The organism is Halomonas sp. HAL1 (genome assembly GCF_030544485.1).
GTDB lineage: Bacteria > Pseudomonadota > Gammaproteobacteria > Pseudomonadales > Halomonadaceae > Vreelandella > Vreelandella arctica.
Map to the genome: position 1 here is coordinate 2636479 of NZ_CP130610.1, position 57459 is coordinate 2693937.

The window sequence follows — 57459 nt, forward strand, 5'->3', positions numbered from 1 at the left end:
AGAGTCCTGTACCGGTAATCACCACATGTGTCATGCCAATCTCCTTTAAGCGGCTTGCCGACGTGGCTGGCCATTGTTGGCTAGCGCATAACCTGCGACGAACCCATAACGTTACTGTGTGCGTAAAATAGCGCTTTTTCCAGCACCTTTTTTCAACCACTTGCTAAACGCTGACAATCTCTTGCCAACGCTTTTCAAGGCGTTTCACCGATACGGGCATACGGGTACCCAACTGCTGTGCAAAGAGCGACACCCTGAGTTCTTGCAACCACCAGCCAAAGGTCACTAACGTCGGGTCTTCGACACTCCCTCGCCGCTCACTTTTTCGACGAGCATCAAAACGGGCCTCTAATGCCTGAACATCCTGCATCATCATTTGATCTCGGCCACGTTCACGAGCGGCTTTTTCGAGCCGAAGTAGCGCCGCCTCGGTGTAGCGTGGATATTCATCCAGCCACTCGCCCGCATCGCGTATAAACCCTTGATAAACCAAACGCTGCATCTGTGCGCTAACATCGCTGTACACCAGCGCCAAGGCAAAATTGAGCTTACCTTTTAGCACCTTACTGACTGCCAAATGCCCTTGCAGTGCGGCTTCTACTTTCACCAGCAATGCTTTGGCTTCTTCAACGAGCAGACTCTGAGTAGCGGTCAGTCGCTCACTGAACTCCCCTTCTGAGCGCGGCAGCGGGTGCTGAGCGACGACCTGGGTAAACACCGCTAGCAGCAGGTCGTCAATCAGAGCTTGCTTGCTGCCTACTTTGGCAAATAGCAGCGCACACTTCTCCACGCCTGGCAGTTGCTTGATCGCTTTAACCTGTTCGGGCAGCTTGGCAATCGCCAGTCGAGCGATGCCCTCCTGGTGCGCGGCGTCAGCTTTTGCAGGGTGATCGAACAGCGCTACCTTGAACTCGCTGGCTTCGGCGCCCCTGGTTTCAACGACCAGCGCAGGATACGCCTCAACACGAATACCTGCTTGAGTGGTCACGCGAGAGGCAGGCAACGGCGATTTAGGCAAACCAGCAACAGCAGGTTCAGAACTCACCTGTTCGGCTAACGCCTGGGCGCCAGCACTGGCGGCTGCCTCAAAGCGCTGTTCCAGCGCCCGTAGATCACGCCCCTGACCAAGGGTTTCTCCCGCATGATCCACCACGCGAATATTCATGATCAAATGCGGTTCGAGCAAATCTAAGCGCCAGTCGTCCAGATGCACCCGCGTTGATGTCCGGCGGCGAATAAATTCTCCTAACGCCTCGGTTAACGGGCGTTGATCGGGCACCAAGGTTTCCAGCGCGGCATCCACCCAGTCTGGGATCGGCACCACTTGGCGACGAATGCTTTTTGGCAGCGACTTCAGCAGCGCAATACACTTTTCGCGTAACAGCCCCGGCACCACCCACTCCAGCGCATGCACCGGCACTTGCGGCAGCATAGCGGCGGGAACGGTCAGGGTGACACCGTCATCTTCAGCTTCCGGATCAAAGTGATAGCTCACCGGATAGGCGACGCCAGCAAGGGTTAAATGATCAGGATACTGCGCTTGGGTAATGTCGTCCGCATCGCGTGCTTTAAGCGAATCGATATCAAAATGCAGTAATTGCGGGTCTTGCTGCTCGGCCTGCTTGCGCCAGTGCTCAAAGCCCTTGCCGTTGACAATGTCGGCCGGAATCCGCTGATCGTAAAAATCAAACAGCGTATCTTCATCGACCAGAATATCCCGCCGCCGAGCACGGTCTTCCAGAGCTTCGACTTCATCAATCAGCGCGCGGTTATGGGCAAAGAAGGCCCCTTTGGTGTGAAACTCCCCTTCCACCAGCGCCCGGCGTATAAACAGCTCTCGGGACTCCTGGGGCGCGACTGGCCCGTAGTGCACCCGGCGCCGCGCCACAATCGGCAGTCCAAACAGTGTGACCTGCTCAAAGGCCACTACCTGGGCGCGTTTCATCTCCCAATGCGGTTCGCTGTAGCTGCGCTTAACCAAGTGCTGCGCCTGGGGCTCAATCCACTGCGGTTCGATTTTGGCCACGGTGCGGGCAAATAGCTTGGAGGTCTCCACCATCTCAAACGCCATGATCCATTTGGGCGACTTCTTGGCCAATCCAGAGCCGGGGTGGATCATAAATTTGCGATTGCGGGCGCCGAGATACTCGCGGTTCTCCACCAGCGTACCCAAATTGGAGAGTAGCCCTGAAAGCAGCGCCTGGTGAACTTTACCGGAGGTTTTACGGCGTGCCTGCTTAGCCTGCTCTTCGCTCTCTTCTTCATCACGTACAGGCGGCGCGGGTACGTCGATATCCATATCTCGCAGCAGCTGACGTAGCTGGCGGAAGGTATCGTGCCACTCGCGCATGCGCAGGTAGTTGATGTAGTGATCGCGGCACCAGCGGCGCAGTTGATTGCCCGACAGGGCCTCACGGGCGTTCTCAATGCCGTGCCAGAGGTTCAGCAAGGCGACAAAATCTGAATCAGGATCGTGCCAGCGTTGGTGGGCTTGATCCGCAGCTTGTCGTTTGTCAGCAGGCCGGTCACGCGGGTCTTGAATAGCCAGCGCCGACACCACGATCAATACATCGCGCAGGCTGCCGAATTCGGCGCCCGCCAACACCATGCGCGCTAGGCGTGGGTCAATCGGCAGCCGCGCAAGCTTTCGGCCAAGCGGCGAGAGATGCTGCCGCTCATCGACGGCACCCAGCTCGAACAGCAGCCGAAAGCCATCTTTAACAAAGCGGCTATCGGGGGGATCTACAAAGGGAAACGCCTCAATATCACCCAGTTTAAGCCCCAGCATCGAGAGAATCACCGACGCTAAGTTGGTGCGCTGAATTTCGGGGTCGGTAAAACCAGGCCGAGATAGAAAATCTTCTTCACTGTAGAGGCGAATACACACGCCTTCGGCGATCCGGCCACAGCGCCCCTTGCGCTGATTGGCGCTGGCTTGGCTGACCGCTTCTACCGGTAGACGCTGTATTTTGGAGCGGTAGCTATAGCGGCTGATACGCACCAGCCCTGGGTCGATCACGTAGCGAATGCCCGGCACCGTTAGCGAAGTTTCCGCGACGTTGGTGGCCAGCACAATACGCCGCCCTCGATGAGGCGCAAACACACGATTCTGCTCTTCATTGGAGAGTCGGGCGTAAAGCGGCAGAATCTCGGTACCCTTTAAATCAGCCCGGCGCAGAATATCGGCGGTTTCACGAATTTCACGCTCGCCGGGTAAGAACACAAGCACATCCCGGGGGCCATGCAGCCAGCCTTTCTCACGCTCAATAGCTTCGATCTCACCCACCGCGTGCAGGATTCCCTCTTGCAGCGTGCGGTCTTCCTCATCCTCGTCGTCACGTATTAGCGGACGATAGTGCACTTCAACAGGATAAGTACGTCCGGTGACTTCCACGACCGGGGCGGGGGTTGTCGCAGTGCCAAAGTGTTTAGCAAAGCGATCGACGTCGATTGTCGCTGAGGTAATGATGATCTTCAGGTCGGGGCGCTTAGGTAGCAAACGCTTTAAATAGCCGAGCAGAAAATCGATATTGAGGCTACGTTCGTGGGCTTCATCGATAATGATGGTGTCGTAGCGCAGCAGCAGCGGATCGTGCTGGGTCTCGGCCAACAAGATCCCATCAGTCATCAATTTAACCAACGTACTCGGGCTGCTCTGGTCAGTGAAGCGCACCTGATAGCCTACTTGGTCGCCGAGAGAGACCTGCAGCTCTTCAGCCAAACGCCCTGCAACGCTGCGGGCAGCCAGACGACGCGGCTGGGTGTGACCAATCAAACCGCGGCGACCACGTCCAAGCTCCAGACACATTTTAGGTAGCTGGGTGGTTTTGCCTGACCCGGTCTCCCCTGCCACCACCACCACTTGATGGTCGCGTATCGCGTTAACGATGTCTTCTTTGCGTTCAACTACCGGTAGTTCGGGGGGATAGTTCAGCGCGACTTGCTGGGTTTCACGCAGGCTAAGCTGTTGCTGAGAACGGTCGAGTTCACGCTGCACTTCATCCAAACCACGGCTGATGGGCTTGTTGTCGCGCTGACGGCGATATAAGCCCGCCAAGCGACGCTCCAGCCGCTCTGCATCGCGCAGCATCACACTCCCTGCCGCCTGTTGCAGCGACGCGAGACGTTGGCTATCGGTAGGGGCTGGGGATGTGTCGGTGGTCACGATTGAGTCGGCTTCCATTCACTTGGGCATTTAACAAGAGACATTTAGCTAGAGATATAAAAAATCAACCCGCTCAATTGAGCGGGTCGTATAGTGTAACGCTTTCATCTCCACGACGCCTAACCACAAAGCAAACAGAAAGTGGGCGAGTCCAGGTCTCCACAAGGGCGCTGTGAACCCGTCCGTGGGCGCTACTTTCGCCACCTGACCGCCATGGATGGCGGAAATGCCGGAATTGTCAGGAATATTTTCCGGCCATGGCGAAAGACCCTTGTTACAACCTGCCCTCGCCCGCTAATCGAGTGTTTATTAATGACTATCTGATGACGTTTTTGAAGGCTCTTCGTCGCGCAGCTGGCGGCGAAGTACTTTGCCCACGTTGGTTTTGGGCAGCTCATCTCGAAACTCGATGATTTTAGGCACTTTATAGCCGGTTAGCTCTTTTTTGCACCAGTCACGCAGCGTTTTCTCATCAAGCTGGCTATTTTTGCTCACCACAAACAGCTTAATCGCTTCGCCAGCATTTTCGTCCGGCACACCCACCGCTGCCGATTCAAGAACGTCCGGGTGGGCAGCTACCACATCCTCGACTTCGTTAGGATAAACATTGAAGCCGGAGACCAGGATCATGTCTTTTTTACGATCCACGATGCGGATATAGCCATCATCCTGCAGCACGGCGATATCACCGGTGTGGAACCAGCCATCTCCATCAATAGAAACGCGGGTTTCATCTTCACGCTGCCAGTAACCCTTCATCACCTGAGGCCCTTGAACGCACAGCTCCCCAGGTTCGCCCATTGGCACATCATTACCATCCGCATCAACGACTTTCACAGCAGTACCAGCAACCGGTTTACCTATGGTGCCCAACTGAATCGCATCGGTGGGATTGAAGCTTACGATAGGCGAGGTTTCCGTTAGGCCGTAACCTTCGGAAATTGGACAACCTGTGGTTTGTTCCCAGCGCTGCGCCGCCGCTTTCGTCAGCGCCATGCCGCCTGAGATTGTCAGTTTCAGCTTGGAGAAATCGAGCTGCTTGAAATCGTCCCGGTTACATAGCGCATTAAACAGCGTATTGAGGCCGATGAAAGCGGTGAACGGCAATCCCTTAAGCTCTTTGACAAAGCTATCCAAATCGCGAGGATTGGTAATCAACAGAGAGTGGTTGCCCGTTTCCATTAAAAATAAGCAGTTAACGGTAAATGTGTAGATGTGATAAACCGGTAGCGGCGCAATGACTAGCTCTTCGCCATCGGTTAAATGGGCGCCAATGGCTTCGCGGGCCTGGAGCATATTGGCGATTAGATTACGATGGGTCAGCATCGCCCCTTTCGGCATTCCCGTCGTACCCCCGGTGTATTGAAGCGCAGCTAGATCATCATGCGTTCTCTTGACCTCGGTATGGCTTAACGAGGCACCTTTTTTCAGCGCATCGCGAAAGCCAATTGCACTGGGTAGCGAATAGGCCGGCACCATTTTTTTAACGTGCTTCACCACTGCATTGATTAGCCAGCGCTTGGGCACATCGTGCAAGTCAGCTAATTGCGTGACTAGCACGTGTTTGATGTCTGTTTTATCGAGCACTTTCTCCAGCTTATCCGCCATGTTGGCCAAGATTAAAATGGCTTTAGCATTGGAGTCTTTGAACTGGTTAGCCATTTCCCGCTCGGTATATAGCGGGTTGGTATTGACCACCACCAGCCCCGCCCGAAGCGCGCCAAATACCGCCACCGGAAACTGCAGTACGTTAGGTAGCTGGATCGCGATTCGATCCCCGGGCACGAGGTCGGTTTCGTGCTGCAGCCAAGCGGCAAAGTCTGCTGACAGGCGGTCAAGGTCGGCGAAGGTTAGCGTTTTCCCCATACAGGAAAACGCAGGCTTGTCCTTAAAACGCTCTACTGCGGTATGAAAAACATCCGTGACTGAATCGTATTGATCCAACCCTTCAAGCGCTGGGCCACGTAAAACGGCGGCGTTGGCGTGTTCGCTCATGGGCAATCTCCGCTATTGGTGTCGGCGTAAGTCACCGACCTTGTTGTTGTCGCTAAGCTCTGTCTGAAAAATAAGTTAAGAAGCCCAACGATATACGACCTACAACAGGCTGTAAAACGATCGATTGAAACTTACGTTTCAACTTTAGCCCATGGTCGGGTTCGCTTTATTGGCTGCTTCTCTCATTACAATTTAGTAGTTCGTTCGTTTATGGACAGTAACGCGCCTGGATTTCTCCGTCGCGCCATACCAATAGCTCACCCGGCACCATGCGCTGCCAGGCTTCGTTGTGGGTGAGAGGTTCAGTGGCAATCACTGAAACGATGTCGTCAGGCGTGGTATGTTCGGCAAAATTCACCGTCATTTCAGCGTCAGAAAGTTCCGCATCACCAAAAGGCGCGCAGCGAGTAATATGGGCTAGTTTGGTGGCGCAAAACGTATATAAATAGCATCCATCAGAGAGCAGCATGTTAAAGACGCCCAATGCCCTGAGTTGCTCACATAGCTGATGCAACCGTTCCCAAAGAACTTCGGGTTCCGCAGGCGGCGTTGGAAAAGTACGGCGCAGCTCCCCCATTAACCAGCAGTAGGCGTGCTCGCTATCAGTGCTGCCAACCGGCGTGTAGTTTCCTAACGCAAGACTCTCCCAGCTGCTTAATTGGCCATTATGCGCATAGCACCAGGGGCGCCCCCACATTTCACGGGTGAAAGGATGGGTATTGGCAAGCTTTACGCCGCCCACATTCGCTTGACGAATGTGGCTGATCACCACGTTAGACTTAATGGGATAGTCGCAAATTAGCCTCGCGATGGGCGAGTCAACTGAGGGATGGGGATCACGAAAATCGCGGTAACCGCCCTCTTCATAAAAGGCGATGCCCCATCCATCGCGGTGGGGGCCGGTGCCCCCACCACGATGCAAAAAGCCCGAAAAGCTAAAACAGATATCCGTAGGCACATTGGCGCTCATGCCAAGCAGTTCACACATACGCTTCACACATGCTTAAACACCGAACAGCTGGTTAAGAGGCTCATTAACCAATCACCGGTTCACGACGACGAGAAGGCGGCTGGTCATCATTAGGTTCCTCTTCTTGTGTCACATACTCAGCATTGCTAGAACGACGCCACCACCACAGGGCGACACCAATAAGCGCGCCTAGCGCCATACCCAACACCAGCCACATCAGCCCGCCACGCAGCGCTGATCCGTTATTTTCTAGAAAGCCAACCGCTGCCACCATCGCCGAAGGTGCCCAACCGGTATAGAATTCACCCTCTTCAATCAACGGCAACCGGAAACTGGCGGGTGTCCATATCGCTCCAGCGACAGCCCACGTCATCACTAAGCGCGGCAAGCGAGGCAGGAAAGTAAACGCAAAGTAGACCGCGACAATCACTAACAGCGACAGACCGTAATAACTCAACCACAGCAGTGATGTTGAATTTGCAAACAGCATAATACCCCTCATGTGGGTGAACTCACCCGACGTTGATTTCCCGTTATGGTACCTATCAATTTATGAAAGCACAGCTAGGCATACAATCAGGCTTACCCGCTGCGCGATATTATCGCGCTAATGACCCGCAATGGCACTGGTTAGAAGAGCGCGAAAACACTGAAGTGAGCGACTTTTTAGAAGCCGCCAACCAGCAACAAGCCGATTGGTTTACCCCGCTAGCCCCGCTAGAAGAAGCGTTATACCAGGGCCATCTAGCGCGGCGCGAATTAGCCATCACTAGTCTTAAGACCCCACTTGATCACTTTACGTTCTGGAGCAAGACCGGCGCCAAAGACGACTACCCAAGCTGGTGGCGTCACCCCAATAACCAACCTGAGCAATATGAATGCTTCTTCGATGTTAGCGCCCGCGCCGCCGAGCATGACTTTTACGACATGGGCGACATGGCGCTTTCACCCGACGAGCAGTGGCTAGCGTGGACAGAAGATACCCAAGGAGACGAACGTTTTACGCTCTGGTTGAAAGCCTTACCCAACGGGGCACCCGTTCAACTACTTAGCGATATTGGCGCTGGCCTATGCTGGGCAGAAGACCAAACGGCCACCACAGCCACCCTACTCTTTACCCGCTTTGATGACACCCAGCGCCCCGACAGCGTATGGCGCATACCGCTACGCCTGGATAACCCCAGGGCCTCGTTGGCGCCTGAGCTGGTGCTGCGCGAGGAGGATCCAGAGTTTTGGATTGGCATTGGCAAAACACGTTCACGGTCATGGTTGCTGCTCGAAAGCGGCTCAAAGGACACCAGTGAGATTCACTTGCTGCCAGCACATACGCCGGCAGCAACGCCGCTCTGTATCCAGCCCCGCCAGGCCGGCGTCGAGTACAGCATCGACCATCGCCCAGGCAGCTTTTATCGCCTGCATAATCAGGCAGGCGCTCATTTTCAGCTTGATTATCTACCGGAAAGCCAGCTTGGCCAGCGTCAATTGAGCTGGCTAACCTTAATCGCTCACCGGGAAGAGGCCACGCTTGAAGGCGTTGATGCGTTCTCCTGGGGTCTGATGCTGGGTGAGCGCGACCATGACCAAGCGCAGGTGCGTTTAAGGCGATTAGTGTTTGACGCGCAGCATGCCTGCACATTGGATGAGTATCTTGCCCTGCCCGAACAGCCATGTTCACAACTGTTGGAAGATGCACCGCACTTTGATAGCCAGATACTGCGCTTGCGCGAAGAGTCGTTTACCCAGCCGCCCAGCTGGTTCGCGCTTGATCTCACCAGCGGCGAGCGAACGCTACTCAAACGTGCCCCCGTTTACGGCAATCTTCAGCCTGAGCAATTAATCAGTAAGCGCCTATGGGCCACCAGCCATGACGGTGAGCAAGTACCGGTATCGGTGGTCATGCGCGCCGACCTAGCGAATCAGCCTTTACCCACGCTGCTGTATGGCTACGGCGCTTATGGCGAGGCGCTAGATCCTTGGTTCTCTATCGCCCGGTTAGAGTTACTAGAGCGCGGCGCAGCTTTTGCTGTTGCTCACGTGCGAGGTGGCGGTGAGCGCGGTGAACCTTGGTATTTAAACGGCAAGATGGCCCATAAGGAAAACAGCTTCCATGATTTCCTGGCAGCGCGCGAGGCACTGGTTGAGCAAGGCGTCAGTGATCCGCGGCATGTCGTTGCCTATGGCGCCAGCGCAGGTGGGCTACTGGTTGGCACCTGCATTAACCGTGCACCTGATGCATTCTGCGCCGCCCTGCTGGATGTGCCCTTCTTGGACGTGCTGCGCACCATGCAGAATCCGGAACTTCCCCTGACGACCGCAGAGTACAGCGAGTGGGGGAACCCCGAAGACCCAGAAGTGGCCAAGCGAATAGCCGCGTACTCCCCTATCGACAATATCACGGCGCAGGCTTACCCAGCCCTGTGGATTGAAGGCAGCTGGTTTGATACCCGAGTCAGCTACTGGGAGCCAGCCAAGTTTTATGCCCAGGTATCACGGCAGCAGCAGGGTTCAGCGCCGGTGCTAATGCGTACGGATATGAGCAGCGGACACGGTGGCGCATCGGGGCGTTTCAAAGCCTGGCGCGATACGGCGCGGCAAGATGCGTTTATTCTTTGGGCGTTGGGGTTGGCAAAGCACTCTCAAACTTAGCTGACATAAATTGCTAATTATAACTTATTTCTACTTCTTGGCAGTGCTACGGCGCTGCTTTTTAATAACTAGACTTAATTTGATGAAAAGTTTTATGAAAATATTTTCCACAAACTATTCACTCGCTCACGGCTCTGCGTCATACTACACCTTAGTCGCATACACTAACGTCTAGTCCCTGTCTGTAAGCCCGATTTATAAGCTCGTTTTATAAGCTCATTTATAAGCCCAATGCTTATGACAGCTCTTTAGGAGTCAATAGAAGCCATGAAATACCAAGATCACTTCCCGACAATTTGGGACGCTCCTCGTAAAACTAGCGCCAAACCCGCTAGCCAGGCGCCAGCTAAAAAAGCACTTTCACCGGTTAAAGAAGCGTTTTTATCTATTTGGGATACCCCAAAGCGCCAGCCCAGCGCTTAAAACGTAAGGGATTACATCGGCAGCACGGCAATGATGTGTGACTCCAGCTGCTGCTCAGGTACCTCATCTTGAGAAACAGCAAAACCACGCACACTGATGCCTTTACGGTGAACCCGTTCGGCGTCATTGCTTAACAGCGGATGCCAGCCCGCCAGCTTGCGCCCCTCTGCCACCCGCCGATAACCACAGCTTTGTGGTAACCAAGTGAACTCCTTGACCAAGGCGGGAGTAAGCTGGGTGCAGTCGGGAACCGTTTTAAAACGGTTCGCATAATCGCTGCACTGGCAGCTATGGGTATCCAGCAGGCGGCAAGCTACGTTCAGTACTGCCAGTTCCTGGGTATCCTCGTCGTGCAACTTTAGCAGGCAGCACTGCCCACAGCCGTCGCATAGCGCTTCCCACTCCTGGGGCGTCAACTCTTCTAGGGTATAGCGCTCCCAAAAACGCTCACGCATCGCGGTTTCCATCGTTTTCTCCTTCACTACCACACAGAAACACGTCCTATAGTGGTGTATCAGTGTGGCTTAATTCTGCCAACAGCGCTGGCCATAAAGCCTGAAAATCGTCCTCTAGCGCTTGGTAATCGTCGCGCAGCCAGGGCACCAGAGCGGCAAGCTGATTCGGGCCAGACAATCGCTGGCCGATTCCTGCAACAGCGCGGCAGGTAAACGCAAAATCAGCGTAGCCTCTTAACCAGTCGTGCTCGACAAGTGATGGCACCATGCCCGCCAGCCGGTTCGGCGCAGAGCGTGCTAAGAGCAGTCGATAGCAGCGTTTTACAATCACTTCCTGGTCAGCCTGCCCCGCCGTATCACGGGCCAGAAAATGATCCCACACCATGTCGAGCGCAATGCCCGCATAGCGGCGCTGAGCAGGCGGGGCGCGTCGCCGCGCATTCACAACGCTCGGATGACTATCCACCCAGGCATCCACCCGGCGATGATGGCGAATGCCTAGCGCCGTGGCCGCCGGCCATTCACTTAAGTCGCGCCCCTTAACCCCATCGGCAATTAAATTGCCGTAGAGAAAATCATCGCTACCCGCCCTGACGAGCCAAGCATGGGCAAGAAAGTTCATGTAAAGCTGACGCTACTCATTGTCAGAACGCGCATTAGAATGCGAGGCCACATGGGCGCGATGTACGTCGAGCAAGTAGGCCTCTTTAGGCGGTGGCATCTGTAAATAGAAGCCTTTATCGTTAATACCTTCGACCACATCGGCCGCATTAACACGTGACAATTTTTTATCAGCTGTTAGCAGCATGGTAAAAACCGGCACCGGCTTACCAAACGTTTCCAGCAGTGGCTCTGGAATATTTGCCAATCCTTGACGTTTATCTACGTACAAATACATTTCATCTTTACGGGAGCTTTTGAACACCTCGCAAATCATTTTGTCGCTCATTATGGTCGCTCCTCAAGGGCCTGGGCCAGCGCAGCATTCAAATATTCTCCCCGCCAACCGCTCGGCCAGGTGCAAGGCTCGCCCGCCAAGTCCTGCATCACCAGTGTTTCAATATCACGGCGGCGCAGCAGCATTTCCGGTGCCACACCTAAGTCATTGGCTTTCGCCGTCACCGCTTTTTTAAGTGCCTTAAAGCGCGTTTTAAATGATGGATGCATAGGGTCTGGCCAACGTGTCGGCAGTGATGCTTCATCGCAATGCTGCGCCTGCTTCACCATTGCCAAAAGAGCATCACCCTCTTTTTTAATTAGCACCGGCTTAACGCCTTCCACTTCAGCGAGCTCGAAGCGGTTGCTGGGCATCTTTTCGGCGATGGCGAACAGTAACTTATCGCTAATGAGCCAATTGCGTGGCAAATCGCGACGGCGTGTTTCGCCTTCACGCCACGTAGTCATCAGCCGATACGCTTCCATTTGACGGGGCAGTAAGCGCCATAATTGGCGTTGACGGGTATACCACTGTTGATCGTTATCAACGCTACGGCCGGCCTGCTCAATCAAGCTAGCGCACTCAGCATCCACCCACTCGCGACGGCCTAGCGTAGTGAGCTTTTCAGCCTGTAGCGTCCAGACTTTTAATAAATAGATAACGTCCAGCGCGGCGTAATGGCACTGCGCAGGCGACAGCGGACGCACTAGCCAGTTTGAGCGTGTTTCCTCTTTAGGCAGCGTTTCACCGACCCAAAATTCGACCAGTTTTTGATACCCCATTCCTGGATTTTCACCCAAAAAGCCTTGTACTACCTGGGTATCAATTAAAGGTACGGGTAACACCCCTGCCCAGTGCTGAAAAACCTCCAGGTCCTCGCTACAGGAGTGGAGTAACTTAATCGCCCTGTTTTGCAGTAGAGCACGGAATTTATCAGTACACGGGACAGCCACCGGATCAATCAGATAAGCCTCTTCACCCGCGGTGAACTGAATCAACGCAGGCACTGGAAAGAACGTATTCTCTCGGAAAAACTCGGTATCCAGAGCAATCACAGAAGCATCGGCTACTTGATCGCACGCAGCATCAAGCGCCTCTGGAGTATCAAGCCATTGAAAAGAGGGAGTAAGAGAGGACAAAAGCATTCTTCCAAGTTGGCGCAAGCGCTGAAGCGCTTGCGTTTAGATAGGCTTATTCGCTGGCAAAAGGCAGGCGACCATTAAACGCGCGACTCAAGGTACCGCCATCAACATACTCCAGCTCACCGCCCATCGGGACGCCATAGGCAAGCCGCGAGAGTTTGACGCCATATTCTGCTAACTGTGAGGCAATATAGTGAGCTGTCGCCTCCCCCTCGATAGTAGGGTTCGTCGCCAACACCACTTCTTCGACGAGCCCTTCGGCGACACGTGCTTCTAACAAATCCAAACCAATCGATTCTGGGCCAATGCCATCTAACGGCGAAAGGTGACCGTGCAGTACAAAATAGCGGCCTTTAAAGCCTCCGGCCTCTTCAATCGCTAACTGATCGGCAGGTGACTCCACCACACACAGCAACGCATCATCGCGGCGTAGGCTTTCGCACAGCATGCAGATGTCGGCTTCAGTGAGCGTGCGGCAACGTTGACAATAGCCGACTTCTTCAATGGCTTGTTGAATAACTGCAGCGAGTCGCTGCCCCCCTGGGCGTTCACGCTCAAGCAGGTGCATCGCCATGCGCTGGGCCGTTTTAGGCCCAACGCCTGGCAGTACGCGAAAAGCATCCATCAACTGCTCAACGAGAGGAGAAAAACGCATTGCTTAGAACGGCATCTTAAAGCCGGGCGGAAGGCTCAAGCCAGCGGTCGCTTCTTCCATTTTTTCTTTAGAGCTAACTTCCAATTTACGCACCGCATCGTTGACTGCCGCGGCTAACAAATCTTCCAAAAGCTCTTTGTCTTCTTCCATAACGCTGGGGTCAATGGTCACGTTTGACACGTCGTGCCGACCATTCATCGTGACCTTGACCATACCGGCACCCGCCTCGCCCTGCACTTCGGCTTTGGCGACTTCTTCCTGGGCTTGCTGCATTTTTTCCTGCATCTCTTGGGCTTGTTTCATCAAGTTGCCCATTCCACCTTTAAGCATGGTCTAGTCTCCAACGTGGTTAAAAGATAGGTCGATATTGCGATGGTATGTGAGACAGCTTAGCGCATTTCACCGGCTGGCTTAACGCTGGATTCTATCAGCTTTGCCCCAAACGCCTGCTGTAATTTCTGTACATGGGGATCGTGATTGAGTAGATCAACCGCCTGGGCATGCCGCTCTTGATTAAGACGCTCTTCGCGCTGCCGGGGTGTTTCCAGGCTATTAGACAACTCAGCCACGTAAAACGCTATTCGCCGCGGCATGCCCTGCTCTTTTAGCGCCCGTTCAATACGTGTTTGGTGCACCTCCGCCCGCATGGCCTCCTGGCTAGGATCCAGGCGAAGGGTCAACAGCGTGCCATCATCACTCTCGACCAAACAGTTGCCTGCTAGATTTCGCGTCAAACCGCCCAACCCGAGTGCATCAAAGCATTGCAACCATTTTGCGTTGTCCAGCATACCAGCCGGGGCCACCGAAGCAGGTTCCTCCTGCGCAGGAGCAGGATCAGCTGTCAACTCGGGCGCTGGCGATGAAACCGGTTCCGGCGCTGTTGTTGATTCCGCTACAGGCGCTGGCTCAACCATAGCCGCGGACTCGGGGCCTTGATCAGGCGCGCCAACCTCTGACGATGGTGTTTCATTCTCGACAATCCAAGGAGGGAGCTCTTGTAACGGCGCCCCCTCTTCAGCAGCAGGTGGGGGCTCGGGCTGGGGTTCTGACTGTGCTTCTGGCGTGGACTGCGCTTCTGGAATGGACTGAACGTCAGGCGTTGTTTTCGTTTCTGGCGTGGGCGCTGGCGCTGATGCAACCGTGGCAGGCGCGAGAACGTGAGCATTCGTTTCTGACGCTGCCTCGCCTGTAGGCTCGCGACGCAGGGGCAGCGGCGTACGTGGCGGTTTCGGCACGCCTTGAGGACGAAACGCCAGCATGCGCAGCAGCGTCATCTCCAAGGCGCTGCGCAGATCCGGCGCGTGCACCATATCCCCGCGGCCCTGAATACCGATTTGGTAATAGAGCTGAATATCCTCGGCGGTAAAGCGGCTCGCTAGCTGCAGAATAACATCGCGGTCACCGTGGCTATTATCGACAGCGTCCGGCACCATTTGCGCCACCGCTAAGCGGTGCAGAATGCTTGAAAGCTCATCTAGCACCGCGGCAAAGTCGGGCCCTTGTTCTGCCAACTCAGCCACTTCGGCCAGTAAGCGCTGCACATCCACATCGGCCAGGGCTTCAGCAAGCCCAAGAATATGACGATGATCCAAGGTGCCCAGCATAGCAGCCACATCCGCATGGCGAACCGCCCCCTGACCAAACGCGATGGCTTGGTCGGTCAGGCTCATGGCATCGCGCATTGAACCTTCGGCTGCTTTGCCCAGCAGCCACAACGCGCTCTCATCAAATGCAACGCCCTCTTCCCCTAGTACGTAAGTGAGGTGCTCCACTACGCGCTCAGGTGGCATATGCTTGAGGGTAAATTGCAGGCAGCGCGAGAGCACCGTCGGCGGCAACTTTTGCGGATCGGTGGTCGCCAGTAGGAATTTAACGTGAGGAGGCGGCTCTTCAAGCGTTTTCAGCAGCGCATTAAAGCTGCTGGTGGAGAGCATGTGCACCTCATCAATCAGGTACACCTTGTAGCGCCCTTGGGTCGGCGCGTACTGAACGTTATCGAGTAGCTCGCGGGTATCTTCCACCTTGGTTCGAGAGGCTGCATCGACCTCAATCAGATCAACAAAGCGTCCTTCATCAATAGCTTGGCAGCTATCGCACTGCCCACAGGGGGTAGAGGTAATGCCTTCATCACCACGCCCGTTGGCCGTGCAATTCAAACATTTGGCGAGTATGCGCGCCAAGGTGGTTTTACCCACCCCACGGGTACCTGTAAAAAGATACGCATGATGTAAACGCCCCTGGTCAAGGGCATTTACCAAGGCGCGTTGAACATGGGCCTGACCAACGAGTTCGTGGAATGTGCGGGGTCGCCACTTGCGGGCCAGAACCTGATAGCTCATGAAGCTGTACTTCCTTCAGCGGGCTAACTTACCTCGCGCTGAAGACAGCGCAAGGTAAGTGCCACGGTGCATAACAATGTGTCATTCTAGCGGTTGCACCATAGCCCGCCAACCGCTTAGGGCGGAGTGCTCAACAACACTTAAGCGTTGTCACCACCCTCTGCAGCACCAGCGCGCTCGGCAGCTGCTTTCACCAGTTTTTCCAGCTCACCGTTTTGATGCATTTCCACCACGATGTCACAGCCACCGACTAGCTCGCCTTCTACCCATAACTGAGGAAATGTCGGCCAGTTAGCAATCTTAGGCAGTTCCGCGCGGATGTCCGGGTTATCCAGAACATTAACGAATGCAAAGCGCTCACCGCAGCTCATCAAGGCTTGCACGGTCTGGGCGGAAAACCCGCACTGAGGCAACTGTGGCGACCCTTTCATGAAAATAAGGATCGGGTTTTCGCTGATTTGACGCTGAATGTTTTCGGCGGTAGTGCTCATACTATTTCCTCGCTTATTGATGGCCGATGCTCACTCTCTACGTTCTTGAAACATAGCACTAGAGCGTAGCAGTTTAAAAAGTACCTGAGTAAAGCGCTCGGCTTTAACGTGTGGGGCTATTCTACGCATGCCGTTCGCGTTGCGCATCCCCTGCTGCATAGCTAGGATAGTGTTTTTGCGTGGAGAGAAGCTCTTATGGCGACACGCCATTTCCTGACGTTGTTGGATTTGACCCCGGATGAGCTGGATTATTTGATCCAGCGCGCCATTACCATCAAGACCAACCTTAAAGCCCAAGGCCCTGTTTATACACCCTTACCCAACCGCACCCTGGCGATGATCTTTGAAAAATCGTCAACACGTACGCGTGTTTCATTCGAAACGGGCATGGCACAGTTTGGTGGTCACGCGCTATTTCTCTCCCCTCGCGACACCCAACTAGGCCGCGGCGAGCCGATCGAAGATACCGCTCGCGTACTGTCGGAAATGGTCGATGCGGTAATGATCCGCACCTTCTCCCACGCAGGCCTGGAGGCCTACGCCAGCGCCAGCAGCGTGCCGGTTATTAACGCTCTGAGTGATGACTATCACCCCTGCCAGTTGCTAGCCGACGTAATGACCTGGACCGAGCTACGCGGCAGTGTAAAGGGACGCACGGCAGTATGGATTGGTGATGGTAATAACATGTGCCACTCCTGGATCAATGCGGCCCGTCAGTTCGGTTTTCATTTGCGCATATGCTGCCCGAAAGGCTACGAGCCACGCGCCGACATCATGGCGGCCGCTGGTGACCAGATAACATTGCTGCATGACCCGCAAGCAGCGGTCAAAGACGCCGACCTGATCACCACCGATGTCTGGGCCTCCATGGGCCAAGAAGAAGAACAGGCCAAACGTGAGGCGGATTTCGCTGGCTTCCAGGTAACCGAAGCGATGCTTGATCAGGCGAATCAAGAGGTGCTGTTCCTGCACTGCCTGCCAGCACACCGCGGAGAAGAGATCAGCCAGACGCTGCTTGATGACCCCCGCGCCGTTGTTTGGCAGGAAGCCGGTAACCGCCTACATGCACAAAAAGCGCTGATCGAGTTCTTACTGCTGGGCAGGGTTGCTGAGTAATTTTTACCGAAGACGAAAAAAAGCCTCGTTTAATCAACGAGGCTTTTTTCTATAATCCTGATAAATATTCTCAGGATTATATTTAATTTTGGTGGAGCCTAGCGGGATCGAACCGCTGACCTCAACACTGCCAGTGTTGCGCTCTCCCAGCTGAGCTAAGGCCCCACATGCTGCTCTTTTCGACAGCGAGGCGGATACTACGATGAACATTTACCTCGGTCAAGTTTTTGAACCACCAGCGTTGACTAATTCTCCTTTGTCGCCAGCTGTGGCACTCTATATGTCGTTAGCAAGATATGTAGTCAGCAATATAAAGTAGCGTACAAGGCCAACGCCTGAGCCCACGATGTTTCCATGCAGGAGCCTATCCATTGATCAGTGTACTTATCGCCGATGATCATCATTTAGTAAGAACCAGCATTGCGCACCTGCTAAACGAAGAGTGTGACATTAAAATTGTGGGCGAGGTCGACGACGGTGAAAATGCAGTGACACAGTGTCGCCATTTGAAGCCCGACATTGTGCTAATGGATATTCGCATGCCGGGCATCGGCGGGCTGGAAGCGACACGCCGCATTCACCGCACAATGGAGGACGTCAAGGTATTGATCTTGACCGCGCACATGGAAGACAGCGTACTGCGTCGCATGCTGGAAGCTGGTGCCTCAGGATTTTTAAGCAAAGGCGCAGACGCAATAGAGATGACCGACGCCATACGCCAAGTATTTCATGGTCGGCGTTATGTCAGTCAGGAAATTGCGCAACGCTTAGCCCTTTCACACTTTACCAATGAGGATAATCCGTTTAGCCACCTCTCCCACCGTGAGCTACAGATTGCCCTGATGATTGTTAACTGCCAACGCGTACAAGACATCTCAGATCGCCTGCACTTAAGCCCTAAAACAGTAAATACCTATCGCTATCGACTGTTTGATAAACTACAGATTGCTACTGACGTTGAGCTCACTCATTTAGCGCTCCGCCACGGGTTAGTCGAGGGGTTTGACGCCGCCCAGATATAACTCAATTTTCCCTGCTGTTATCGGGTACCGACACGCTGATATGACCTTTGATGCAAAACAGTTTCTAAGCTCGGTAAGTACCTCTCCTGGTGTTTATCGCATGCTTGATGAACAAAGCAACACGCTCTATGTGGGCAAAGCAAAGCGCTTAAAAGCGCGCCTTGCCAGCTATTTCCGTGGCCAGCTGAATACCAAAACCCAGGCCATGGTCGGACGCATCGCCGACGTTCAGGTCACCGTGACGCGGACTGAAACTGAAGCCCTGTTGCTCGAACAGACGCTGATTAAGCAACTGCGTCCGCCCTACAACATTTTGTTGCGCGATGATAAGTCCTACCCCTTTGTCTTTGTCACCGACCGTCACCCTTACCCGGCACTTGAGTATAAACGCGCTCGTCAACGTAGCGACGATGGTCGCTATTTAGGCCCTTACCCCAGCAGTGGTGCGGTACGGGAAAGCCTAGCGCTGATGCAAAAAATATTTCATATCCGGAACTGCGAAGACAGCGTGTTTGCGCACCGTTCGCGCCCCTGCTTGCAGTATCAAATTCAGCGCTGTAGCGCTCCTTGCGTCGACTATATTTCCGCCGAGGATTACCAGCGCGACGTTGAACATGCGGTGATGTGCTTGGAAGGCAAAAGCGAAAATGTCACCCAAGAATTGATGGAGGCAATGGAAGCGGCCAGCCAAGCGCTGAACTTCGAGGAAGCCGCTCGCCTACGCGATCAAGTACAGCAGCTGCGACAGCTTCAGCAGCGTCAGTTCGTCGATACAGGCGGTGGTGATGCGGATATTTTTGCCCTGGCACAGCGACCCGGTGCGCTAGGTGTTTCAGTGTTAAGTGTGCGCGACGGACGCCTGCTGGGGGCTCGCCATCACACGCCTAAAAACGATCTAGATTTACCGCTAGAGACACTGCTCACTGAAGTGGTTAGCCAATATTATTTTGGCCAACCGCATAACGTTCCTAGCGAAGTCATTACCAGCCACCCACTCGACGATAGTGAGCTGATTGCCGAAGCGTTGACGCAGCAGGCGGGTAAGCGCATCCGCGTCACCAGCCAAGTCCGCGGCCACCGCGCCCAGTGGCAACAGCTTGCGATCACCAACGCTGAGCAACAGCTAGCATCGCAGCTTGCCAATCAAACGCAGCTTACTCAGCGCTTTACCGCACTACAGAAAGCACTCGGCTTGGAAGAAACGCCTCAACGCCTGGAGTGTTTTGATATCAGTCACAGCCATGGGGAAGCGACGGTTGCTTCTTGCGTGGTGTTTGACCATCAAGGTCCACGTAAAAGCGATTACCGCCATTTCCGCATTGAAGGCGTGTCCGCGGGTGATGACTACGCCGCCATGCAGCAAGCGCTCACACGGCGCCTTAAACGGGTGAAAAGTGGGGAAGCGGTGGCCCCCGACATATTGATCGTTGACGGTGGTAAAGGGCAGCTCAACATGGCACGTGAGGTATTTAAAACGCTTGAGATCACCAATATCATTCTATTGGGCGTCGCCAAAGGCACCACGCGTAAGGCGGGGCTTGAAAGCCTGTTTTTGGAAACAGCGGACAATCCGCTTGATTTGGATCCGGCCTCACCGGCCCTGCATTTAATCCAACACATTCGCGATGAGTCACACCGTTTTGCCATTGCCGGCCACCGCGCCCAGCGCGATAAAGCGAGACGCACCTCGACACTTCAGGATATTCCAGGCATCGGCCCCAAGCGCAGGCGTGAGCTGCTGCGCTTCTTTGGCGGTCTGCAGGGCGTACAAAAGGCTAGCCGCGATGAACTCGCCCGCGTTCCAGGTATTAATGCCTCGCTAGCCGAGAGCATTTACCGGGCGCTCAATGGATAAACCGCCTCTTGGCATAGATGCTATCGGCCAAGGGGGATAGAATAAGCGCCAGACACTTCGAATCCTCTGATTTTCCGGCAAGGATCGCACCCTGCGATGAATATACCCAACATACTGACACTGGCGAGAATCGCCTTTATTCCGCTGCTAGTGGTGCTGTTTTATCTGCCCTTCAGTTGGAGCATGCCTTTAGCGGCAGGCCTATTTGCATTAGCGTCCGTCACCGACTGGCTGGATGGCTATTTAGCGCGGCGCTGGAATCAGTCAACGCCATTTGGCGCTTTTCTAGATCCGGTGGCCGACAAACTTATGGTCGTCGTGGCCCTGGCGCTATTAATAGAGCGCTATGACACTCTGGTACTCACGCTCCCAGCACTGGTGATTATTGGTCGTGAAATTGTCATTTCGGCGCTGCGTGAATGGATGGCCGAAATGGGCAAGCGTGGCATGGTGGCCGTGTCCTGGGTGGGCAAATTGAAAACAACACTACAAATGGTGTCACTGCTAATCTTGCTGGCGCTTCCACCAGCGCACGAATTTGCACTGTTAGGGATTATGGTGCTCTATGCCGCTGCCATTCTCACGTTATGGTCCATGATTCAGTACTTGAAAGCCGCCTGGCCACATCTTAGCCGCTCAATGTAAGCTGCTGATAAGTAAATAATGAACACGCGCCAATTCATTGATTGACAAGCTGGCGGTGATCCGTATAATTCGCCCTCGAGTCGAGCGGGAATAGCTCAGTGGTAGAGCATCGCCTTGCCAAGGCGAGGGTCGGGAGTTCGAATCTCCTTTCCCGCTCCAAAGCGAAATTGAAGACGAGGTCGTAAGCTGGAACGCCAGCCCGGTCGAATCTACTTTCTCGCTTCAACGACTTTTGAGGCTGGATGGCAGAGTGGTTATGCAGCGGACTGCAACTCCGTGTACGCCGGTTCGATTCCGACTCCAGCCTCCATCTTTGTGTAGTAGTGATGTGTGTAGTAGTGATGTTTTAAAGACCTCTTTTTAAAACAGCATTACGATGTTTTGCCCGGATGGCGAAATCGGTAGACGCAAGAGACTTAAAATCTCTCGGGGGCAACCCCGTGCCGGTTCAAGTCCGGCTCCGGGCACCATTTCTTAGTTTCATTTTTTATCCCTCCTAGCAACACTTTCTCCCCTTTCTGATATCCCTTTTTTTGCAATCGCTGGCCTTTTTTTCCACGCCGCACCTTGTAAGCATTTATCAACGCCTAAATATCGCTAAACGCGTATCACCACGCTATGATGCCTGCCTTCTGTCAATGAGCACGAAGCGAAACTAGCGACAGTCACGGTTTACAAGATCTTAAGCATGATGAAGGAGCGGGCACTATGAGCACGCCAATATCCGATGTACTTATCATTGGCGGTGGCGTCGCAGGGCTAACCCTTGCTCTTGAAATGGCTGATCATCAAACAGTCACCTTAATTCGCCCCGCTCAAGACGACCAAGGCGCCAGCCGCTGGGCACAAGGTGGTATTGCCGCCGTTCTCTCGCCCGATGACGATCTCGAAGCACATATTAACGACACCTTGATCGCAGGCGATGGGTTATGTGATGTCGAGGCGGTTCGCTTTACTGTCACCCACGGCCCTGCTGCTATTCAATGGCTGATTGATAAAGGCGTTCCTTTTACGCCAGAGACCGACCCCGCCGCACGCTACCCCTATCACCTAACCCGCGAAGGCGGCCACAATGCCCGGCGTATTATCCACGCGGATGATGCCACCGGCCGCGCCGTGGTGGATACATTGTTAAACAACGTGGCGCAGCACCCCAACATTACCCAGCGCAACGATCTCACCGTGGTGGGATTACTGCAGGATGAACAGGGCGCCTGCCGCGGCGCCTATGGCTGCGATGCTAACCTGCAGTGGCACTCGCTCATTGCGCGTCATACTGTATTAGCGACCGGCGGGGCCAGTGGTCTTTACCGTCACACCACCACGCCAGCTCCTAGCAGCGGCGAAGGCATGATGATGGCTGCCGAACTAGGCGCTTGCTTGATGAACCTTGAGTTTCAGCAGTTTCACCCGACCTGCCTCTTTGATCCGGAAGGCCCGGCGTTCTTAATTAGCGAAGCGGTTCGCGGTGAAGGCGGCCATTTGCTCAATGAAAATGGGCAGCGCTTTATGCTGGCGCTGGATCAACGCGCAGAGCTCGCCCCCCGCGATGTAGTGGCTCGTGCTATTGACGCCGAAATACAGCGCGGCACGCGGGGCCATGTATGGCTGGATATTCGCCATTTAGGCAAGCAGACAATTCACCTCCATTTCCCCACCATTCTGGCCCATTGCGCCTCGCGCGGCATTGATATTACCCAGCAAGCTATTCCGGTAGTACCTGCGGCACACTATAGCTGCGGCGGTGTCGCAACCAACCTGCAAGGCGCCACTCATGTCATGAACCTATATGCCATTGGCGAAACGGCCTGCACGGGCCTACATGGTGCCAACCGGATGGCCAGCAATTCATTGCTAGAATGCCTAGTGTTTGCACGCAGTTGTGCTCGTGCTCTACTGGCCCAAGATGACCTCACACCCGTAGAGAAATTTCAGCCCCCTGCCTTACCGGCAACAGCCACTTTACCCACAGTAATGCTTAGCGATATCCGCCAACGCATGCGGGCCATCATGAGCCAGCATGTCTCCATTGTGCGTAACGCGACAGGGCTAAATACGGCTCAAAAGCAGCTGAAGGTACTGTTAAATTCGCTGGAAGAAGTAGAAAGCGCATTAGCAGCCCCGGAAGGTAAACGCTTACATCAAGCCCTGCAGTTAGCACGCCTAACGGTACTTGCGGCTCAACAGCGGCATGAGTCGCGTGGCTTGCACTACACCACGGATTGGCCACAGCAGCAGACGATAGCCGCTGCTTCGACACTGACTTTGCAAGATTTAGAAAAAAGGCGCTAGATCACGGCACTATTGGCCGGGCCGATGAAATAACTTGCGTACTTCGCGCAATTGCTCAGAAGGAGCGCTATCAGGCCATAACCAAACCCGCTGCTTACCAACATAAAGCCCTATTAACCAGGGCCCTAAATAGTCGCAGCGCACTTGATACTCCTTATTGTTAAGCTCGTTCAGCGGCTGGTCGTTCTCAGCAGGCCGCTGCTCGCACGGCAACCAGCGGCCATAAAACAGCGAGCCTGTTGATATCAAAGAGAGCACTCCTGTCGGTTGACGCTGATAACCACGCCACACAAGAGCACCCCCAACCACGGCTACAGCCACTACCGCTGGTTTGCCCCCAACCCAGTAGCTAAGCCCCGCTATTCCAATCAACAGACAGCACTGCGTTAACCGCCACTGCCTAGAGGGTACGATAGGCAGAATTATCGGTGGTTTCAGCATGTTCAACAATCATTTGTACGATACGCCGCTGGCTAGGCTCTTCAGGCCACTCTCGATGCATTAGCCAGACAAACAGGTCCTGGTCTTCACCTTCAATTAGCTGCTGATAGGCCAGTTGATCCGCTTCGCTAATATGATCAAAACGCTGTTCAAGAAACGGAATTAGCAGAAGGTCTAGCTCCCACATACCGCGACGCGAGTGCCAATAAAGCCGTTTGCGCAAAATGGCTGCAGGGGAATTGTCGTCGTTCAACGTCAGCCGCTCCGATCAAATAAATGAAGCACCAGTATACCTAAGCTGTGGGGTCGCGCCAGCGCCCTCCTTCGCCTATGCTATTAATCAGTCTAGAACCTTGTTTTATCTGAATTGTTTTATACTGAATTGAGCAGTATGCTGAATTTGATGTGAGTGAGGCCGAGAGCGCGTCACGGCCTTCAATGTTCGCAGGGAGCTAACCGATGACTAAATCTGAATTAATCGAACAAATTGCGATGCGTCAGCCGGAATTGTCCGCCAAAGATGTTGAAACAGCGGTGCGTATTATCCTGGACGATATGACGGATTCTCTCGCCAGCGGTGGTCGCGTTGAGATCCGTGGCTTCGGCAGCTTTTCTTTGCACTACCGGGAACCGCGCGTAGGGCGTAACCCAAAAACAGGCGATGCGGTTGATCTTGAAGGCAAATATGTGCCGCATTTCAAGCCTGGGAAAGAGCTACGTGAACAGGTAGACGCTAGTCGCGCACTCGGCTATTAGAGGCGGCTTTTGCGTTATCCGACCTTCTGCGGGATGACGCCGCCGCTTGAGTCGTACACAATAGCGCTACCGTGAACGTCACAGACTAGGAAACTCACATGCGTTGGATCAAAGGGCTTATTCTGGCCGTTATTTTGCTGATCGTAGTGCTCGTAGGTATTTTGTTTGCCGTTAACAATCAGCAAACGATTGCCTTGAACCTTATTTGGCTGGAGCTGCCAGCCGTATCGCTCTCTGTTTGGTTATTGGCGACACTGGTGCTTGGCGTCGTACTGGGCATGCTGGCCATGTTAGGTGTGTATGTCCGCCTAAAAGCAACATTGGCCCGTAGCCAGCGCCATAATAAGCAGCAACGCAAAGAGCTAGATAGCTTGCGCACCCAGGAGTTCAAGGAACTAGCATAAATGCTGGATGTCGCGCTGCTAAGCGTATTGTTGGTCGCTATTGCCATCGGTTATGGCTTGGGCTACCACCAAGCTGGACGCCGTCGACATCGCTCTCAACCGCCCTCAGCGTCCTCACAGGCACTGTCGAGAGATTACTTTGTCGGGCTAAACTACCTCCTTAACGAGCAGCCCGACGAAGCGATCAACACGTTCATCAACGTGCTAGCCGTTAACAGCGATACGGTGGATACCCACATTGCTCTTGGCAAACTTTTTCGCGCCCGTGGCGAGGCGGATAAAGCGGTCAGCATTCACCAAAACCTCTTAGCGCGTCCTGCGCTGTCGCAGCATACCAATGAACAGGTTCAGCTGGAGCTTGCCCGAGACTTCATGGCGCTGGGGGTACACGATCGCGCACAGCGTCTTCTTAACACACTGCTGGAGCACAGCAGCAACGATGAGCTCCGCTATGCTGCCAAACAGCTACTGGTGGATTTATTAGAGCGTGAAAAAGCCTGGCACCAAGCATTGGAAGTGATTCAACCGCTGTTTAAACAGCACCCCAAGCTGCGTCGCCCTGCCGCGCATTGGCTGTGCGAGCTGGCCATTGAGGAGATCAGCGAAGCCAGTCGAGCGCTTGCTAAAAAGCATCTAAAAAAAGCCCTACAGCTAGATGAAAGTTGCGTTCGCGCCACCCTGCTCTTGGCTGAATTGGAGATGGATAACGGCCACTATGGGCGCGCTATTGAGCGATTAGATAATATCCCGCGCCAGGAAATAGCCCATATTCCTACTATGCTGCCTGCTCTTAAAAATGCCTATTTGCGTCGTAACGATGTAGCGGGGTTTGAGGCGCACCTTTACCGCCTGCTTGAGCAAGCGCCCTACACCAGCATTATTATTGCACTAGGACAGCTCGTGCATCAGCGCGACGGCGTCGACAAAGCCATTGAGTTGATCGGCGAACGGTTGCGCGCAGTGCCAAGCTTGGGCGGGCTGGATTATTTGATTGACCTGTATATTGAGAGCCAGCGGCTAAACGGAAAATCCTCTCCTGACACGCGTTTATTGCTACTAAAACACCACACCGATGCGCTTTTGCTTAATCGCACCCGCCACCGCTGCCGACACTGTGGATTTGCGAGTGATGCGCTCCAGTGGCAATGCCCCAGTTGCCGCTACTGGGGGACTATCAAGCCAGTTATCGGCGTAGAAGGTGAATAGCGACAGAATAAACAGCGCCGTTTATGCAATCGCTAGTTCGGCCTCAATCGCCTCAAGAGCTATCATAGGGTCTGCGGCCTGAGTAACGGGTCGGCCAATAACTAAATGCGTGCTTCCTGCCTGTATAGCTTGGCTAGGCGTCATAATCCGTTGCTGATCATTAGTCGCTGCAAAACTAGGGCGAATTCCAGGGGTTACTTTTAAGAACGAATCACCACAAAGTGTTTTAATTCGAGCGGACTCTTGAGCCGAACAGACAACACCGTGTAAGCCGCTTTGCTTCGCCAGCAGCGCTAAGCGCTCTACATGCTCAGCCAGCGGTGCATTAATACCAACATCTGCTAAGTCCTCGGCCTGCATGCTGGTCAATACGGTAACCGCAATTAAGTAGGTGGTTAAACCGTATTGCTCCAGACGCTGCATAGCCGCCTCCATCATCCGCTGACCGCCACTGGCATGAACATTGACCATCCAAACACCCTGCTCCGCCGCTGCCTGCACGGCGCTGGCAACCGTGTTGGGTATATCGTGAAATTTAAGGTCCAAAAACACCTCAAAACCACGTCCATGCAACGCTTCAAGCACGGCGGGGCCACTGCGAGTAAACAACTCTTTACCTACTTTAACGCGGCAGCGGGCAGGGTCTAACTGATCAGCCATGCACAGCGCCGCATCTAGCGAAGGGTAGTCAAGCGCAATAATGATCGGGGATTCAGTGGCCATATAGTTGCTCCGAAAGTAGTTTTTGTCATTATACCAGCCTCTCACCCCTCCTCGCCTCCTCACGATGTAAGCTATTTGCCATAGAGCTATAGCTAAAAACTTACAACCGCTGTCGTACATCGCTGACATATTCACTCATTAAAAAAAGCTAAGTTGATAGTGCAGCAGCGTTCATAACGCTAAACGACAATTCAGGCGCATAACATCACCTCCTCTGAACTTCGCGCACCACATCTATGACACCAAATGTTATTAAAAGGATTATCGAGGATGAACATGACTATTAAAGGAACCTTAGCCGCACTTCTGCTTAGCATTAGCTTGGGAATTTCCAGTGGCGTGCTGGCACAAGAGGTGGCGCCCATCAATGTGAATTCCGCCGATGCTGAACTGCTGGCCGAATTACCGGGCATTGGCCCAAGCCGAGCAGAAGCCATTATTGAAGAGCGCGAAACCAATGGTGCCTTTGAAAGCGCTGAAGACCTTGAACGTGTCAGCGGCATTGGGCCTGCCACCGTCGATCGCATGCGCGATCAAGTAACGTTTGAAGAGTAATTTAACGGTGCAAACGACCATAACCCGGTAGCGCTTAAGCGCACCGGGTATTTTTAGTGAGATGTATTGAGCACCAAGGGCTATATCACCCATTCATCCATAAATTTGTGTACAGGTAACGCTTCAAGCGTTGACTGATGACTGCATACATCAACAATTTTTTGGCAACGACTTGCTGGAAATCGCATCGTCAAATGTCGCTTAAACTTATCAACTAACAGTGGCATACCCTCTTCACGCCGACGCCGGTGGCCTAATGGATACTCCACCACGGCTTTATCTGTCGCTCTACCATCCTTAAAAAAGACCTGCACCGCGTTAGCGATCGAGCGTTTCTCTGGGTCGTGGTAATCCGCCGAATATCCCGCGTTTTCCTCTACCACCATCTTGCCCCGCAGCTCATCAATCAGCGGATGAGCCGCGTGAAAACTATCTTCATAATGATCAGCGGTCAGCTCGCCAAAGATAAGCGGCACCGCGGTCATGTACTGCAAGCAGTGGTCGCGGTCCGCTGGGTTAGCGAGCGCCCCGGTTTTGGAAATGATACGGATAGCCGAATCATGAGTGGTCAGCACGATCTTATCGATGTCAGCCAGACGATCTTTCACCTGAGGATGAAGGATTACCGCAGCTTCACAAGCCGTCTGAGCATGAAACTCAGCAGGGAAAGCGATCTTGAACAGGATATTCTCCATCACGTAGCTGCCGAACTCGCGCTGGAAACGCAGCCGTCGCTCCGCTTCTGGTTTCAGGCTCAAATCTTTATTGGTGTGGCTAAACAGCACATCGTAGAAGCCCCATTGGGGCGCCGACAGCGCGCTGGGAATACCCATTTCACCGCGCAGGGCGATATCCGCTAAGCGCACGCCCCGTGAAGTGGCGTCCCCCGCGGCCCAGCTTTTCCGCGAACCTGCGTTGGGCGCATGACGATAAGTTCGTAGGCTCTGACCATCGACCCACGCATGGGAAAGCGCCGACAGCACCTGCTCACGATTGGCGCCCAACAACTTGGCGGCCACCGCAGTAGACGCCACCTTTACTAGCACCACGTGATCGAGTCCAACCCGATTAAAGCTGTTTTCCAGCGCCAGTACACCCTGTATTTCATGGGCCATAACCATTGCTTCAAGCACATCACGCATCACAAGCGGTGCTTCACCTTGAGCAACTCGCCGCTGAGAGAGGTGATCGGCTACCGCCAGAATAGCACCAAGATTATCGGAGGGGTGGCCCCATTCGGCGGCAAGCCAAGTATCGTTATAGTCCAGCCAGCGGATGATACAGCCGATATCCCATGCCGCTTTGACCGGATCAAGACGCAGCGTTGTACCTGGGACTCGCGCTCCAAACGGCACCACTGTGCCTTCTACTATCGGCCCAAGGTGCTTGGTACACTCCGGAAAGCGTAGTGCTAGCAGCCCACAGCCAAGCGTATCCATCAGGCAGTAACGCGCAGTCTCCAGTGCCTCTTGGGAATCCACCTGATAGTTCAGAACATAGTCGGCGATAGTCTGCAGTTCGGGATCGTAATCGGGCCGCTCGTTGGCTTCGGATGTGGCAGACGGTCTGGTAGACATAGCGCTCTCTCCTGCTGTTGAATCACCTACTCAGTATGGCTCAAGGAACGCGCCCTAAAAGCTGTCCCCAGGAATTCTCACCACTCCTTCCATCAATACCCGGGCACTACGGCTCATCACCGCCTGTTCGATATGCCACCGCCCCTCGACCAAGTTTGCTTCAGCGCCAACCCGCAAGCTGCCGGAAGGGTGTCCAAAAGTGACCGCGTTACGTTGACCGCCACCTCCTGCTGCCAGGTTCACCAGCGTTCCTTCAATGGCAGCGGCCGCTGCAATGGCAACGGCGGCCGTGCCCATCATGGCGTGATGCAACTTGCCCATCGAGAGCGCTCGCACCACCAGATCGATATCACTAGCATTCACACTCTTACCGCTCGAAGAGAGGTAATTCGCTGGCGGCCCCACAAAGGCCACTTTGGGTGTGTGCTGACGGTTAGCGGCCTCACTGATGTCGCTGATCAGTCCCATTCGTAATGCGCCATGGGCACGAATGGTTTCAAACATCACAAGCGCTTTACCGTCGCCATTGATGACATCCTGAAGCTCGGTACCCACGTAGCCAATATCGTCGGCATTAATGAATATCGTGGGTATACCGGCATTGATCAGGGTGGCTTTCAGCATTCCCACGCCCGGGACCTCCAGTTCATCGATTAGGTTGCCAGTGGGGAAGATTGCTCCCTCGCCTTCCGCCGGATCCTTAAAAGCTACTGGAATTTCAGCCGCGGGAAATGTCACCCCATCCAGCTCAAAATCGCCTGTCTCCTGCACTTGACCATTCACAACAGGTACCTGGGAAACGATGGTTTTCTGAATATTGACCTGCCAGATTCTTACCTCGACGACACCATTTTCCGGAATGCGTGATGCATCAACTAGGCCGTTGGCTATCGCAAAGGGGCCAACCGCCGCCGATAGGTTGCCGCAGTTGCCGCTCCAATCAACATAGGGCTTATCGATAGAGACCTGGCCAAACAGGTAATCTACATCGTGTTCGGCTGACTTACTTTTCGACAGAATCACCGTCTTGCTGGTACTTGAGGTCGCCCCGCCCATGCCATCAATCTGTTTTTCGTAAGGGTCGGGGCTGCCGATGACGCGCAGTAGCAACTGATCCCGCGCTACGCCCGGCTGCTGGGCCGCTTCGGGTAGATCATTGAGCTTAAAAAATACGCCTTTACTGGTGCCGCCGCGCATATAGGTGGCCGGGATCTTTATCTGCGGCACATGTTTGTTTTGAACTGACTCGCTCATTATTACCACTCCTAAAAATAACCCGGTGCTCTAAGCCTGATTCGAAAAACTAGGTTCGAAAAGCTAAAGACACCGGGTTCTCTTGGCCAGATACGGTTTAAGCTGCCGACGATTCGAGGAAATCCTGGGCGAAGCGCTGCAGTACGCCTCCAGCGGTGTAAATTGACACCTCCTCGGCCGTATCCAAACGGCACTTCATCACGACGCGCTCGCTGTCTCCATTTTGGCGGTGGATTACCAGCGTGAGCATTGCCCCTGGCGAAACGGCGCCTTCGACATCGAAGGTTTCGGTGCCATCCAGAGCGAGTGTCATGCGTGTAGTACCCGGCTCAAACTCCAGCGGCATCACCCCCATACCGATCAGGTTGGTGCGGTGGATACGTTCAAAGCCTTCGGCGGCAATCGCTTCTACGCCTGCCAGTGCCACGCCTTTGGCCGCCCAGTCCCGTGAAGAGCCCTGGCCGTAATCCGCCCCGGCAATGATAATCAGCGGCTGCTTACGCGCCATATAGGTTTCAATCGCTTCCCACATTCTGGTCACTTCGCCTTCGGGCTCTACCCGCGCCAGCGAGCCCTGTTTTACCTTGCCGTCGGCATCGCGCACCATCTCGTTGAACAACTTCGGGTTGGCGAAGGTAGCGCGCTGGGCAGTCAGGTGGTCACCGCGGTGGGTGGCGTAGGAGTTGAAGTCTTCCTCCGGCAGGCCCATTTTGGCCAGGTACTCACCCGCCGCGCTGTTGAGCTGTATCGCGTTGGAGGGCGACAAGTGATCGGTCGTGATATTGTCCGGCAGTATCGCCAGCGGCCGCATGCCTTTAAGAGTTCGTACCTTGGCCATATTGCCCTCCCAGTACGGCGGACGGCGGATATAAGTGCTCTGGGGCCGCCAGTCATACAGAGGGCTGACCTGGGCGCGGGCGCTCTTATCCAAGTCGAACATGGGAATATAGGTCTGGCGGAACTGCTCCGGCTTCACCGATGATTTGACGATCGCGTCGATCTCTTCATCCGCTGGCCAGATATCCTTCAAAGTGACGGGGTTCCCCGCCTGATCAACACCTAATGCGTCTTTTTCGATATCAAAGCGAATCGTGCCTGCAATGGCGTAAGCGACCACCAACGGTGGTGATGCCAAAAACGCCTGCTGGGCGTGGGGATGAATACGGCCATCGAAGTTACGATTACCTGAAAGCACGGCGGTTGCGTAGAGGTCGCGCTCGATAATCTCCTGTTGGATTTTTGGTTCCAGCGCCCCGGACATGCCGTTACAGGTGGTGCAGGCGTAAGCCACCACCCCAAAGCCAAGGTTTTCCAGCTCGCTCATCAACCCGGCTTCTTCCAGGTACATCTTGACGGTTTTCGAGCCCGGCGCCAGCGACGACTTCACCCACGGCTTACGCAGCAGACCCAGCCGATTGGCGTTACGGGCAATTAGCCCGGCGGCAACCATATTACGAGGGTTAGAGGTATTGGTGCAGCTGGTGATGGCGGCGATGATAACCGCGCCATCAGGCATTCTGCCCGCTTTCTCCTCTTCCCGCGCAGCCTCAAGCCCTACCGCAATGCCACGTTGGGCAAGCTCTGAAGTGGGCAAATGGGCGTGAGGGTTAGAGGGCCCCGCCAGGGTGCGCTTCACTGACGAGAGATCAAAGGTCAGCACCCGCTCATACTCAACCTCGGTCAAACTATCCGCCCAGAGGCCAGTGTGCTTGGCGTAGGTTTCCACCAGCGCCACCTGTTCATCTTCACGGCCGGTAATTTTCAGGTAATCGATGGTTTGACCATCGATGTAGAACATCGCCGCGGTCGCGCCGTATTCGGGGGTCATATTCGAAATCGTGGCGCGATCACCCACGGTGAGCGCATCGGCGCCTTCACCATAAAACTCCAAGTAGGCCCCGACCACCCGCTCTTTACGCAGAAATTCGGTAATTGCCAGCACCATATCGGTGCCGGTAATCCCCGGCTGCAGCTTGCCGGTCAGCTCCACGCCGACTATATCCGGCAGGCGCATCATGGAGGCACGCCCCAGCATTACGCTTTCGGCTTCCAGGCCACCCACGCCCACCGAGATAACGCCCAAGGCATCGACCATGGGCGTATGGCTATCGGTCCCCACACAGGTATCGGGGTAGGCAATGCCGTCGCGGTTCTGCACCACCGGTGACATCTTCTCCAGATTGATCTGGTGCATGATGCCGTTGCCAGGAGGAATCACATCGACGTTCTCAAATGCCGTCTTGGTCCAGTTAATGAAATGGAAGCGGTCATCGTTGCGACGATCTTCAATGGCACGGTTTTTCTCGAAGGCGCCCTCTTCTGAGCCTGCGTGCTCCACCGCCAGCGAGTGGTCGACAATCAGTTGGGTGGGCACCACCGGGTTGACCTTGGCGGGGTCGCCGCCCTTTTCGGCGATGGCGTCACGCAACCCGGCCAAGTCGACCAGCGCAGTCTGGCCGAGGATATCGTGACAGACGACACGTGCGGGGTACCAGGGAAAATCCATGTCGCTCCTGCGCTCAATCAGCTGTTTTAGCGCATCGGTGAGCAGGTCAGGATCGCAGCGGCGCACCAATTGTTCCGCCAGTACACGGGAGGTATACGGCAACTGTGCATAGGCACCGGGCTGAATATCTTCCACCGCCTCGCGAGCATCAAAAAACTCAAGCTCTGTGCCAGGCAGGGGTTTACGGTATTGGGTATTCATAGCAGGCAGACTCACAAGAAGGGGCTGAAAAAGCCCGGTTATCAAGCCACCGGGCATCACGCTGGTCAGTCTCGCGCTTCTATAGGTACCCACTCGCTCTTCTCGGGGCCTGTGTAATCGGCACTAGGGCGAATGATGCGGTTGTTGGCTCGCTGTTCAAAAACGTGGGCCGCCCAACCTGTCAGACGTGACATGACAAAAATCGGCGTGAACAGCTTGGTGGGTATATCCATAAAGTGGTATGCGCTAGCGTGGAAGAAGTCCGCGTTACAGAATAGCTTTTTCTCGCGCCACATAACGGCTTCAACTCGCTCGGAAACCGGGTAAAGCACCTTATCGCCTACGTCGTCGGAGAGCTTCTTGGACCAGTGCTTGATAATCGCGTTGCGCGGATCGGACTCGCGGTAGATCGCATGACCAAAGCCCATGATCTTGTCCTTACGCTCCAGCATGCCCATGATTTTGCTTTCTGCTTCTTCCGGCGACTGCCAATCCTCGATCATCGCCATGGCCGCTTCGTTGGCGCCGCCATGCAGGGGCCCGCGCAGTGAACCAATCGCGCCGGTCACGCAGGAGTGCATATCGGAAAGCGTTGAGGCACAAACTCGTGCTGTGAAGGTAGAGGCGTTGAACTCGTGCTCGGCGTAAAGAATCAGCGAGACGTTCATTACCCGGGCATGCAGCTCAGAGGCGGGTTCGCCACGCAGCATGTTAAGGAAATGGCCGCCCACTGAATTATCGTCGGTTTCAGTGTCGATACGCACACCGTCGTGAGAGAAGCGATACCAGTAGCAAATAATCGAAGGCAGCACCGCTAGCAGTCGGTCAGCTACGTCCTGCTGCTGATCGAAGCTCTCTTCGGTTTCTAGATTGCCCAGCATTGAGGTGCCGGTGCGCATCACATCCATCGGGTGAGCGTCTTTGGGAATCTGCTCAAGTACCGTTTTCAGCGCATCGGGCAAGCCGCGCAGGCTTTTGAGCTTGCTGATGTAGTGATCTAATTCGCCCTGGTTGGGCAGCTTGCCTTTTAACAGCAGGTAAGCAACCTCTTCAAATTTGGCTTTTTCGGCGAGCTCTTTAATATCAAAGCCGCGGTAGGTCAGGCCTGAGCCTGTTTTGCCTACCGTACACAGCGCGGTGGAACCGGCGCTCTGGCCACGCAGTCCTGCACCTGTCACGGGTTTATCAGCCATGGTGTGTCTCCTAACTCTGCTTTTATTTTAAATTGTGTTTTTTAAATATGGTGGTTGTTAAGCTGGCGCTTGGTTTACTGGTCGCCCCCTTTTTCGGCAAACAGGGCGTCCAGTTTCTGTTCAAAGTCGTGGTAATTGAGAAAGTCGTAGAGTTCATCGCGGGTCTGCATGATAGGCACCACGTCTTTTTGGTGGCCGTTGTCGAGGATGCTTTGATAGACCTGCAGTGCCGCAGCGTTCATGGCGCGGAAGGCCGAGAGCGGGTAAAGCACCATGCGGCAACCAACGTCGCCCAACTCGGATTGGGTAAACAGCGGGGTAGCGCCGAATTCGGTGATGTTGGCCAAAATCGGCGCATTGACCCGCTCACAGAAAGCTTTGTAATCATCTAAGGTATGAACCGCTTCGGCGAAGATGGCATCTGCCCCGGCTTCCACGCAGGCATTGGCCCGCTCAATGGCCGCATCAAGGCCCTCTTTTTGAAACGCATCGGTGCGGGCAATCAAATAGAAGTCGGGATCGATCTTGGCATCGGCGGCGGCTTTGATACGGTCAACCATCTCCTGCTGGGAGACAATCGCCTTATTGGGGCGGTGCCCACAGCGCTTTTGCGCCACCTGGTCTTCCATATGCACTGCGGCTACGCCAGCGCGCTGCATCTCTTTCACGGTGCGGGCGATATTAAAGGCGCCGCCCCAGCCGGTATCGATATCCACCAGCAGCGGGAGCTCGGTGGCGCCGCAGATACGGTGAGCATCTTCCATCACATCATTCATGGTCGTCATGCCCAGATCCGGCAAGCCGAACGAGGCGTTGGCAACACCGCCACCGGAAAGGTAAATGGCTTGATGGCCTACTTTTTCGGCCATCAGCGCTGTATAGGCATTAATCGTGCCTAAGATTGGCAGCGGGCGGTTGGTCTCTAGCGCGGCCCGAAAGCGGGCGCCGGGAGTCATCTGGGACATGGGGCGTATCTCCTGTTACTCATTTCTACTTATGTTTAGTTATGTTTAACGACGACTTAACGATGAGATTCTGATGCTGTCTGTTCGAGGGTCGCTGCGTAGCGGTCTGCCACATTGGCTCGGGAGGCGCTAACATGGCGGCGCATCAACAGTTCAGCCAGTTCAGCATCGCCCGCTTCGATGGCATCGACAATGCGATGGTGCTCAACAAAAGCTCGCTGTGGTCGCGTGCCACTGGCACTAAACTGAGTGCGATAAAGGCGCACAAGGTAGTAAAGGTCATCGCAGAGCAGATTCATTAGCATTTTGTTGTGGCTGCCCTGAACGATGCAGTAGTGAAAATCGAGGTCGCCTTCGCGCTGATAATAAGCTTCACCACGCTTTAGGTCGGCCTGACCTTCGTGAAGTGCCAGAACATCCCGCAACCCCTGTACCTCTTCCGGCGACATATGCTCCGCCGCCAGGCGCGCCGCCATACTTTCCAGAGCTTCACGCAGGTCAAAGAGCTCTAGAAGCTCCTTCATTGAGAGCTGAACTACGCGCGCGCCTACATGAGGAACACGCTCAATCAGGCGGTGTGCTTCCAAGCGCCGCATTGCTTCACGCAAGGGCCCTCGGGAAATACCGTAGGTTTTAGACAGCCCTGGCTCGGTGATTTTACTGCCGGGTGCGAGCTCACCGCGCACGATGGCATCCTGCAACTGATGAAATACCCGCTCCGCGAGCGTGCGTACTTCGGGTACAGCCATTTCCGAGGCGGTTGCCTCAGAACCTGCTGTTGCTGAGGAAGCGTTGGCGGCAGTAGACGAGTTAGAAGCGAGTGTTGCCATGATTAATTGTCGACAATTGAAAAGTAAACAAACTCTAGCGCGTGTCATTTGAACCGTCAACTAGCCTAGATAGCCGATTTTGTACGCCTTTCGTTGTACTGATAGGGACAACCAGATCAGCTCTGTCAACAATCAAGCAGTTATTGTTAGGTAACGAGTGGTGGGTTGCAGTTGCGTAGCGTTAAATGCGACAGGCGTCTAACACTGGTGTCATTGCCTACGCCCCTCTAAAATGGCTCGCCCTTTACTGGCGAGGCGTTTGCTTAATGATCAAGGCGTTGTCGATGACTTCCCTGCCCTATCCACCCGACCCCTTGGGTGTATTCGCCCGCCTGCGCGCCAGACCCGGCGCGGTGCTGCTCGATAGTGGTCGCCCGATTGCCAATGGTCGCTTTGATATTATCAGCAGCGACCCCCTGGCTACGCTGGAAGTGACGAGCGACGGCAACCCGAGCCTCTCATCTCATCAGTTCAGCCCTCCACCACACCTAGCCAACGATGCGTTTGCGCTGCAGCAGTGGCTATTGGATCAGTTAGATATTCCTAATGAGCTCAGTGAACTCCCTTTTCTTGGCGGTTTGATTGGCTATTGGGGCTACGATTTAGGACGTAAAACCTTATCAATACCTAGCGGTCAAACGAGCCCGGTCGCACTACCACAAGCCCGCCTAGGACTTTACGATTGGTGTATTACGCTAGATCACGTGGCCCAGCAGGCATGGTTAATTGCCACGCCGGAACGTCGTGACCAGGTAAAAACCTGGCTAGCCGGGTCACCAGACCAGCCAGGCACATTTACACTTAATAATGCCTTTCAGGCCGAGCTTAGCCATGACCAGTACGTCTCGCGTTTTAACGCTGTGCAGCGCTATATACGGGCGGGAGATTGCTACCAGATCAATTTAGCGCAGCGTTTTTATGCCGACTATGAGGGGGATGAGTGGCAAGCGTACCTGCGATTGCGTCAGGCAACGCCCACGCCTTTTTCGGGCTTCATGGCCTGGGGAGATAAAGCCGTACTCTCACTTTCGCCGGAGCGTTTTATCCAATGCAGCAACAGAGAAGTCGAAACGCGGCCCATCAAAGGCACCCGTCCGCGGGGCGCAACGCCAGAAGAAGATCAGGCGTTAGCGGAACAGCTATTGAGCAGCACTAAAGATCGCGCTGAAAATGTGATGATCGTTGACTTGCTACGCAATGACTTAGGCCGCGTGTGTAAGCCTGGCTCCATTCGCGTGCCGCAGCTGTGCCGCTTGGAGAGCTACCCCAACGTGCACCACCTAGTTAGCGTCGTGCAGGGAACGCTGGCCGATAGCTATACCCCACTGTCACTTCTTGAAGCCGCTTTTCCCGGCGGCTCGATTACCGGCGCGCCCAAGGTTCGCGCCATGCAGATTATTGATGAATTAGAGCCCTGCCAGCGCAGCGTCTATTGCGGCAGCTTAGGTTATGTCGATGTACGCGGCAGTATGGATACTTCCATCGCCATTCGGACGATGGTTGCCGAGTCGGGAAGATTACATGTATGGGGCGGAGGCGGCTTAGTGGCAGACTCTCAAGCGGACGAAGAGTACACCGAAACACTGGATAAGATTCGCCACCTAATTGGCGCCCTGGAATAAGCAATTAAATTTCTATATCAAAAAGGAATATAAAAGCCTAACTAAACGGTATTGGGGCGTCAGGGGTCGGGTTTGATAGCCTAGTCACCATAACTCTACACCCGAACAGGAGGCAGCATGTCCTCAGAGCTTGAAGCGATCAATAACGAATTTGCTAACAACCCGCAGGGTTTGGTTGAGTGGGCTTTAGCCCAGGGCGCGCGACCTATCTGCACCACTAACTTTCGCCCTTTTGAGGCGGTGATTCTGCACATGGTCAGCCGGGTACGCCCGGATATACCGATTGTGTGGATGGACAGCGGTTACAACACCGAGGCGACCTATCAATTCGCCGACGAGGTGATAAAACAACTCAATCTCAATATCGTCAGCTTTGTGCCCCGTCGTACCCGCGCCCACCGTGAAGCGCTGGACGGCCTCATGCCGGGCATTGACGACCCGCGCCATGCAGCCTTTACTCAGGAAGTGAAACTCGAACCTTTCGAGCGTGCGTTGCGTGAAATGCAGCCCGACGTATGGTTTACCGCGCTACGCGCTGAAGACACCCCCGAACGCGCCAAAATGCAGGCGGTTAGCCGCAACAGCGACGGCCTGTTAAAAGTGGCACCGCTGCTACAGTGGAGCGCTAAAGATATGTATCAGTACCTACAGGCGCATAATCTACCCAACAACTTCGACTACTTTGACCCCACAAAGGTGGAAGAGAAGCGCGAATGCGGGCTGCATTTACAGCACTGATACTCGCCAATAATCAATACTCGGGCAGGTCTAAGTCATCAAACAGCGACTGTTCATGGCGTGGGCCTGCTGTTAGCGCTTCATCCACACGGTCACGGGTTAAGTGAGGCGCGAAGCGCTCTAAAAAGTCATACATATAGCCGCGCATAAAAGTGCCACGACGAATACCAATCTTGGTCGTAGAGCTGGCAAACAGATGACTTGCATCCAGTGCTACCAAGTCATCGTCAAGCGCCTCATCCACGGCCATATGCGCCACGATACCCACGCCCATTCCCAAGCGCACGTAGGTTTTTATCACATCGGCATCGGCTGCCGTGAGCACTACGTTAGGCGTTAGCCCCTTCGCTTTAAAGGCATCATCTAACTGAGAACGACCAGTAAACCCAAACACATAAGTCACCAACGGATGCTCGCCAAGCGCCTCAAGGGTCAACGGGCCATCATGAGTCGCTAAAGGGTGCCCCTTAGGCACCAGTACGCAGCGGTTCCAGCGATAGCATGGCAGCAGTACCAAATCGGTAAACAGCTCCAGTGACTCGGTGGCGATAGCAAAGTCTGCCTGCCCTTCGCTAACCATCTGTGCAATCTGTTTGGGCGTCCCCTGCTGCATATGCAGGGCTACATCAGGGTATTTCAGCGTGAATTCGCTAATGATCGGTGGTAGCGCGTAACGAGCTTGAGTGTGTGTGGTTGCAATCGCCAGGCTGCCACGACGCTCGTCGCTATGCTCCTGGGCAACCTGCTTGATATTATCGGTCAGGCGCAGCACTTGCCCGGCTAGTTCAATAATCGATTGGCCAGCAGGCGTTACTCGCGTTAGGTGCTTGCCGCTGCGGGCAAAAATCTCAACGCCAAGCTCGTCTTCCAATAAACGAATTTGTTTGGAGATCCCCGGTTGTGAGGTAAATAGACTTTGCGCTGTGGCTGAGACGTTCAGGTTATGTCGATTGACTTCCCAGATATAGCGTAGCTGTTGTAGCTTCATATCCTCACCTTATTTATTCTCTAAACAGATCTATGTAGGACGCGCCTTGAAACACATCCTTGCGCAGCTAATACGATGCGGTTGATGGGAAGCGGCGCTGGTGCGGCACTTTACAGCACCAGATAGAATAAAAAACAAATGGATAATACTTTTATATTATAAAAAAATCTTCCTACCAGCATCCATTCATTTCTGCTATTCAGATAAATCACCACACGGGAAATTTGCCAGCAACCTCCGCGCCCGCTAACATCTGCCCACGCTTATCGTGATAGAGATGAGGCGCGGTGAACGAGCGCCAATTGATCGCGTAATGACCGTTGCTCCATTTGAGGCAACGAAACAGTAAGAGCAACGCAAACGGGAGAAGCAAATGGCTAATAATGTTGATGTCACCAACGCCAATTTTGAGCAAGAAGTCCTCAACGCTGAACAGCCTGTGCTAATGAAGTTCTGGGCGCCTTGGTGTGGCCCGTGCAAAGTCATGGCCCCGGTCGTTGATGAAGTGGCTGCAGAGCGTCAGGACAGCCTGAAAGTCGTTAGTGTCAATGTTGACGATGCACCTGAAATTGCTGCCGAGCAAGGCGTACGCGGTGTACCTACCGTGATGCTGTTTAAAGCAGGCACCAAAGTCGCCTCACTGGTTGGCGCGCAATCCAAATCACAACTGACGCAGTTCATCGAACAGAACGCCTGATGACAGCCGTCCAGTACGTGCAATTTAGTACGTGCAATTACCGCCGACGCTGTCGGCGGTAGTGTTATCACTACTCTTTACCTCAACTTCAGCGCTTCCACGGCGGCAAGCTTGCGTCACTCGCCCTACTATCCTTTATACGCCGCCTCCCAGGCCCTAGCAGCCGAGCGATCCAGCGTGTTTGTGGGTGGCTATCAAGCGCGATTTTAAGTGTCATTGTCAGCACCACCGAAAGTAACATCCCCGCCGCACCAAAGATCCAGCCCCACACGACCAACGATAAAAACGCCACAAAGGTGGAGAGCCCTAACGCCTGCCCCATTACCCGTGGCTCAATTAGGTTGCCAAGCACAAAGTTGATGACCAGATATGCCGATGCCAACAGCATCGCCTGAAACGCGCCGCCATCTTGGGCAACCAGTAGTAACAACACCGGCGGTATGGCAGCCAGAGCAGAACCAATATTAGGAATGAAGTTTAGCGCAAAGGCTAACACCCCCCACAGCAGTGGAAATTCAACACCAACAATCAAGCAAGAGAGCCAAACCAGCGCACCCGTGGCAAGGCTAATAACCGTCTTAACCGCAAGGTAGCGCTTTAGCGTTAAGCTGAATTCACTGAAACGCTTCAAACTGGGCGCGGGATTTTCCAGTGCTCGAGATATTTTGTCGCGCACATTGAGCGTCTCAAACAGCATAAAGATAACCAGCAACCCAACAATAATGCTCTGCATGAAGAGATTGCCAAGCTGGCTCAATAGCGCTGGCATCCAGGAGCCTTCATCCTCGCCTTCAAAGAGGGAGTTGATCTGGTCCGGGTTGATTGCTAATCCGCGTGAAGAGAGCGCATTAAGCAAGTTCCAATACTGTTCATACAGCCGAGACTCAATTTCCGGCAGCGCCGTCAAAAAAGTGCTAAAGCTGTTAACCACTAGCAGACCAATGAGCGAAATAAACGCCAGCAACACCATTAAGGTCAGAAAGGCCGACATTCGCATGCTCAGACCACAGCGGTGCAGCCACTGTACCGGCGAGGTACACACCACCGCGATAAATATCGCCAGTAGCAACGGCACCAGTAAATCAGCACCAACTTTCATTCCAGCAATAATCACCACCAACGCGGCAAGCGCCAAGGTGGCATTGAGCGGAATACTTCGGTAATCCTCATCAGACACGTTCGACATAATCTTTCCCTAGCCTGTTATTGGTACATAATGGCTGCTTTGATCATAGTGCACAAACCGTGCAAACAATAAGCAACTGTTGTGCGTCCACTCTTCCTTGCTGAACTTTCTTTTCTACTACCCTTCCAAGTAGTGTCTGCCCTAACTTCTTGAAACAGCTTTTAAAACGATGATTTAACTTGGCGGCGCGGCTGTTCACTCACAGCTACCCCCTTACTAAGGAAGCCATTTATGAAAGCAATTCCACTTAATTCTCAAAGATCAGGCTCTTCAGGTCTACGCGCTCAACTCCTAGGTTACAGCCTGCTAGGCGGTGCCTTATTAGCACTTCTCAGCGCCCCGTTGGCACACGCTTCACCGTCACACCAGCCTCAGCCCAGCCTGCATGTTCAAGCTCAGTCTTGGGTAGAGGTTGAGCCCGATAAAGCCACGTTGAATGCACGCCTGTGGGAAAATACGCCTGCCCTTTCCACCCTGGAGGAGAGCGATAGTAGCGCACTTAGCGATGCCCGTGAGCGTTTAGAGACCCGCGCTAGCGAATTAATCGAACAGATGGAAGCCACTGGCCTTGAGCGCACAGCCATTCACGCTGGCTCGCTCAATGTCTACCCTGAACACGTTCAGGGGCAGCGCAACGAAGACGGCGAACATGAAACACTCCAGCGCACGCGACTGGAGCGCCCTATCACCGTCGAACTTACCGACCTTGATCAATTAAGCGAAGTATTAGATGCCCTGATTGCGGCGGGCGTTAACTCGCTTGACGGCGTGCAATTCGACCTACAGGACCGTGATGCCGCGACTGACGAAGCATTGGTCAAGGCACTCGAGAAAGCACAGCACAAGGCAAACCTGATGGCCGACAGCTTAGATGCCGAATTGGGCCATGTGCAGCGCATTGAAGAAACTCAATCACCTATCTTCCAACCGCAGATGATGTCGATGCGGGCAGAGAGCGATGCCACTGGTGCCAGCCAATCCACTGCCACCAGTGATTACAGCCCTGGCACCATTCGTATTGATGCTGGCGTTAACGTTGTGTGGGCGCTTAAAGGACCAAATGCTCCAGGCCGCCCAGGTAGCGACGTAGCGGCTCAGGAATAGTCACCGACCCATCCGCCTGCTGGTGGTTTTCAAGCACTGCCAGCAGGCAACGCCCCACCGCTAGTCCAGAACCATTCAAGGTATGCAGCAACTGTGGCTTTTTGGCATCCGGGTGGCGATAACGCGCCTGCATACGCCGCGCCTGAAAATCCTCGCAGTTGGAAACCGAAGAAATCTCCCGGTACGTTTCCTGACTGGGCAACCACACTTCTAAGTCGTAGGTTTTAGTCGCCCCAAAGCCCATATCCCCAGTACACAGCGTCACCACACGATACGGCAGATCCAGCGCCTGCAGGATTGCCTCCGCATGACCACGCATCTCTTCCAATGCTGCGTAGCTCTTCTCCGGTTCGACGATCTGCACCATCTCGACCTTATCGAACTGATGCTGACGGATCATGCCGCGGGTATCACGGCCGTGTGAGCCTGCTTCAGAGCGGAAACACGGTGTATGCGCGGTAAGCTTCATCGGCAATGCCGCCTGCTCGACAATTTCATCGCGCACGAAGTTAGTCAGCGGTACTTCCGAGGTGGGAATCAGGTGGTACTCGCGCTCATCGTCCAGCTTGAACAGATCTTCGCCAAACTTCGGTAACTGGCCAGTCCCCATGAGCGATTCGCGATTCACCATATAGGGCACGTAGCACTCTTCGTAGCCGTGCTGTTCGGTTTGGGTGTCCAGCATAAACTGCGCCAGTGCCCGGTGCAGGCGTGCAATCGGCCCGCGCATTACCGCAAAGCGAGCGCCAGTAATCTTAGCTGCCAACTCAAAATCGAGATAACCCGATTTTTTACCCAGATCGACGTGATCGAGTACCGTGAAATCAAACTCCCGCGGCGTGCCCCAGCGGTGCAGCTCAACATTATCGTTCTCGCTTTTGCCTTCCGGCACGCTTTCATGGGGCAGGTTGGGAATACCGCTGATGGCGTCGTCCCACTCTTCCTGCACCTCGGAAAGCTCGCGCTTGGCTTTATCCAAGCGATCGCCTAAATCGCTGACTTCATCCAGCAGCGGTTGAATGTCTTCACCGTTGGCCTTGGCCTTGCCAATCGCTTTAGAGCGCATATTGCGCTCATTTTGCAGCTGCTCGGTTTGCGTTTGCAGCTCGCGGCGACGCGACTCCAGCGCCTGCAGTCCCGCTTTATCAAGCACAAAGCCCCGGCGGGCCAGTTGTTGAGCAACCGTGTCAAGATCACCGCGCAGCAGTTTCGGATCGAGCATGAATCCTGTCCCTTGGCCTGAAATCAATAAGAGCAACGCGCTAATGCGCGTGCATAAAGGCGCCTATTGTAGGCAAAAGCGCGCCGGGGAGCCATGGCTGGCGTTACACAGCACTGGTTAAGAAATATTAATAGACAGAATCAGTAAACAATTTTACCTCGTCCCACTTAAGAAGCGCGTGGCAAACCACTAGCCAAGCAGCATGCCTGAATCTACCGCATGCGCTAAGACCGTTCTGCATATCCATCCCCGCCCATTAGCCAAAAGTGATAGAGTGCCCGCCGATTCAACTGGAGAATCGCTGAAAAATAGGTTTTCACACTTTTTTAAAAGGAGAAAGGTAGTGCAGGAAACAGCACAGCAAGGAAAATTTGCCTGGTGGCGACGAATCGCCCTATGGAAGAAAATTCTCGCGGGCTTAGCACTGGGCATTTTGGCAGGTGCACTCTTGGGCGATGCCGCCAGCGTGTTTAAGCCAATCGGTGATATTTTTATCAACGCTATTATGATGCTGATTGTACCGCTGGTGTTCTCCACCCTGGTGGTAGGCATTACCTCCATGCGTGACCCGCAGAAAATGGGCCGCATTGGTGCTCGTACGATTACTCTCTATTTGATCACTACCGCCTTTGCTATCTCCATCGGTCTGGTACTTTCCACCTTGCTGCAGCCAGGTGTTGGGGTTGATTTAAGTTTTGACTCAGAAGTGGCCGCTAACGAAGCGCCATCGCTGGTCTCTATCCTGGTTAACTTAGTACCGCGTAACCCGCTGGACGCGCTGGCCAACGGCAACATTATGCAGATCATTGTGTTTGCCATTGGTTTGGGTATTTCGCTGACGCTGATCGGCGATAAAGGCGAACCGGTCATGAAGGTCTTCGATAGTTTTGCCGAGGCAATGTACAAGCTCACCGGCATTGTGATGGCGTTCGCCCCTTTTGGCGTGTTTGGCTTAATCGCCCATGTCTCGGGCCAGTACGGATTAGAGATACTGCTGCCGCTGGCCAAGTTGATTGGCGTGGTCTACCTGGCCAGTATTCTTCACGTATTGGTGATCTACTCAGGCTTTATATCGCTGTTGGGTCGGCTAAACCCTATGCGCTACTTACAGGGCAGCCTGGACGCTATTGTAGTGGCGTTCTCGTCCGCTTCCTCTGCGGGCACTCTGCCTGTCTCTATCCGCTGCGCACAGAAAAACCTGGGGGTGTCTGAAGGGGTTTCAGGGTTTGTACTACCGGTAGGCGCCACCATCAACATGGATGGCACGGCGCTTTACCAGGGCGTGGTAGTGCTATTCATCGCCCAAATGACTGGTACTGATTTGAGCATGATGGATTACGGCATGATCGTTGCCACCGGCACGCTGGCCTCTATCGGTACGGCGGGAGTACCGGGCGCGGGTCTAATAATGCTATCGATTGTAATGGCACAGATTGGTCTGCCGCTGGAAGCCATCGCCGTAGTCGCGGGGATTGATCGAATACTGGATATGGCCCGTACCAGCGTCAACGTCGCGGGCGATTTAATGGTTACCACGCTGGTAGGTAAGAGCGAGGGTGAACTCAACGAAGAAGTTTATAATCGCCGCTAAGTTTAGCGTTAGTATTTATAGAGCGTATGAAGAGCGTCCGCTGTGGTTAGCAGCGGACGCTGCGTCTCCCCTGTTCCATCTCCCCTCATACTGCGGTTGTGATTCATGCGATTTCTCGGCAACCTATTGCTAATTCACTCTTAAGCCGAGCACTGTTGCCATGTCTACTGCCTTTGATCAAACGCTTGCCGCCATTGATGCTTTGCATGCCGAGGATCCGCGCTCCACGACGCTTGCCTATGGCACCTCCATGCCCCAGGAGCTGGCCTACGCCCAGCGTATGAGTGACTGGTTAGACCGCGTTCACGATGCCCCAGATGAAGTGCTGCGCCTGGCCGTTCGCGCCCAGCACTTGCAGCGCTGGTTAGTGCCGCGCGATGAGTACCCCGAAGGGCGTGTGGGTTATTTAACCTGGCGGCGCGATCAGGGAATTCGTGCTGGCGATACTACCGCCCAACTGATGCGCGACGCAGGCTATGCAGACCAAGACGCCGCCCGAGCCGCAACGATGATTGGCAAGAAAGGCTTAGGCCGCGACCCAGACGTACAAGCGCTGGAAGATTGCGCCTGCCTGGTGTTTCTAGAGAACTACTTTGCTGACTTCTCGCGTAAGATAGAGCACGACCACATGGTGCGTATTGTGCAGATGACCTGGCGCAAAATGTCGCCCCGTGCCCACGAACTGGCGCTAGCACTGCCGATGTCAGACGCCTCAGCAGCGCTGGTAAAAGAAGCCCTGGGTGTTGAGTAAGGCGTTACCGTAAGATGCAGCTGAGCAGTCACTGCGGTAAAGTAGCCGTCTTCTTTTTTTGCGCCCCCGGCACTGACGGCTTGCTCAACTATGATTGCATCCTTGGATACCCGTACCGCCCCGTTTGAACGCTTGGGAAATTCGTATGTACGTTTTCTACAAGCCCTCAAGACTCGGGGGTTTGAGGGCGAAATTGCCCCCGACTATGCCAACCGCACGGTGCTGGCGACGGATAACTCGATTTACCAGCGCCTGCCCCAGGCGGCGGTCTACCCCAAGCATGCCGAAGACCTAGAACGCATCACCCGGCTGGCGGCACAAACCTCCCACCGAGGCATTGTGTTGACCCCGCGTGGCGGCGGCACCGGCACCAACGGCCAGTCGCTCACCGACGGCATCGTGGTGGACGTATCACGCCACATGAACAATATCCTCGAGATCGACACTGAAAACCGTCGAGTGCGCGTTCAGGCCGGGGTGGTGAAAGACCAGCTCAATGCTGCGCTCAAGCCCCACGGGCTGTTTTTCGCCCCGGAGCTTTCGACCTCCAACCGCGCCACCATCGGCGGCATGATCTCCACTGATGCCAGCGGCCAGGGCAGCTGCGAATACGGTAAAACCCGCGATCATGTGTTGGAGCTCGATACTATTCTGATCGGTGGAAAGCACCTGCACAGCCGTGTGCTAACACAGGATGAAGAGCAGTCTGAGTGCCAGCAAGAAGGGATTCTTGGCCGCGTACATACCACCGCCGCCGCCATTATCGACCAGCAGCGCGACTTGATTGCGGCCAAATTCCCCCCGCTCAACCGCTGCTTAACCGGCTACGACTTAGCCCACCTGCGCGATGGCGAGGGGCAGCTCAACCTCAACAGCCTGCTGTGCGGCTCGGAAGGCTCGCTGGGCTTTTTAAACGAAGCCGTCCTCAATGTATTGCCGATTCCCAAGCACTCCACCCTGGTCAATGTGCGCTATACCAGCTTTATGGATGCGTTGCGGGATGCCAAAGCATTAATGACTACCAGGGCGCGACCTACCTCGATTGAAACCGTCGATGACACCGTGCTGCAGCTAGCCATGGAGGACTTCGTCTGGGACAGCGTAGCGGAGTTCTTCCCAGCGACCGCTAACACGGCGATTCGCGGTATTAACCTGATCGAATTTAATGACGACGATGAGAGCGCCCTCGCCGAGCGGGTGCGCACCTTCACCGACCACCTAAGCCAAGACACCACCGTTGAGCGCCTGGGTTACACCCTGGCTGAAGGGCGCGGGCAGATCCAGAAAGTCTACGGTATGCGCAAACGCTCGGTGGGTTTGCTCGGCAACGTTCAGGGTGAGAAACGGCCGATTCCGTTTGTGGAAGATACCGCCGTACCGCCAGAGCACTTGGCGGACTTTATCGCTGAGTTCCGCGCCGCGCTGGATGCCCGAGGGCTCTCCTACGGGATGTTTGGCCATGTAGACGCCGGCGTACTCCATGTGCGCCCCGCTATCGATATGAAAGATCCCGAGCAGGAAAAACTGATTCGCGCGGTGTCCGATGAAGTGGCCGCGCTTACCCAGAAATATGGTGGCCTGCTATGGGGCGAACACGGTAAAGGCGTGCGCTCTGAGTACGCGCCTAAGTTCTTTGGCGAGCTCTATCCCAGTCTTCAGCGGGTAAAAGCGGCCTTTGACCCCTATAACCAGCTCAACCCTGGCAAGATTGCTTCGCCCGCCGAAAGCGGCGAGCTAATCGCCAAGGATAGCGACCCCGATTTGTTGAAGGTCGATGGCGTGCCCATGCGCGGTCAGTTTGACCGCACCATCGACGAGCGTGCTTGGCAGGCCTACGACGCTGCGGTTTACTGTAATGGCAACGGCGCCTGCTACAACTACGACCTTGACGATCCCATGTGCCCGTCATGGAAAGCGACGCGGGATCGCCGCCACTCGCCCAAAGGCCGCGCCAGCCTGATCCGCGAATGGCTGCGCCTGCAGACCCAGGCGGGGATCGACGTTGTTGAGGAGTCGCGTAAGAAAAAAGCCGAGGGCAGCTGGGGCTTTATTAAAAGCTTTCCGCTGCGGGTGGCGAACACTCTCAGCCGCAAGCAGCACCACGACTACTCCCATGAAGTGTATGACGCTATGGCGGGCTGTTTGGCGTGTAAGTCCTGCGCGGGGCAGTGCCCGGTTAAGGTCAACGTCCCCCAGTTTCGGTCTCAGTTTTTAGAGGTCTACCACGGCCGCTACCTGCGCCCGCTGCGCGACTACGTGATCGGCGGCACCGAATTTATGTTGCCCGCCCTGGCCAAGGCGGCGCCGCTGTATAACGCCGTGATTGGCCAGCGCTGGGTAGAGCAACTGATGCGCCGAACCTTGGGCATGAGCGATTCACCGGCGCTTTCACGAGCCAGCGTTAAAAAGCAGCTGAACGCCTGGGGCGTCGCCGAGGCAACGCCGCTCTCGCTGGCCCTGTTAACCGAACAGCAGCGCGCTAACAGCGTGATTATTGTGCAGGACGCCTTCACCACCCACTTTGAAGCCAAGCTGGTGATGGACGTGGTGGAGCTACTCTCGCGTCTCAATCTACGCGTGTTCGTGATGCCCTATTCGGCGAACGGCAAACCCCTCCAGGTACAGGGCTTCTTGGGCGCCTTCGAGCGCACCGCCGCCAGGCAAGCCGAGCGGCTACGCACGTTGGCCCGCTTTGATATCCCCATGGTGGGCATCGACCCGGCGATGACCCTCACCTATCGCCAGGAGTACGTCAAAGCGTTAGGCCATGAAGCCGTGCCGGAGGTGCTGATGCTGCAGGAGTGGCTGGCGACCCGCATCAATACGCTAGCGCCCACCCCGCTTAAGCTAACCGACCCCGGCTTTAAGCTGCTCTCCCACTGCACCGAGAAAACCAACGCGCCGGGCAGCCCTAAAGCATGGCAGCAAGTGTTCTCGGCGTTTGGGTTAGAGCTTGAGCTGATGGCCACCGGCTGCTGCGGTATGTCAGGCACCTACGGCCACGAAACCCGCAACGCCACTACATCAAAAACCATTTACGCCCAGTCGTGGCAACCCCAGGTGGAAACCAAAGAAAACGCAGGCAAGCTACTGGCTACTGGATACTCCTGCCGCAGCCAGGTGAAGCGCTACTCCGAACAAGATCTGCTACACCCTTTGCAAGCACTACTGATTGCTTTAAAGCGCAGCTAAAATTTGTACAAACACTAAACCTTGTATAACGTTGAGGGAGCTAACGGCGTGCAGTGTAAAAAGCTGTCACGCTGTTCATTGACTGCAGGGAGCCTCTTATTAACGTAATGAGCGCAGGCCAGACAAGGCAAAAATCAACGAAAAAGCGGAGTTTACGAATTGTAAATGAGCATTTTGAGGTGGTTTTTAACGCCGTATGGGCAAGCGCAATAGTTAATCAGAGGTTTCCTATTTATCAGGAGCTGCCTTGTTGTTTCTACTTTCCTCCCTGGCTCGCCTAGGCGCAGGCGCTGTTCTAACCCTTAGCCTAGCATCCCTCGCTATCGCTCAGGAAAACCGTGTTGAGACGCAGGTGGTGGCTGACTCTCCGCGGATAGAGGTGTTGCCGTTGACCGGCAGCGTCAGTGCCCCACGCACCTCACAACTATCAAGCGCTGAAGCGGGTCAGGTCAGCGAGCTAACGGTTGAGATGGGCGACACAGTCACTCAAGGCCAGCCCCTTTTATCACTTGATACCCGCGATATTAGCCTGGAAAGCCAGCGTGCCCGAGCGGATCTAGCCCAGGCCGAAGCCGAGCGCGATGAGGCGCAACGCTTAGTGAGCGAAGCCAACCAGCTTTCGGCGCAAAACTTTGCCGCCAGCGACCGCCGCCAGCGTGAAAGTGCTTTGGCGGCTGCCCAGGCCACCCTCGAAGCGCGCCGAGCCGACTACGAGCTGGCCCAGTTGCAGTTGGAGCGTCATCAAATACGCGCCCCTTTTGACGGCATGGTCACTCACCGGGAGAGCAATGTTGGTGAGTGGGTTAACCCCGGTGACAACCTGCTTACCTTGGTCGATTTAGCTTCTCTTCGCTTGGATTTCTCGGTGCCGCTCTCCGCCTACCAGCGCTTTGAGGGCTCTCAATTAGAGGTACGCTTAGAAGGCAGCGATCAATGGCATCCGGCGCGCACCCTCGCGCGTATTCCCCTCGATGCCAGCTCAAGGCAGTTTCTGCTGCGTGCGGCACCTGAAACGCCACTTGAAATGCTGCCGGGGATGGCCGTGGAAGGACGTTTGCAACTTAACGGCGAAAGCAGCCCCAGCGTGCCGCGGGATGCCCTCATTCGCCGCCCGGATGGCAGCGTTAGCGTTTGGCTGGCCCGCCAAACCGATGATACTTGGCAGGCGTTCGAACAACGGGTTGAGATCGGCAGTAGCTACCAGGGCGAGGTCGCCGTCAATGAGGGCCTATCAGCGGGAGACCGCGTGATCGTTGTCGGTAATGAGCGGCTTGAAGAGGGACAAAACGTGTCCTTGAGCGACGACTAAAGGAGTCTGCCCTACCTATGTTTGCCGCCATTATTCGTCACGGCATCTTGGTTAGCGTTATTACGCTGATCCTGCTGATTTTGGGTATCGCTGCCATCTGGCGCATCCCGGTGCAGATGATTCCCGACCTGGAAACCCGCGTAGTGGGTATCGAGACGCAGTGGCCGGGGGCCACGCCGCAGGATATTGAAAAGGATATCTTGATCGAGCAGGAGGAGTTCCTGCGCAATGTCCCCAACCTACAGCGCATGGAGTCGACCGCCAGCAGCGGCAGCGCCGAAATCGAGCTTGAGTTCCCGTTTGGCGTCGATCTCACCGAAACCTTGATTCGGGTTAACAACGCGCTAAGCCAGGTGCCCTCCTACCCCAATAACGTTGACCAGCCACGTATCGTCGCCAACTCCTTTTCCGCCAACGCCTTTATGTACTTTAACGTTGGCCCTCGGGAGGGCAATCCGCGCCAGCTCGTTATACCGGCCATGCGCGACTATCTGGAAGATAATGTCCGCCCGCGCCTGGAGAGCGTTGCTGGCGTATCGGAAGTCACGGTTTCCGGTGGCGCCGAGCGGCAAATGCAGCTGCTGATCAACCCAGAGGCGCTAGCCGCCCGTGAACTGAGTATCGCTGATATTCAGGACGCCCTTCAGGCCCGCAACCAGGATGTCTCCGGCGGTAACCTAGAGAGCGGCAAACGCCGCTACCTGCTGCGTACCGTGGGCCGTTTTGAGGATGTGGAGAGCCTTGAAGCGCTGATCCTCATCCGCGACGGCGACGCGGTTACCCGGCTGAGCGATGTTGCCGAGGTGCGCCAATCCTACGCCGAACTCAGCTCTCGCTCCTACAGCGCAGATGGACAGCCGGTATTGAGCGTGCAGGTGCGCCGGGAACCGGGCGCCAATGTGATCGACATCAAGCGCGCCATGCTCGACGAAGTCGCGGCGCTGAATGAAGGCTTGCTAGCCGAGCAAGGCATGCGCATGACGCTCTCCAGCGATGACGTGCGCTACGTGGAGTCGTCGATTGCCAATGTCTGGGTCAATCTGGGCCTGGGGGCGCTGTTTGCTACCCTGGTGATGTACGCTTTCCTGCGCTCCGCCCGCGCGACCCTGGCCGGGGTCATCGGCATTCCCATCTGCACCATCGCCGCCTTTCTAGGTCTACTGCTGGCAGGGCGCACGCTCAACGTCATTTCGCTGGCGGGTGTCGCTTTCGCCATTGGCATGACGATAGACAACACCATCGTCGTGCTGGAGAGCATTGAGACCCAGCGCCGCCGTGGCCTAGCACGCTTTGAAGCGGCCCTTGAGGGCGTCAAGCAAGTGTGGCCCGCAGTGCTCGCGTCAACGCTGACCACTATTTTAGTCTTTGTGCCCATCTTCTTTATTCAACAGGAAGCCGGGCAGCTCTACTCCGATATTGCGGTGGCCATCTCGACCTCGATTATTGTCTCGATGGTGGTCGCCATTACCGTTATTCCCACCCTGGGCGCGCATATCGATTTTCGCGGTAAGGAGAGTACTTCGACCTCACCGCCGCGCTGGGTACGCGGCTGCCTGTGGGTGGTGGATGGCATGATTCGCACCACTTCCCGGCGCTTTCTAGCTATCGTGCTGGGCATTGTGGGGGGTATCGGCATTTTTGTCTGGCTGACGCCCCCGGCGGAGTACCTGCCCGAAGGCGAAGAAGCCAAAACCTTTGCCAGTATGAACGCCCCGGCGAGTTACAATCTGGCCACCATGGATGCAATTGCCCAAACCCTGCAGCGGGAGCTGGAGACCCATGTGGGCGCGGAGCCTGAGCGCTTCGAGGGCGGCGAGACCGACATCCCGCCGATTCGCACCATGGGCATTCAAGCCGAAGCACAGAGCCTGCGGATCATTGCGGAAACCATCGATCCCACCCATATTGAAGCCTTGATGGACGCCCTCACCCGGCGCTTTGAGAAATACCCGGACATGCGCGCCTTTGCCGCCCGCGGCTCGATTATCTCCAGCAATGACGGCGGTACGCGGAGTATCACGCTGGATATTGCCGGCAATGATCTGAACGAACTCTACACCACCGCCAATGCGATTTATCAGCGCGCCGAGACAGTGTTCGACAACCCGCGCATTCAGTCGCGGCCCTCCGCTCTGGATCTTGGTCAGCCGCTAATTGAGGTATATCCCAATTGGGAGCGCGCCGCAGAAGTCGGCCTTGATACCAATACCCTGGGCACCACCGTCGCGGTGCTCACCAACGGTGCCTACCTGGATGACTTTTATCTCGACGATGAAAAAATTGACCTTTACGGCTACGGCCCCGAGGCAGGCGATATCGACCTGGATGCCCTCGCCACCCTGCCCATCTATACCCCTTCTGGGGTAAGCGTTCCGCTCAATACCCTCGCCGATATTCGCGAGACAGTGGGTACGGCTACGCTGCGGCGGGTAGATGGTCGCCGCAGCGTTACGCTAGACGTTATTCCACCCCGCAGCGTGGCGCTGGAAGCCGGTATCGAGCAAATGCAGCGCGAGGTGATCGAGCCACTACGCAATGAGGGCGCAATACCCGCGAACATTAACGTCAGCGTGACCGGCGCGGGAGATCAGTTAGACGCCACCCGCCAGGCACTTACCGGCAATGCGCTAATCGCGTTAGCGATTGTTTATCTGCTGCTGGTGGCGATTTTTGCCCACTGGGGTTACCCATTGCTTATTCTCGCCACTATTCCGTTAGGTGCCGCTGGCGGGATAGTGGGGCTCTGGCTGATGAATACCGTGGGCGCGCAGCTGCCGAAAATTGGCTTGAATGCCATCAGTCAGCCGTTTGATATGATCACCATGCTGGGCTTTTTAATTCTGATGGGGACAGTCGTCAACAACCCGATACTGGTGGTTCATCAGGCGAGGGAGAATCTACGCTCGGCGAGCATGGGAGTGCGGGAAGCCGTTCAACAGGCGGTAGAGAGCCGCTTACGGCCGATTGCCATGACGACTCTTACCACCCTGTGCGGCCTTTCACCGCTGGTATTTCTACCCGGAGAAGGCACCGAGCTCTATCGCGGTGTCGGTGCCATTGTGCTATTTGGGCTGCTTGGCACGGCAATTGTCACCATTACCTTCTTGCCAGCCCTTACCGTTGCCGTGCTCAGTTGGAGAACCAAACGGTCGGCGAGCTAAAAAGCTGCGGAGTTAAAAGAATAACCGCTTAAGTGCCAAGCCAGGGTCGCTTTCGCGCATAAAAGCTTCGCCAACCAGAAAACCGTTAACGTTGTGGTCACGCATTAGCTCAACGTCATCGCGGGTATGAATACCTGATTCGGTAATCACCGTGACGCCCTCAGGAATGCGCGGCAGCAGATCCAGGGTCGTATTCAGGCTGGTTTCAAAGGTATGCAGGTTGCGGTTGTTGATGCCGACCAGTTTTAGATCCAGCGCCAGGGCGCGCTCAAGCTCCTCGGCGTCGTGTACCTCAACCAATACATCCATTCCTAGCTGATTGGCCTGCTGATGCAGGTCGCGCAGCTGTGCATCATCCAGAGCGGCAACGATCAGCAGAATACAGTCCGATCCAATCGCCCGTGCTTCACAGACCTGATAGCCATGGGTGATAAAGTCTTTGCGAATCACCGGCAGGGTGCAGACATCCCGAGCGGCGATCAAATAGTCTTCGTGGCCTTGGAAAAAGTCGGCGTCGGTGAGCACCGACAGACAGGCAGCGCCGCCCTGGGCATAGCTTTTAGCGATATCCGAGGGGTGAAACTCTTCGCGAATAACACCTTTCGAGGGAGAGGCTTTTTTCACCTCGGCGATAATCGCCGGATCGCCCGTTGCGATGCGCGTATTAAGCGCCTCAATAAAGCCACGCGGAGCGCTCTGCTGCTCTCCCAGCGCGAGCAGGTCTGATTCTGAGACCGCTTGGCGACGCTCAGCCACTTCTTGGTCTTTGCGAGCCAGAATGCGCGTTAAAATAGTTGGCGTTGCCTGTTGAGTCATGTTGATCTCTTTTTTTTAAAACTTATCTTGTTTAAGAACCTACTGCTTAAAAACGCTGGTGAAGTGCGAAAGCTCTTTGAGTTTTTCGAGCGGCAGTTTGGAGGCTTGCGCGTCCTGAGCCACCATCACGCCCTCTTTTAAGGTATCCGCAACGCCTGAACAGTAGAGCGCGGCCCCGGCATTTAGCGCGACCATATCGGCGGCGGCGCCTTCACCTGAAAGAGCGGCCTTCACCAAGCGCAGGCTATCTTCCGCGCTGCTGGCCTTCAGCGTTGCCAAGCTCTGCCGTTCGATGCCCAGCTCTTCGGGCGTAATGGTGTACTGAGTAATCACACCCTCTTTAAGCTCGGCGACTAATGTGGGGCCTGCCAGGGAGATTTCATCCAAACCATCGTCTGAATGGACCACCATCACATGACGGCTACCCAAGGTTTTAAGCACTTCGGCCATGAGCGGCACCAATTCCGCGGCGTAAACACCCAGCACCTGATTGGGGGCGCCAGCGGGATTGGTTAACGGCCCTAGAATATTAAACAGCGTGCGCACGCCCATTTCGCGGCGGGGCCCAATCGCATAGCGCATGGCCGGATGATGATTGGGGGCAAACATAAAGCCCACGCCCACCTGCTCGATACAGCGCGCCACCTGGTCAGGCTTAAGATCCAGGTAAATACCCGCCACATCAAACAAATCAGCACTGCCCGAGGAGGATGAAACGCTACGGTTACCATGTTTAGCAACGTGAGCACCGGCAGCAGCGGCAACAAAACTAGCAGCGGTAGAAACGTTAAATAGATTCGCGCCATCGCCACCGGTGCCGACGATATCTACAACGTTTTCCGCCTTCAATTCAACGCGTTTCATTAGCTCGCGCATTACCTGAGCGGCGGCGCTAATTTCAACGGCACTTTCGCCCTTCATGGCTAAACCCACCAGCAGGCCACCAATTTGCGCGTCAGAAGCATCGCCGGTCATGATCTGGCGCATCAACGCGTGCATGGCATCGAAAGAGAGGTCTTCGCGGCGCATTACCGCATTAATCGCGTCTCGCATTTGCATGAGCAGAGGGGCCCCTAAAAAAGCGTGTGAAACCGGCCATCAGCCGCGTTTTAAAAAGTTGGCCAACAGCTCATGGCCTTGGCGGGTAAGAATCGACTCGGGGTGGAACTGCACCCCTTCAATATCCAGCTCGCGGTGACGAAACCCCATCACTAAACCGGGAGTAACATCGTCATCACCTGTCCAGGCAGTGACTTCCAAACAGTCAGGCAGACTCGCTTTATCGACGACCAGGGAGTGATAGCGAGTAACCTCAACAGGATTATCCAACCCTTCAAATACACCTTGGTTCGCGTGTAGTACAGCAGAGGTTTTGCCATGCATGACCTGTGGGGCGCGCACGACCTTGCCACCAAAGACCTGCCCAATGGCCTGATGGCCCAGGCAGACACCTAAAATAGGTAGCTTGCCAGCAAAATGCTCGATGGCGGCCATGGAGATACCTGCCTCGTTAGGCGTACATGGTCCCGGCGACACCACCAAGTGCGTCGGCGCCAGCGCTTCAATCTGCTCAATGGTGATGTCGTCATTAAGGTAAGTGATTACTTCCGCGCCCAGCTCGCCCAGGTACTGGACGATGTTAAACGTGAAGCTGTCATAATTATCGATCATCACTACTTTACGCGCTGGCTGATTCTGCGCTGACAGTTTCTGCGCCGACTGAGCTTGCGCCATTGCCCCACTTACTCCGTTGCGTCATTCAGGTCACAGATGAAACCGCTAATGACTTGATGATACCGCAACCGGGCGCTGCGTTGCAGGGGTTAAGTGCTGCGCCGGGTCGTAATGATAAGAAGTTCCCTCAGCGAGCTTACGAACCGCCCCAGAATAGGGGCTCACCAACGCCGCACCGAAGAAACCGTTCGCTCAGTCATCAGGCACGCTATGCTTAGGAGTGTAAGACTGTTAAGCATAGTGGCACTTTCCCCTAGAGGAAATCCTACCTTATATCTTACCTCTCTCGACCTGCCTGAAGATTGGTACTAGCAACGAACCACCGCAGTCTTTATTATCTACCGACATTTACGTTAGTTTACAATTAAGTTAGGAGCGTAAGATGACAAAGCGGGTTACCAGGATGTGTACGCTCTTATTCGTCGCATTGATCAGCGCTGCGCCAGCCTATGCCAACACAACGCTACGCGTTATTGCCTCGTTTTCAGTCATGGAGGAGTTGGTCAAACGGGTGGCAGGAGACGCGGTCAGCGTCAATGTCATTGTTCCTGTGGGTGAAGACGTTCACCGCTGGGAGTTAACACCCCCCAATGTGCTTGCGTTAGAAGAGACCCATATCGTCTTTTATAACGGACTGGGCTTAGAGCCTTGGATTCGTCATATTGAAGCGATGTCAGACGATCAGTTAACCCTCGTGGAAGTGGCGAAAAAGGCTGACTACGCACCGCTGATGATCTCCACAGGTCAATATAAAGGCGAACCAGATCCGCACATGTGGATGGACCCCGCTGGCGCCGCCGCTTACATTGATGTGATTGCCGCCACGCTGGCCGAGCATCTGCCTAAGCAGGCAGATGCGTTTTATGCGCGCGCCGAAGAAGCTCGCAAAGCGCTGACTACTCTGAGCTCAGAAGTGAAAGAGCGGCTCGATGGTATTCCTCAAACCAACCGCACACTACTCACTAGCGAAGCAAGCTTTGGTTATTTCGCACGCGCCTTCTCATTTCAAGCCCAGGGGGTGTGGGGCGTTAATCATGAAACCCAAGGCAGTGCCCAAGCAATGGCCAAAATGAGCGAGCAACTTGCTGCAAAACGTCCCTCGGCACTCTTTTTTGAAAGCACGACCCCCAGTATTCATATGGATGCTTTAGCTCGGGAGACTTCAATTCCACTCGCGGGGCCGTTGTATGTCGATTCACTGAGTAGCATAGATGGCCCAGCTGCCAACTATTCGGCCATGCTGCGTCATAACGCAGAGGTACTGCATACCGCTTTAGGCGGCGCAACGGCCGAGTAATCAGCCCTTTGTCATTACTCAATCGCCTTTGTCGTCTGGGAAGTAGTTGCCAGCAATTCTGTTAACGAAGAGAGCACTAGGTCAGGGTGACTCTCTTCGATTGGCTCGCCGTGGTTGTAGCCGTACGGTAACGCTACGGTAGTAAAGCCTGCCGCTTTACCAGCAGCAATATCATGCCGGGAATCACCCACCATCACACACTCAGCGGCTGGAATCTGGCACGTGCGGGCAGCATGCAGCAGCGGCAATGGATGAGGCTTTTTTTCAGCCAGTGAATCACCGCCCACCCAGA

The 57459-nt window shown here is 54.8% G+C and carries 50 protein-coding genes and 4 tRNA genes (2 of these 54 cut by a window edge); 24 read left to right on the forward strand and 30 right to left on the reverse strand.

Annotation, left to right across the window (positions count from 1 at the left end; all coding sequences use genetic code 11):
• The 5 genes from Q3Y66_RS12385 to Q3Y66_RS12405 form a co-directional block, all read right to left on the reverse strand.
• Positions 1–34, reverse strand: partial view of a beta-ketoacyl-ACP synthase III gene (locus Q3Y66_RS12385; RefSeq protein WP_008959518.1) — the start only. The gene continues 1088 nt to the left of window position 1, outside the view; the window shows 34 of its 1122 coding nt (coding positions 1–34); the start codon lies at positions 32–34; its stop codon lies off the left edge, out of view.
• A 129-nt stretch (positions 35–163) separates the two neighbouring features.
• Positions 164–4183, reverse strand: coding sequence for an ATP-dependent RNA helicase HrpA (gene hrpA, locus Q3Y66_RS12390; RefSeq protein ID WP_035587368.1), 4020 nt, complete (start codon positions 4181–4183; stop codon positions 164–166).
• 291 nt (positions 4184–4474) lie between these two features.
• Complete coding sequence (locus Q3Y66_RS12395; RefSeq protein ID WP_008959520.1) at positions 4475–6160, reverse strand: AMP-binding protein; 1686 nt, start codon at positions 6158–6160, stop codon at positions 4475–4477.
• 208 nt (positions 6161–6368) lie between these two features.
• A complete protein-coding gene (locus Q3Y66_RS12400) occupies positions 6369–7148 on the reverse strand; it encodes a class II glutamine amidotransferase (RefSeq protein WP_008959521.1) in 780 nt (259 codons plus the stop codon).
• 46 nt (positions 7149–7194) lie between these two features.
• The gene (locus Q3Y66_RS12405) at positions 7195–7620 is read right to left on the reverse strand and encodes a hypothetical protein (protein WP_008959522.1); all 426 of its coding nucleotides are present in this window, start codon (positions 7618–7620) and stop codon (positions 7195–7197) included.
• A gap of 62 nt (positions 7621–7682) precedes the next feature.
• On the opposite strand from Q3Y66_RS12405, the gene Q3Y66_RS12410 reads away from it, so the two are divergent.
• On the forward strand, positions 7683–9776 hold the full coding sequence (locus Q3Y66_RS12410) for a S9 family peptidase (RefSeq protein WP_008959523.1): 2094 nt from the start codon (positions 7683–7685) through the stop codon (positions 9774–9776).
• A 267-nt stretch (positions 9777–10043) separates the two neighbouring features.
• Positions 10044–10199, forward strand: a complete 156-nt coding sequence (locus Q3Y66_RS12415; protein ID WP_008959524.1) for a hypothetical protein — start codon at positions 10044–10046, stop codon at positions 10197–10199.
• A gap of 11 nt (positions 10200–10210) precedes the next feature.
• Here Q3Y66_RS12415 and Q3Y66_RS12420 read toward each other — a convergent pair whose 3' ends face one another.
• The 8 genes from Q3Y66_RS12420 to grxD all read right to left on the reverse strand — a co-directional run bounded on the left by Q3Y66_RS12420 (position 10211) and on the right by grxD (position 16218).
• Positions 10211–10666 carry a YcgN family cysteine cluster protein gene (locus Q3Y66_RS12420; protein ID WP_008959525.1) on the reverse strand — a complete coding sequence of 152 codons (456 nt, stop codon included), beginning with the start codon at positions 10664–10666 and terminating at the stop codon, positions 10211–10213.
• 34 nt (positions 10667–10700) lie between these two features.
• Positions 10701–11276 (reverse strand): ACP phosphodiesterase, encoded by a 576-nt coding sequence (locus tag Q3Y66_RS12425; RefSeq protein WP_008959526.1) that lies wholly within the window; start codon positions 11274–11276, stop codon positions 10701–10703.
• Between the two features lie 12 nt (positions 11277–11288).
• Positions 11289–11603 (reverse strand): YcgL domain-containing protein, encoded by a 315-nt coding sequence (locus Q3Y66_RS12430; protein ID WP_008959527.1) that lies wholly within the window; start codon positions 11601–11603, stop codon positions 11289–11291.
• A complete protein-coding gene (rnd, locus tag Q3Y66_RS12435; RefSeq protein ID WP_008959528.1) occupies positions 11603–12736 on the reverse strand; it encodes a ribonuclease D in 1134 nt (377 codons plus the stop codon). Before rnd ends, Q3Y66_RS12430 begins: the two co-directional genes overlap by 1 nt.
• 46 nt (positions 12737–12782) lie before the next feature.
• Positions 12783–13388 (reverse strand): recombination mediator RecR, encoded by a 606-nt coding sequence (gene recR, locus Q3Y66_RS12440; protein WP_008959529.1) that lies wholly within the window; start codon positions 13386–13388, stop codon positions 12783–12785.
• Between the two features lie 3 nt (positions 13389–13391).
• Positions 13392–13718, reverse strand: coding sequence for a YbaB/EbfC family nucleoid-associated protein (locus tag Q3Y66_RS12445; protein ID WP_008959530.1), 327 nt, complete (start codon positions 13716–13718; stop codon positions 13392–13394).
• A 59-nt stretch (positions 13719–13777) separates the two neighbouring features.
• On the reverse strand, positions 13778–15727 hold the full coding sequence (dnaX, locus tag Q3Y66_RS12450) for a DNA polymerase III subunit gamma/tau (protein ID WP_008959531.1): 1950 nt from the start codon (positions 15725–15727) through the stop codon (positions 13778–13780).
• 140 nt (positions 15728–15867) lie between these two features.
• Positions 15868–16218: a Grx4 family monothiol glutaredoxin gene (grxD, locus tag Q3Y66_RS12455; protein ID WP_008959532.1), complete on the reverse strand. Its 351-nt coding sequence runs from the start codon at positions 16216–16218 to the stop codon at positions 15868–15870.
• A gap of 195 nt (positions 16219–16413) precedes the next feature.
• On the opposite strand from grxD, the gene argF reads away from it, so the two are divergent.
• Entirely contained in the window at positions 16414–17334 is a 921-nt protein-coding gene (gene argF, locus Q3Y66_RS12460; protein WP_008959533.1) for an ornithine carbamoyltransferase, read from the forward strand.
• A gap of 89 nt (positions 17335–17423) precedes the next feature.
• Here the strand turns inward: argF and Q3Y66_RS12465 are convergent.
• A tRNA-Ala gene (locus tag Q3Y66_RS12465) sits at positions 17424–17499 on the reverse strand.
• Between the two features lie 206 nt (positions 17500–17705).
• On the opposite strand from Q3Y66_RS12465, the gene uvrY reads away from it, so the two are divergent.
• The 7 genes from uvrY to nadB all read left to right on the forward strand — a co-directional run bounded on the left by uvrY (position 17706) and on the right by nadB (position 23148).
• Positions 17706–18356 (forward strand): UvrY/SirA/GacA family response regulator transcription factor, encoded by a 651-nt coding sequence (gene uvrY, locus Q3Y66_RS12470; protein ID WP_008959534.1) that lies wholly within the window; start codon positions 17706–17708, stop codon positions 18354–18356.
• A 40-nt stretch (positions 18357–18396) separates the two neighbouring features.
• Positions 18397–20211 (forward strand): excinuclease ABC subunit UvrC, encoded by a 1815-nt coding sequence (gene uvrC / locus Q3Y66_RS12475; RefSeq protein WP_035587371.1) that lies wholly within the window; start codon positions 18397–18399, stop codon positions 20209–20211.
• Positions 20212–20307: 96 nt separating this feature from the next.
• Positions 20308–20856 (forward strand): CDP-diacylglycerol--glycerol-3-phosphate 3-phosphatidyltransferase, encoded by a 549-nt coding sequence (gene pgsA / locus Q3Y66_RS12480; RefSeq protein ID WP_008959536.1) that lies wholly within the window; start codon positions 20308–20310, stop codon positions 20854–20856.
• A gap of 84 nt (positions 20857–20940) precedes the next feature.
• Positions 20941–21015 (forward strand) — tRNA-Gly (locus tag Q3Y66_RS12485).
• 77 nt (positions 21016–21092) lie between these two features.
• A tRNA-Cys gene (locus tag Q3Y66_RS12490) sits at positions 21093–21166 on the forward strand.
• Positions 21167–21239: 73 nt separating this feature from the next.
• A tRNA-Leu gene (locus Q3Y66_RS12495) sits at positions 21240–21326 on the forward strand.
• 238 nt (positions 21327–21564) lie between these two features.
• The gene (gene nadB, locus Q3Y66_RS12500; RefSeq protein WP_008959537.1) at positions 21565–23148 is read left to right on the forward strand and encodes an L-aspartate oxidase; all 1584 of its coding nucleotides are present in this window, start codon (positions 21565–21567) and stop codon (positions 23146–23148) included.
• Positions 23149–23157: 9 nt separating this feature from the next.
• Here nadB and Q3Y66_RS12505 read toward each other — a convergent pair whose 3' ends face one another.
• Both Q3Y66_RS12505 and Q3Y66_RS12510 read right to left on the reverse strand, forming a co-directional pair.
• Positions 23158–23589, reverse strand: a complete 432-nt coding sequence (locus tag Q3Y66_RS12505; RefSeq protein WP_238528590.1) for a hypothetical protein — start codon at positions 23587–23589, stop codon at positions 23158–23160.
• Complete coding sequence (locus Q3Y66_RS12510) at positions 23549–23842, reverse strand: succinate dehydrogenase assembly factor 2 (protein ID WP_008959539.1); 294 nt, start codon at positions 23840–23842, stop codon at positions 23549–23551. Before Q3Y66_RS12510 ends, Q3Y66_RS12505 begins: the two co-directional genes overlap by 41 nt.
• A 206-nt stretch (positions 23843–24048) precedes the next feature.
• Here Q3Y66_RS12510 and Q3Y66_RS12515 point away from each other — a divergent pair, with 206 nt between their 5' ends.
• The 3 genes from Q3Y66_RS12515 (at position 24049) to lapB (ending at position 25955) form a co-directional block, all read left to right on the forward strand.
• Positions 24049–24345 carry an integration host factor subunit beta gene (locus Q3Y66_RS12515; protein WP_008959540.1) on the forward strand — a complete coding sequence of 99 codons (297 nt, stop codon included), beginning with the start codon at positions 24049–24051 and terminating at the stop codon, positions 24343–24345.
• Between the two features lie 98 nt (positions 24346–24443).
• A complete protein-coding gene (locus Q3Y66_RS12520) occupies positions 24444–24749 on the forward strand; it encodes a lipopolysaccharide assembly LapA domain-containing protein (RefSeq protein ID WP_008959541.1) in 306 nt (101 codons plus the stop codon).
• On the forward strand, positions 24750–25955 hold the full coding sequence (gene lapB / locus Q3Y66_RS12525; protein WP_008959542.1) for a lipopolysaccharide assembly protein LapB: 1206 nt from the start codon (positions 24750–24752) through the stop codon (positions 25953–25955).
• A gap of 21 nt (positions 25956–25976) precedes the next feature.
• Here lapB and pyrF read toward each other — a convergent pair whose 3' ends face one another.
• The gene (gene pyrF, locus Q3Y66_RS12530) at positions 25977–26678 is read right to left on the reverse strand and encodes an orotidine-5'-phosphate decarboxylase (protein ID WP_008959543.1); all 702 of its coding nucleotides are present in this window, start codon (positions 26676–26678) and stop codon (positions 25977–25979) included.
• Between the two features lie 270 nt (positions 26679–26948).
• Here pyrF and Q3Y66_RS12535 point away from each other — a divergent pair, with 270 nt between their 5' ends.
• A complete protein-coding gene (locus Q3Y66_RS12535) occupies positions 26949–27233 on the forward strand; it encodes a ComEA family DNA-binding protein (RefSeq protein WP_008959544.1) in 285 nt (94 codons plus the stop codon).
• Between the two features lie 80 nt (positions 27234–27313).
• Here the strand turns inward: Q3Y66_RS12535 and prpD are convergent, their stop codons facing one another.
• The 6 genes from prpD to Q3Y66_RS12565 form a co-directional block, all read right to left on the reverse strand.
• On the reverse strand, positions 27314–28810 hold the full coding sequence (prpD, locus tag Q3Y66_RS12540; RefSeq protein WP_008959545.1) for a 2-methylcitrate dehydratase: 1497 nt from the start codon (positions 28808–28810) through the stop codon (positions 27314–27316).
• A 54-nt stretch (positions 28811–28864) separates the two neighbouring features.
• Positions 28865–30064, reverse strand: a complete 1200-nt coding sequence (gene prpF / locus Q3Y66_RS12545; RefSeq protein WP_035587373.1) for a 2-methylaconitate cis-trans isomerase PrpF — start codon at positions 30062–30064, stop codon at positions 28865–28867.
• 97 nt (positions 30065–30161) lie between these two features.
• On the reverse strand, positions 30162–32771 hold the full coding sequence (gene acnD, locus Q3Y66_RS12550; protein WP_008959547.1) for a Fe/S-dependent 2-methylisocitrate dehydratase AcnD: 2610 nt from the start codon (positions 32769–32771) through the stop codon (positions 30162–30164).
• A gap of 65 nt (positions 32772–32836) precedes the next feature.
• Positions 32837–33964 (reverse strand): 2-methylcitrate synthase, encoded by a 1128-nt coding sequence (prpC, locus tag Q3Y66_RS12555; RefSeq protein ID WP_008959548.1) that lies wholly within the window; start codon positions 33962–33964, stop codon positions 32837–32839.
• A gap of 74 nt (positions 33965–34038) precedes the next feature.
• The gene (gene prpB / locus Q3Y66_RS12560; RefSeq protein WP_008959549.1) at positions 34039–34929 is read right to left on the reverse strand and encodes a methylisocitrate lyase; all 891 of its coding nucleotides are present in this window, start codon (positions 34927–34929) and stop codon (positions 34039–34041) included.
• 56 nt (positions 34930–34985) lie between these two features.
• The gene (locus tag Q3Y66_RS12565; protein WP_008959550.1) at positions 34986–35678 is read right to left on the reverse strand and encodes a GntR family transcriptional regulator; all 693 of its coding nucleotides are present in this window, start codon (positions 35676–35678) and stop codon (positions 34986–34988) included.
• Between the two features lie 347 nt (positions 35679–36025).
• Here Q3Y66_RS12565 and pabB point away from each other — a divergent pair, with 347 nt between their 5' ends.
• Together pabB and Q3Y66_RS12575 are read left to right on the forward strand one after the other, a co-directional pair.
• On the forward strand, positions 36026–37381 hold the full coding sequence (gene pabB, locus Q3Y66_RS12570; protein ID WP_008959551.1) for an aminodeoxychorismate synthase component I: 1356 nt from the start codon (positions 36026–36028) through the stop codon (positions 37379–37381).
• Between the two features lie 117 nt (positions 37382–37498).
• Positions 37499–38119 carry a phosphoadenosine phosphosulfate reductase family protein gene (locus Q3Y66_RS12575; RefSeq protein ID WP_008959552.1) on the forward strand — a complete coding sequence of 207 codons (621 nt, stop codon included), beginning with the start codon at positions 37499–37501 and terminating at the stop codon, positions 38117–38119.
• Positions 38120–38132: 13 nt separating this feature from the next.
• Here the strand turns inward: Q3Y66_RS12575 and cysB are convergent, their stop codons facing one another.
• Entirely contained in the window at positions 38133–39107 is a 975-nt protein-coding gene (gene cysB, locus Q3Y66_RS12580) for an HTH-type transcriptional regulator CysB (RefSeq protein WP_008959553.1), read from the reverse strand.
• Between the two features lie 373 nt (positions 39108–39480).
• Here cysB and trxA point away from each other — a divergent pair, with 373 nt between their 5' ends.
• Positions 39481–39804, forward strand: coding sequence for a thioredoxin (trxA, locus tag Q3Y66_RS12585; RefSeq protein WP_008959554.1), 324 nt, complete (start codon positions 39481–39483; stop codon positions 39802–39804).
• A gap of 88 nt (positions 39805–39892) precedes the next feature.
• On the opposite strand, the gene Q3Y66_RS12590 is transcribed toward trxA, so the two are convergent.
• Positions 39893–40990 (reverse strand): AI-2E family transporter, encoded by a 1098-nt coding sequence (locus Q3Y66_RS12590; RefSeq protein WP_008959555.1) that lies wholly within the window; start codon positions 40988–40990, stop codon positions 39893–39895.
• A gap of 231 nt (positions 40991–41221) precedes the next feature.
• On the opposite strand from Q3Y66_RS12590, the gene Q3Y66_RS12595 reads away from it, so the two are divergent.
• The gene (locus Q3Y66_RS12595; RefSeq protein ID WP_008959556.1) at positions 41222–42094 is read left to right on the forward strand and encodes an SIMPL domain-containing protein; all 873 of its coding nucleotides are present in this window, start codon (positions 41222–41224) and stop codon (positions 42092–42094) included.
• Here the strand turns inward: Q3Y66_RS12595 and serS are convergent.
• The gene (gene serS, locus Q3Y66_RS12600; RefSeq protein WP_008959557.1) at positions 42039–43316 is read right to left on the reverse strand and encodes a serine--tRNA ligase; all 1278 of its coding nucleotides are present in this window, start codon (positions 43314–43316) and stop codon (positions 42039–42041) included. The genes Q3Y66_RS12595 and serS overlap by 56 nt on opposite strands.
• A 343-nt stretch (positions 43317–43659) precedes the next feature.
• Between serS and Q3Y66_RS12605 the strand changes: the two genes are divergently transcribed.
• The 5 genes from Q3Y66_RS12605 (at position 43660) to Q3Y66_RS12625 (ending at position 53320) form a co-directional block, all read left to right on the forward strand.
• On the forward strand, positions 43660–44907 hold the full coding sequence (locus Q3Y66_RS12605) for a dicarboxylate/amino acid:cation symporter (protein WP_008959558.1): 1248 nt from the start codon (positions 43660–43662) through the stop codon (positions 44905–44907).
• A 160-nt stretch (positions 44908–45067) separates the two neighbouring features.
• Positions 45068–45658: a DUF4202 domain-containing protein gene (locus Q3Y66_RS12610; RefSeq protein WP_008959559.1), complete on the forward strand. Its 591-nt coding sequence runs from the start codon at positions 45068–45070 to the stop codon at positions 45656–45658.
• A 90-nt stretch (positions 45659–45748) separates the two neighbouring features.
• Complete coding sequence (locus Q3Y66_RS12615; RefSeq protein WP_008959560.1) at positions 45749–48850, forward strand: FAD-binding and (Fe-S)-binding domain-containing protein; 3102 nt, start codon at positions 45749–45751, stop codon at positions 48848–48850.
• Between the two features lie 247 nt (positions 48851–49097).
• The gene (locus tag Q3Y66_RS12620) at positions 49098–50159 is read left to right on the forward strand and encodes an efflux RND transporter periplasmic adaptor subunit (RefSeq protein ID WP_303319490.1); all 1062 of its coding nucleotides are present in this window, start codon (positions 49098–49100) and stop codon (positions 50157–50159) included.
• 17 nt (positions 50160–50176) lie between these two features.
• On the forward strand, positions 50177–53320 hold the full coding sequence (locus Q3Y66_RS12625) for an efflux RND transporter permease subunit (protein WP_008959562.1): 3144 nt from the start codon (positions 50177–50179) through the stop codon (positions 53318–53320).
• 12 nt (positions 53321–53332) lie between these two features.
• Here the strand turns inward: Q3Y66_RS12625 and trpC are convergent, their stop codons facing one another.
• Genes trpC through Q3Y66_RS12640 form a run of 3 tightly spaced genes read right to left on the reverse strand, consistent with a single transcriptional unit; the run spans position 53333 to position 55870 of the window.
• Positions 53333–54136 carry an indole-3-glycerol phosphate synthase TrpC gene (trpC, locus tag Q3Y66_RS12630; protein WP_008959563.1) on the reverse strand — a complete coding sequence of 268 codons (804 nt, stop codon included), beginning with the start codon at positions 54134–54136 and terminating at the stop codon, positions 53333–53335.
• Between the two features lie 39 nt (positions 54137–54175).
• A complete protein-coding gene (trpD, locus tag Q3Y66_RS12635) occupies positions 54176–55195 on the reverse strand; it encodes an anthranilate phosphoribosyltransferase (protein ID WP_008959564.1) in 1020 nt (339 codons plus the stop codon).
• A 39-nt stretch (positions 55196–55234) separates the two neighbouring features.
• On the reverse strand, positions 55235–55870 hold the full coding sequence (locus tag Q3Y66_RS12640) for an aminodeoxychorismate/anthranilate synthase component II (RefSeq protein ID WP_008959565.1): 636 nt from the start codon (positions 55868–55870) through the stop codon (positions 55235–55237).
• A 382-nt stretch (positions 55871–56252) separates the two neighbouring features.
• Between Q3Y66_RS12640 and Q3Y66_RS12645 the strand changes: the two genes are divergently transcribed.
• A complete protein-coding gene (locus Q3Y66_RS12645) occupies positions 56253–57167 on the forward strand; it encodes a metal ABC transporter solute-binding protein, Zn/Mn family (RefSeq protein WP_008959566.1) in 915 nt (304 codons plus the stop codon).
• A gap of 14 nt (positions 57168–57181) precedes the next feature.
• Here the strand turns inward: Q3Y66_RS12645 and Q3Y66_RS12650 are convergent, their stop codons facing one another.
• On the reverse strand, positions 57182–57459 hold the 3' portion of the coding sequence (locus Q3Y66_RS12650; RefSeq protein WP_008959567.1) for a phosphoglycolate phosphatase. It continues 463 nt past the right edge of the window; 278 of the gene's 741 nt are visible here — the last part of the coding sequence; its start codon lies beyond the right edge, outside the window; the stop codon is at positions 57182–57184.

What these genes read in the sequence shown, in the direction of transcription:
- hrpA (WP_035587368.1), bottom strand. Translation starts at nt 4,183, where the DNA reads ATGGAAGCCGACTCAATCGTGACCACCGACACATCCCCAGCCCCTACC.
- Q3Y66_RS12395 (WP_008959520.1), bottom strand. Translation starts at nt 6,160, where the DNA reads ATGAGCGAACACGCCAACGCCGCCGTTTTACGTGGCCCAGCGCTTGAA.
- Q3Y66_RS12400 (WP_008959521.1), bottom strand. Translation starts at nt 7,148, where the DNA reads ATGTGTGAACTGCTTGGCATGAGCGCCAATGTGCCTACGGATATCTGT.
- Q3Y66_RS12405 (WP_008959522.1), bottom strand. Translation starts at nt 7,620, where the DNA reads ATGCTGTTTGCAAATTCAACATCACTGCTGTGGTTGAGTTATTACGGT.
- Q3Y66_RS12410 (WP_008959523.1), top strand. Translation starts at nt 7,683, where the DNA reads ATGAAAGCACAGCTAGGCATACAATCAGGCTTACCCGCTGCGCGATAT.
- Q3Y66_RS12415 (WP_008959524.1), top strand. Translation starts at nt 10,044, where the DNA reads ATGAAATACCAAGATCACTTCCCGACAATTTGGGACGCTCCTCGTAAA.
- Q3Y66_RS12420 (WP_008959525.1), bottom strand. Translation starts at nt 10,666, where the DNA reads ATGGAAACCGCGATGCGTGAGCGTTTTTGGGAGCGCTATACCCTAGAA.
- Q3Y66_RS12425 (WP_008959526.1), bottom strand. Translation starts at nt 11,276, where the DNA reads ATGAACTTTCTTGCCCATGCTTGGCTCGTCAGGGCGGGTAGCGATGAT.
- Q3Y66_RS12430 (WP_008959527.1), bottom strand. Translation starts at nt 11,603, where the DNA reads ATGAGCGACAAAATGATTTGCGAGGTGTTCAAAAGCTCCCGTAAAGAT.
- rnd (WP_008959528.1), bottom strand. Translation starts at nt 12,736, where the DNA reads ATGCTTTTGTCCTCTCTTACTCCCTCTTTTCAATGGCTTGATACTCCA.
- recR (WP_008959529.1), bottom strand. Translation starts at nt 13,388, where the DNA reads ATGCGTTTTTCTCCTCTCGTTGAGCAGTTGATGGATGCTTTTCGCGTA.
- Q3Y66_RS12445 (WP_008959530.1), bottom strand. Translation starts at nt 13,718, where the DNA reads ATGCTTAAAGGTGGAATGGGCAACTTGATGAAACAAGCCCAAGAGATG.
- dnaX (WP_008959531.1), bottom strand. Translation starts at nt 15,727, where the DNA reads ATGAGCTATCAGGTTCTGGCCCGCAAGTGGCGACCCCGCACATTCCAC.
- grxD (WP_008959532.1), bottom strand. Translation starts at nt 16,218, where the DNA reads ATGAGCACTACCGCCGAAAACATTCAGCGTCAAATCAGCGAAAACCCG.
- argF (WP_008959533.1), top strand. Translation starts at nt 16,414, where the DNA reads ATGGCGACACGCCATTTCCTGACGTTGTTGGATTTGACCCCGGATGAG.
- uvrC (WP_035587371.1), top strand. Translation starts at nt 18,397, where the DNA reads ATGACCTTTGATGCAAAACAGTTTCTAAGCTCGGTAAGTACCTCTCCT.
- pgsA (WP_008959536.1), top strand. Translation starts at nt 20,308, where the DNA reads ATGAATATACCCAACATACTGACACTGGCGAGAATCGCCTTTATTCCG.
- nadB (WP_008959537.1), top strand. Translation starts at nt 21,565, where the DNA reads ATGAGCACGCCAATATCCGATGTACTTATCATTGGCGGTGGCGTCGCA.
- Q3Y66_RS12505 (WP_238528590.1), bottom strand. Translation starts at nt 23,589, where the DNA reads ATGCTGAAACCACCGATAATTCTGCCTATCGTACCCTCTAGGCAGTGG.
- Q3Y66_RS12515 (WP_008959540.1), top strand. Translation starts at nt 24,049, where the DNA reads ATGACTAAATCTGAATTAATCGAACAAATTGCGATGCGTCAGCCGGAA.
- Q3Y66_RS12520 (WP_008959541.1), top strand. Translation starts at nt 24,444, where the DNA reads ATGCGTTGGATCAAAGGGCTTATTCTGGCCGTTATTTTGCTGATCGTA.
- lapB (WP_008959542.1), top strand. Translation starts at nt 24,750, where the DNA reads ATGCTGGATGTCGCGCTGCTAAGCGTATTGTTGGTCGCTATTGCCATC.
- pyrF (WP_008959543.1), bottom strand. Translation starts at nt 26,678, where the DNA reads ATGGCCACTGAATCCCCGATCATTATTGCGCTTGACTACCCTTCGCTA.
- Q3Y66_RS12535 (WP_008959544.1), top strand. Translation starts at nt 26,949, where the DNA reads ATGAACATGACTATTAAAGGAACCTTAGCCGCACTTCTGCTTAGCATT.
- prpD (WP_008959545.1), bottom strand. Translation starts at nt 28,810, where the DNA reads ATGTCTACCAGACCGTCTGCCACATCCGAAGCCAACGAGCGGCCCGAT.
- prpF (WP_035587373.1), bottom strand. Translation starts at nt 30,064, where the DNA reads ATGAGCGAGTCAGTTCAAAACAAACATGTGCCGCAGATAAAGATCCCG.
- acnD (WP_008959547.1), bottom strand. Translation starts at nt 32,771, where the DNA reads ATGAATACCCAATACCGTAAACCCCTGCCTGGCACAGAGCTTGAGTTT.
- prpC (WP_008959548.1), bottom strand. Translation starts at nt 33,964, where the DNA reads ATGGCTGATAAACCCGTGACAGGTGCAGGACTGCGTGGCCAGAGCGCC.
- prpB (WP_008959549.1), bottom strand. Translation starts at nt 34,929, where the DNA reads ATGTCCCAGATGACTCCCGGCGCCCGCTTTCGGGCCGCGCTAGAGACC.
- Q3Y66_RS12565 (WP_008959550.1), bottom strand. Translation starts at nt 35,678, where the DNA reads ATGGCTGTACCCGAAGTACGCACGCTCGCGGAGCGGGTATTTCATCAG.
- pabB (WP_008959551.1), top strand. Translation starts at nt 36,026, where the DNA reads ATGATCAAGGCGTTGTCGATGACTTCCCTGCCCTATCCACCCGACCCC.
- Q3Y66_RS12575 (WP_008959552.1), top strand. Translation starts at nt 37,499, where the DNA reads ATGTCCTCAGAGCTTGAAGCGATCAATAACGAATTTGCTAACAACCCG.
- cysB (WP_008959553.1), bottom strand. Translation starts at nt 39,107, where the DNA reads ATGAAGCTACAACAGCTACGCTATATCTGGGAAGTCAATCGACATAAC.
- trxA (WP_008959554.1), top strand. Translation starts at nt 39,481, where the DNA reads ATGGCTAATAATGTTGATGTCACCAACGCCAATTTTGAGCAAGAAGTC.
- Q3Y66_RS12590 (WP_008959555.1), bottom strand. Translation starts at nt 40,990, where the DNA reads ATGTCGAACGTGTCTGATGAGGATTACCGAAGTATTCCGCTCAATGCC.
- Q3Y66_RS12595 (WP_008959556.1), top strand. Translation starts at nt 41,222, where the DNA reads ATGAAAGCAATTCCACTTAATTCTCAAAGATCAGGCTCTTCAGGTCTA.
- serS (WP_008959557.1), bottom strand. Translation starts at nt 43,316, where the DNA reads ATGCTCGATCCGAAACTGCTGCGCGGTGATCTTGACACGGTTGCTCAA.
- Q3Y66_RS12610 (WP_008959559.1), top strand. Translation starts at nt 45,068, where the DNA reads ATGTCTACTGCCTTTGATCAAACGCTTGCCGCCATTGATGCTTTGCAT.
- Q3Y66_RS12615 (WP_008959560.1), top strand. Translation starts at nt 45,749, where the DNA reads ATGATTGCATCCTTGGATACCCGTACCGCCCCGTTTGAACGCTTGGGA.
- Q3Y66_RS12625 (WP_008959562.1), top strand. Translation starts at nt 50,177, where the DNA reads ATGTTTGCCGCCATTATTCGTCACGGCATCTTGGTTAGCGTTATTACG.
- trpC (WP_008959563.1), bottom strand. Translation starts at nt 54,136, where the DNA reads ATGACTCAACAGGCAACGCCAACTATTTTAACGCGCATTCTGGCTCGC.
- trpD (WP_008959564.1), bottom strand. Translation starts at nt 55,195, where the DNA reads ATGCAAATGCGAGACGCGATTAATGCGGTAATGCGCCGCGAAGACCTC.
- Q3Y66_RS12640 (WP_008959565.1), bottom strand. Translation starts at nt 55,870, where the DNA reads ATGGCGCAAGCTCAGTCGGCGCAGAAACTGTCAGCGCAGAATCAGCCA.
- Q3Y66_RS12645 (WP_008959566.1), top strand. Translation starts at nt 56,253, where the DNA reads ATGACAAAGCGGGTTACCAGGATGTGTACGCTCTTATTCGTCGCATTG.